Source organism: Nonomuraea cypriaca, assembly GCF_015645445.1.
Classification (GTDB): Bacteria; Actinomycetota; Actinomycetes; order Streptosporangiales; family Streptosporangiaceae; genus Nonomuraea; species Nonomuraea cypriaca.
On sequence record NZ_JADOGI010000001.1, the window covers coordinates 114,345 to 171,784 of the forward strand.

The 57,440-nt window shown below is 68.2% G+C and carries 55 protein-coding genes and 2 pseudogenes (2 of these 57 cut by a window edge); 29 read left to right on the forward strand and 28 right to left on the reverse strand.

Features of this window, described 5'->3' with window-relative positions; genetic code table 11:
* A protein-coding gene (locus tag ITP53_RS00525) for a glycoside hydrolase family 2 protein (RefSeq protein WP_195893244.1) crosses the window boundary here: on the forward strand, positions 1-1,352 show its 3' portion. Its footprint begins 469 nt before the window's first position; only the last 1,352 of its 1,821 coding nucleotides appear in the window; the start codon falls outside the window, past its left edge; the stop codon is at positions 1,350-1,352.
* 176 nt (positions 1,353-1,528) lie between these two features.
* Here the strand turns inward: ITP53_RS00525 and ITP53_RS00530 are convergent, their stop codons facing one another.
* Positions 1,529-3,037 (reverse strand): hypothetical protein, encoded by a 1,509-nt coding sequence (locus tag ITP53_RS00530; RefSeq protein WP_195893245.1) that lies wholly within the window; start codon positions 3,035-3,037, stop codon positions 1,529-1,531.
* 882 nt (positions 3,038-3,919) lie between these two features.
* Here ITP53_RS00530 and ITP53_RS00535 point away from each other — a divergent pair.
* From ITP53_RS00535 to ITP53_RS58890, 3 genes are all read left to right on the forward strand, one after another.
* Positions 3,920-4,552, forward strand: a complete 633-nt coding sequence (locus tag ITP53_RS00535; protein WP_195893246.1) for a hypothetical protein — start codon at positions 3,920-3,922, stop codon at positions 4,550-4,552.
* A gap of 12 nt (positions 4,553-4,564) precedes the next feature.
* Positions 4,565-5,500 (forward strand): substrate-binding periplasmic protein, encoded by a 936-nt coding sequence (locus ITP53_RS00540; RefSeq protein ID WP_195893247.1) that lies wholly within the window; start codon positions 4,565-4,567, stop codon positions 5,498-5,500.
* Positions 5,501-5,834: 334 nt separating this feature from the next.
* Positions 5,835-5,969: a hypothetical protein gene (locus ITP53_RS58890; RefSeq protein ID WP_268960861.1), complete on the forward strand. Its 135-nt coding sequence runs from the start codon at positions 5,835-5,837 to the stop codon at positions 5,967-5,969.
* 603 nt (positions 5,970-6,572) lie between these two features.
* Here the strand turns inward: ITP53_RS58890 and ITP53_RS00545 are convergent.
* Entirely contained in the window at positions 6,573-7,160 is a 588-nt protein-coding gene (locus tag ITP53_RS00545) for a hypothetical protein (RefSeq protein WP_195893248.1), read from the reverse strand.
* Between ITP53_RS00545 and ITP53_RS00550 the strand changes: the two genes are divergently transcribed.
* Positions 7,132-7,851: a hypothetical protein gene (locus ITP53_RS00550; RefSeq protein WP_195893249.1), complete on the forward strand. Its 720-nt coding sequence runs from the start codon at positions 7,132-7,134 to the stop codon at positions 7,849-7,851. The genes ITP53_RS00545 and ITP53_RS00550 overlap by 29 nt on opposite strands.
* 122 nt (positions 7,852-7,973) lie before the next feature.
* Entirely contained in the window at positions 7,974-8,123 is a 150-nt protein-coding gene (locus ITP53_RS00555) for a hypothetical protein (RefSeq protein WP_195893250.1), read from the forward strand.
* 570 nt (positions 8,124-8,693) lie between these two features.
* Here the strand turns inward: ITP53_RS00555 and ITP53_RS00560 are convergent.
* Positions 8,694-8,990: pseudogene (locus ITP53_RS00560) on the reverse strand (integrase core domain-containing protein); the annotation flags it as partial.
* A gap of 489 nt (positions 8,991-9,479) precedes the next feature.
* Here ITP53_RS00560 and ITP53_RS00565 point away from each other — a divergent pair.
* The gene (locus ITP53_RS00565; RefSeq protein WP_195893252.1) at positions 9,480-10,406 is read left to right on the forward strand and encodes a phosphotransferase; all 927 of its coding nucleotides are present in this window, start codon (positions 9,480-9,482) and stop codon (positions 10,404-10,406) included.
* A complete protein-coding gene (locus ITP53_RS00570; RefSeq protein WP_236050217.1) occupies positions 10,319-10,900 on the forward strand; it encodes an aminotransferase class III-fold pyridoxal phosphate-dependent enzyme in 582 nt (193 codons plus the stop codon). Before ITP53_RS00565 ends, ITP53_RS00570 begins: the two co-directional genes overlap by 88 nt.
* Before the next feature lie 40 nt (positions 10,901-10,940).
* Here the strand turns inward: ITP53_RS00570 and ITP53_RS00575 are convergent, their stop codons facing one another.
* The 10 genes from ITP53_RS00575 to ITP53_RS00620 all read right to left on the reverse strand — a co-directional run bounded on the left by ITP53_RS00575 (position 10,941) and on the right by ITP53_RS00620 (position 22,247).
* Positions 10,941-12,443, reverse strand: coding sequence for a serine hydrolase domain-containing protein (locus tag ITP53_RS00575; RefSeq protein WP_195893253.1), 1,503 nt, complete (start codon positions 12,441-12,443; stop codon positions 10,941-10,943).
* A gap of 271 nt (positions 12,444-12,714) precedes the next feature.
* On the reverse strand, positions 12,715-13,545 hold the full coding sequence (locus tag ITP53_RS00580; protein WP_195893254.1) for an alpha/beta hydrolase: 831 nt from the start codon (positions 13,543-13,545) through the stop codon (positions 12,715-12,717).
* A 110-nt stretch (positions 13,546-13,655) separates the two neighbouring features.
* Positions 13,656-14,399 carry a cupin domain-containing protein gene (locus tag ITP53_RS00585; RefSeq protein ID WP_195893255.1) on the reverse strand — a complete coding sequence of 248 codons (744 nt, stop codon included), beginning with the start codon at positions 14,397-14,399 and terminating at the stop codon, positions 13,656-13,658.
* The gene (locus tag ITP53_RS00590) at positions 14,396-15,772 is read right to left on the reverse strand and encodes an NAD-dependent succinate-semialdehyde dehydrogenase (protein ID WP_195893256.1); all 1,377 of its coding nucleotides are present in this window, start codon (positions 15,770-15,772) and stop codon (positions 14,396-14,398) included. Before ITP53_RS00590 ends, ITP53_RS00585 begins: the two co-directional genes overlap by 4 nt.
* A gap of 40 nt (positions 15,773-15,812) precedes the next feature.
* On the reverse strand, positions 15,813-16,886 hold the full coding sequence (locus ITP53_RS00595) for an isocitrate/isopropylmalate dehydrogenase family protein (RefSeq protein WP_195893257.1): 1,074 nt from the start codon (positions 16,884-16,886) through the stop codon (positions 15,813-15,815).
* Positions 16,887-17,127: 241 nt separating this feature from the next.
* Entirely contained in the window at positions 17,128-17,961 is an 834-nt protein-coding gene (locus ITP53_RS00600; protein WP_195893258.1) for an ABC transporter ATP-binding protein, read from the reverse strand.
* On the reverse strand, positions 17,958-18,785 hold the full coding sequence (locus tag ITP53_RS00605; protein ID WP_207755368.1) for an ABC transporter ATP-binding protein: 828 nt from the start codon (positions 18,783-18,785) through the stop codon (positions 17,958-17,960). The genes ITP53_RS00600 and ITP53_RS00605 overlap by 4 nt, the downstream gene beginning before the upstream one ends.
* The gene (locus ITP53_RS59960) at positions 18,782-19,648 is read right to left on the reverse strand and encodes an ABC transporter permease (protein ID WP_195893259.1); all 867 of its coding nucleotides are present in this window, start codon (positions 19,646-19,648) and stop codon (positions 18,782-18,784) included. Before ITP53_RS59960 ends, ITP53_RS00605 begins: the two co-directional genes overlap by 4 nt.
* Positions 19,645-20,598 (reverse strand): ABC transporter permease, encoded by a 954-nt coding sequence (locus tag ITP53_RS00615; protein WP_195893260.1) that lies wholly within the window; start codon positions 20,596-20,598, stop codon positions 19,645-19,647. Before ITP53_RS00615 ends, ITP53_RS59960 begins: the two co-directional genes overlap by 4 nt.
* 2 nt (positions 20,599-20,600) lie before the next feature.
* A complete protein-coding gene (locus ITP53_RS00620; protein ID WP_195893261.1) occupies positions 20,601-22,247 on the reverse strand; it encodes an ABC transporter substrate-binding protein in 1,647 nt (548 codons plus the stop codon).
* Positions 22,248-22,689: 442 nt separating this feature from the next.
* Here ITP53_RS00620 and ITP53_RS00625 point away from each other — a divergent pair, with 442 nt between their 5' ends.
* On the forward strand, positions 22,690-23,616 hold the full coding sequence (locus ITP53_RS00625) for a MurR/RpiR family transcriptional regulator (protein WP_195893262.1): 927 nt from the start codon (positions 22,690-22,692) through the stop codon (positions 23,614-23,616).
* An 88-nt stretch (positions 23,617-23,704) separates the two neighbouring features.
* Here ITP53_RS00625 and ITP53_RS58895 read toward each other — a convergent pair whose 3' ends face one another.
* Both ITP53_RS58895 and ITP53_RS00630 read right to left on the reverse strand, forming a co-directional pair.
* On the reverse strand, positions 23,705-23,833 hold the full coding sequence (locus tag ITP53_RS58895; protein WP_268960862.1) for a hypothetical protein: 129 nt from the start codon (positions 23,831-23,833) through the stop codon (positions 23,705-23,707).
* A pseudogene (locus tag ITP53_RS00630) lies at positions 23,796-24,062 on the reverse strand (aminotransferase class III-fold pyridoxal phosphate-dependent enzyme); the annotation flags it as partial. The pseudogene ITP53_RS00630 and the gene ITP53_RS58895, both read right to left, overlap by 38 nt.
* 182 nt (positions 24,063-24,244) lie before the next feature.
* Between ITP53_RS00630 and acnA the strand changes: the two are divergent.
* The 4 genes from acnA to ITP53_RS00650 all read left to right on the forward strand — a co-directional run bounded on the left by acnA (position 24,245) and on the right by ITP53_RS00650 (position 28,579).
* A complete protein-coding gene (gene acnA, locus ITP53_RS00635) occupies positions 24,245-26,911 on the forward strand; it encodes an aconitate hydratase AcnA (RefSeq protein WP_407941204.1) in 2,667 nt (888 codons plus the stop codon).
* A 246-nt stretch (positions 26,912-27,157) separates the two neighbouring features.
* Entirely contained in the window at positions 27,158-27,298 is a 141-nt protein-coding gene (locus ITP53_RS00640) for a hypothetical protein (protein ID WP_195893263.1), read from the forward strand.
* A 19-nt stretch (positions 27,299-27,317) separates the two neighbouring features.
* A complete protein-coding gene (locus ITP53_RS00645; protein ID WP_195893264.1) occupies positions 27,318-28,001 on the forward strand; it encodes a GntR family transcriptional regulator in 684 nt (227 codons plus the stop codon).
* Entirely contained in the window at positions 28,001-28,579 is a 579-nt protein-coding gene (locus ITP53_RS00650; RefSeq protein WP_195893265.1) for an SGNH/GDSL hydrolase family protein, read from the forward strand. The genes ITP53_RS00645 and ITP53_RS00650 overlap by 1 nt, the downstream gene beginning before the upstream one ends.
* 110 nt (positions 28,580-28,689) lie before the next feature.
* Here ITP53_RS00650 and ITP53_RS00655 read toward each other — a convergent pair whose 3' ends face one another.
* Positions 28,690-29,355, reverse strand: coding sequence for a GntR family transcriptional regulator (locus tag ITP53_RS00655; protein WP_195893266.1), 666 nt, complete (start codon positions 29,353-29,355; stop codon positions 28,690-28,692).
* A 133-nt stretch (positions 29,356-29,488) separates the two neighbouring features.
* Between ITP53_RS00655 and ITP53_RS00660 the strand changes: the two genes are divergently transcribed.
* Together ITP53_RS00660 and ITP53_RS60890 are read left to right on the forward strand one after the other, a co-directional pair.
* Positions 29,489-30,256, forward strand: a complete 768-nt coding sequence (locus ITP53_RS00660) for an LLM class flavin-dependent oxidoreductase (RefSeq protein WP_328813565.1) — start codon at positions 29,489-29,491, stop codon at positions 30,254-30,256.
* Positions 30,257-30,314: 58 nt separating this feature from the next.
* Complete coding sequence (locus tag ITP53_RS60890; RefSeq protein ID WP_407941205.1) at positions 30,315-30,503, forward strand: hypothetical protein; 189 nt, start codon at positions 30,315-30,317, stop codon at positions 30,501-30,503.
* A gap of 139 nt (positions 30,504-30,642) precedes the next feature.
* Here the strand turns inward: ITP53_RS60890 and ITP53_RS00670 are convergent, their stop codons facing one another.
* Positions 30,643-31,482 (reverse strand): MurR/RpiR family transcriptional regulator, encoded by an 840-nt coding sequence (locus tag ITP53_RS00670; RefSeq protein WP_195893267.1) that lies wholly within the window; start codon positions 31,480-31,482, stop codon positions 30,643-30,645.
* Positions 31,483-31,620: 138 nt separating this feature from the next.
* Here ITP53_RS00670 and ITP53_RS00675 point away from each other — a divergent pair, with 138 nt between their 5' ends.
* The 8 genes from ITP53_RS00675 to ITP53_RS00710 all read left to right on the forward strand — a co-directional run bounded on the left by ITP53_RS00675 (position 31,621) and on the right by ITP53_RS00710 (position 41,045).
* Positions 31,621-32,781 (forward strand): C45 family autoproteolytic acyltransferase/hydolase, encoded by a 1,161-nt coding sequence (locus ITP53_RS00675; RefSeq protein ID WP_195893268.1) that lies wholly within the window; start codon positions 31,621-31,623, stop codon positions 32,779-32,781.
* A 6-nt stretch (positions 32,782-32,787) separates the two neighbouring features.
* Positions 32,788-34,416, forward strand: coding sequence for an ABC transporter substrate-binding protein (locus tag ITP53_RS00680; RefSeq protein ID WP_195893269.1), 1,629 nt, complete (start codon positions 32,788-32,790; stop codon positions 34,414-34,416).
* 11 nt (positions 34,417-34,427) lie between these two features.
* Positions 34,428-35,375, forward strand: a complete 948-nt coding sequence (locus ITP53_RS00685) for an ABC transporter permease (protein ID WP_195893270.1) — start codon at positions 34,428-34,430, stop codon at positions 35,373-35,375.
* On the forward strand, positions 35,372-36,220 hold the full coding sequence (locus ITP53_RS00690) for an ABC transporter permease (protein ID WP_195893271.1): 849 nt from the start codon (positions 35,372-35,374) through the stop codon (positions 36,218-36,220). Before ITP53_RS00685 ends, ITP53_RS00690 begins: the two co-directional genes overlap by 4 nt.
* Positions 36,217-37,215 carry an ABC transporter ATP-binding protein gene (locus tag ITP53_RS00695; protein WP_195893272.1) on the forward strand — a complete coding sequence of 333 codons (999 nt, stop codon included), beginning with the start codon at positions 36,217-36,219 and terminating at the stop codon, positions 37,213-37,215. The genes ITP53_RS00690 and ITP53_RS00695 overlap by 4 nt, the downstream gene beginning before the upstream one ends.
* Positions 37,212-38,057 (forward strand): ABC transporter ATP-binding protein, encoded by an 846-nt coding sequence (locus ITP53_RS00700; protein ID WP_195893273.1) that lies wholly within the window; start codon positions 37,212-37,214, stop codon positions 38,055-38,057. Before ITP53_RS00695 ends, ITP53_RS00700 begins: the two co-directional genes overlap by 4 nt.
* A gap of 78 nt (positions 38,058-38,135) precedes the next feature.
* Positions 38,136-39,221 (forward strand): Ldh family oxidoreductase, encoded by a 1,086-nt coding sequence (locus ITP53_RS00705; RefSeq protein WP_207755369.1) that lies wholly within the window; start codon positions 38,136-38,138, stop codon positions 39,219-39,221.
* 321 nt (positions 39,222-39,542) lie between these two features.
* Positions 39,543-41,045 (forward strand): serine hydrolase domain-containing protein, encoded by a 1,503-nt coding sequence (locus ITP53_RS00710; protein ID WP_195893274.1) that lies wholly within the window; start codon positions 39,543-39,545, stop codon positions 41,043-41,045.
* A 361-nt stretch (positions 41,046-41,406) separates the two neighbouring features.
* Here ITP53_RS00710 and ITP53_RS00715 read toward each other — a convergent pair whose 3' ends face one another.
* Together ITP53_RS00715 and ITP53_RS58905 are read right to left on the reverse strand one after the other, a co-directional pair.
* Positions 41,407-42,252 carry a hypothetical protein gene (locus ITP53_RS00715; protein ID WP_195893275.1) on the reverse strand — a complete coding sequence of 282 codons (846 nt, stop codon included), beginning with the start codon at positions 42,250-42,252 and terminating at the stop codon, positions 41,407-41,409.
* Positions 42,253-42,619: 367 nt separating this feature from the next.
* The gene (locus ITP53_RS58905) at positions 42,620-42,748 is read right to left on the reverse strand and encodes a hypothetical protein (RefSeq protein ID WP_268960863.1); all 129 of its coding nucleotides are present in this window, start codon (positions 42,746-42,748) and stop codon (positions 42,620-42,622) included.
* 47 nt (positions 42,749-42,795) lie between these two features.
* Between ITP53_RS58905 and ITP53_RS59965 the strand changes: the two genes are divergently transcribed.
* The gene (locus ITP53_RS59965) at positions 42,796-43,227 is read left to right on the forward strand and encodes an integrase core domain-containing protein (RefSeq protein WP_195893276.1); all 432 of its coding nucleotides are present in this window, start codon (positions 42,796-42,798) and stop codon (positions 43,225-43,227) included.
* A 166-nt stretch (positions 43,228-43,393) separates the two neighbouring features.
* Here the strand turns inward: ITP53_RS59965 and ITP53_RS00725 are convergent, their stop codons facing one another.
* Positions 43,394-43,606 carry a dienelactone hydrolase family protein gene (locus ITP53_RS00725; RefSeq protein ID WP_207755380.1) on the reverse strand — a complete coding sequence of 71 codons (213 nt, stop codon included), beginning with the start codon at positions 43,604-43,606 and terminating at the stop codon, positions 43,394-43,396.
* Between the two features lie 55 nt (positions 43,607-43,661).
* Between ITP53_RS00725 and ITP53_RS00730 the strand changes: the two genes are divergently transcribed.
* On the forward strand, positions 43,662-45,254 hold the full coding sequence (locus tag ITP53_RS00730; protein ID WP_195893277.1) for an alkaline phosphatase D family protein: 1,593 nt from the start codon (positions 43,662-43,664) through the stop codon (positions 45,252-45,254).
* 52 nt (positions 45,255-45,306) lie between these two features.
* On the opposite strand, the gene ITP53_RS00735 is transcribed toward ITP53_RS00730, so the two are convergent.
* Together ITP53_RS00735 and ITP53_RS00740 are read right to left on the reverse strand one after the other, a co-directional pair.
* Entirely contained in the window at positions 45,307-45,450 is a 144-nt protein-coding gene (locus ITP53_RS00735) for a hypothetical protein (protein ID WP_195893278.1), read from the reverse strand.
* A gap of 36 nt (positions 45,451-45,486) precedes the next feature.
* Positions 45,487-45,867, reverse strand: coding sequence for a RidA family protein (locus tag ITP53_RS00740; RefSeq protein WP_195893279.1), 381 nt, complete (start codon positions 45,865-45,867; stop codon positions 45,487-45,489).
* Positions 45,868-46,500: 633 nt separating this feature from the next.
* Between ITP53_RS00740 and ITP53_RS00745 the strand changes: the two genes are divergently transcribed.
* The gene (locus ITP53_RS00745) at positions 46,501-47,133 is read left to right on the forward strand and encodes a pyridoxamine 5'-phosphate oxidase family protein (protein ID WP_195893280.1); all 633 of its coding nucleotides are present in this window, start codon (positions 46,501-46,503) and stop codon (positions 47,131-47,133) included.
* A 448-nt stretch (positions 47,134-47,581) separates the two neighbouring features.
* On the opposite strand, the gene rhaI is transcribed toward ITP53_RS00745, so the two are convergent.
* From rhaI to ITP53_RS58910, 5 genes are read right to left on the reverse strand one after another with little or no spacing between them, the layout of a single operon-like run.
* Complete coding sequence (gene rhaI, locus ITP53_RS00750) at positions 47,582-48,736, reverse strand: L-rhamnose isomerase (RefSeq protein ID WP_195893281.1); 1,155 nt, start codon at positions 48,734-48,736, stop codon at positions 47,582-47,584.
* Positions 48,733-49,935: a glycoside hydrolase family 99-like domain-containing protein gene (locus ITP53_RS00755; RefSeq protein ID WP_195893282.1), complete on the reverse strand. Its 1,203-nt coding sequence runs from the start codon at positions 49,933-49,935 to the stop codon at positions 48,733-48,735. Before ITP53_RS00755 ends, rhaI begins: the two co-directional genes overlap by 4 nt.
* On the reverse strand, positions 49,932-50,714 hold the full coding sequence (locus ITP53_RS00760) for an ATP-binding cassette domain-containing protein (RefSeq protein ID WP_195893283.1): 783 nt from the start codon (positions 50,712-50,714) through the stop codon (positions 49,932-49,934). The genes ITP53_RS00755 and ITP53_RS00760 overlap by 4 nt, the downstream gene beginning before the upstream one ends.
* Positions 50,711-51,799, reverse strand: a complete 1,089-nt coding sequence (locus ITP53_RS00765) for an ABC transporter permease (RefSeq protein WP_195893284.1) — start codon at positions 51,797-51,799, stop codon at positions 50,711-50,713. The genes ITP53_RS00760 and ITP53_RS00765 overlap by 4 nt, the downstream gene beginning before the upstream one ends.
* Positions 51,796-52,896 (reverse strand): sugar ABC transporter substrate-binding protein, encoded by a 1,101-nt coding sequence (locus ITP53_RS58910; RefSeq protein WP_195893285.1) that lies wholly within the window; start codon positions 52,894-52,896, stop codon positions 51,796-51,798. Before ITP53_RS58910 ends, ITP53_RS00765 begins: the two co-directional genes overlap by 4 nt.
* 154 nt (positions 52,897-53,050) lie before the next feature.
* Between ITP53_RS58910 and ITP53_RS00775 the strand changes: the two genes are divergently transcribed.
* On the forward strand, positions 53,051-54,097 hold the full coding sequence (locus ITP53_RS00775) for a LacI family DNA-binding transcriptional regulator (protein WP_195893304.1): 1,047 nt from the start codon (positions 53,051-53,053) through the stop codon (positions 54,095-54,097).
* Positions 54,098-54,104: 7 nt separating this feature from the next.
* On the opposite strand, the gene ITP53_RS00780 is transcribed toward ITP53_RS00775, so the two are convergent.
* Entirely contained in the window at positions 54,105-54,260 is a 156-nt protein-coding gene (locus ITP53_RS00780) for a hypothetical protein (RefSeq protein WP_195893286.1), read from the reverse strand.
* A 263-nt stretch (positions 54,261-54,523) separates the two neighbouring features.
* Between ITP53_RS00780 and ITP53_RS00785 the strand changes: the two genes are divergently transcribed.
* Both ITP53_RS00785 and ITP53_RS00790 read left to right on the forward strand, forming a co-directional pair.
* Positions 54,524-56,257, forward strand: coding sequence for an apiosidase-like domain-containing protein (locus ITP53_RS00785; RefSeq protein WP_195893287.1), 1,734 nt, complete (start codon positions 54,524-54,526; stop codon positions 56,255-56,257).
* Positions 56,258-56,283: 26 nt separating this feature from the next.
* On the forward strand, positions 56,284-57,440 hold the start of the coding sequence (locus tag ITP53_RS00790) for a glycoside hydrolase family 2 protein (protein ID WP_195893288.1). Its footprint extends 2,278 nt past the window's final position; the window shows 1,157 of its 3,435 coding nt (coding positions 1-1,157); its start codon is at positions 56,284-56,286; its stop codon lies beyond the right edge, outside the window.

Below are 57,440 nucleotides of genomic sequence, written 5' to 3' on the forward strand. Positions count from 1 at the left end.
TCACCTTCCGCGGCACCGGCCCACTCTACGGGCGCACCACTGGCATCTGGCAGACCGTGTGGTGCGAGCCTGTGCCCGACGTACACCTCGGCCGGCCGCGTATCACGCCGAACGTCGCGGCGTCCGCGTTGCGGGTCACCGTGCCGGTGTCGGCCAACCGCGCCGGGCACCGGGTCCGGGTGACGGTGTCGGACCAGTCCGGTGCCGTCACACAGGCACAGGCGCGCGCCGACCTAGACCTGGCCGCCGAGGTGTGGTTGCCGCTGCCGGACGACCGGGTGCGGCTGTGGAGCCCCGAGGATCCGCACTTGTACGATCTGCGCATCGACCTGCTTGACGGCGACGGCGCCGTGACCGACAGCGCCGCGAGCTACGCGGGGCTGCGCTCGGTGGCCATCGACGGACACGCCGTCCTGCTCAACGGCGCGGTGCGCTTCCAGCGGCTCGTGCTCGACCAGGGCTACCATCCCGACGGCCTCATGACCGCGCCCACGGACGAGGCCCTGCGCCGCGACATCGAGCTGGCCATGGCGGCGGGGTTCAACGGCGCCCGGCTGCACCAGAAGGTGTTCGAGGAGCGGTATCTGTACCACGCCGACCGGGCAGGCTTCCTGGTTTGGGGCGAGTTCGGAGACTGGGGAGCCAATGCCGGCGGGCCTGCCGGGAACAACCAGCAGCCGACCGCGTCGTTCCTGACCCAGTGGCTGGAGGCGGTCGAGCGCGACTACTCCCATCCGAGCATCGTCGGCTGGTGCCCGCTCAACGAGACCTGGCAGCGGCTGCACGACGAGATCACCGTGCTCGACGACGTCACCCGGGGCATGTACCTGGCCACGAAAGCGGCCGACCGCACCCGCCCGGTTGTCGACGCGTCCGGCTACGCGCACCGCGTCCCCGGCGCCGACGTCTACGACTCGCACTGCTACGAGCAGGATCCCGAGGTGTTCGGCAAGCTGATGGCGGGCCTGGCCGACGGGACGCCCTTCGTCAACGCCGATCCCGACGGCACGGCGTGGTCGGTGCCGTACCAGGGGCAGCCGTACTTCTGCAGCGAGTTCGGCGGCATCTGGTGGAACCCCGACGCGCGCCCGGGGGAGAGCTCCTGGGGATACGGTGAACGGCCCACGAGCGAGGAAGAGCTCCAGCAGCGGTTCGCCGGGCTGACCGCCGTCCTGCTGGACGACCCCCGGATGTTCGGCTACTGCTACACGCAGCTCACCGACGTCTTCCAGGAGCAGAACGGCATTTACCGCTTCGACCGTACGAGCAAGCTGGACGTCTCGCGGATCCGTGCGGCACAACAACGCCCGGCCGCCATCGAGCAGTCCCCGCCGAGGCCGGAGGCTGGGTGATGCCAGCGTCAAGAACAGACCGGCCCCGATCCCGATCCCGGCCCCGATCCCTGCCCCGATCCCGGCCCCGATCCCGAAGAAGCGCCGGACGTTCGCCATCGCGTTGATCAACGTCTGCGCGCTGCTGTCCGCGACGGCCCCGGCCCTCACGGCCCCCGCTGACGACCACGCCGCGCTCATCGGGGCGATGATCGCAGATGCCGTTGGTCCGGGGATTCCGGCTTCCCGATGAGGGCCGTTACTCCGAGCGCGCCCGCCAGAGGGAAGAGAACGAGAGCCGGGAGCTGGTACCGCCAGGAGAACATGGACGCGGCCGACATCGTCAGCAGGGCGATCCCGGCGATCGAGGGCAGCAGGCAGGCGGCCCGCAGGCCCGGTGGCCCGGCCGTACGGCGCCTCCCCAGCCCCGCCGCTCCCAGCAGCCCGGCGATCATCCCCGCCGCCGACAGCGGCCCTGGCATGTAGCCGAAGTCCTGATAGCCGCGGAGGAAGCGGGCCCACGACGCGTCCGCGGCGGGCGGCTCCCCACCGTACTCACGCGTGATCTGCGCCGGATCGTGCCCGCTGTACGCCGGGTAACGCTCCTGGAACCGCCACCGTTCGAGAGGAACATCGGTCGAGGCGGCCGTCCGGACCGGTGCGAAGCCCTTCGCGAAATCGTGTGCGACAGCGTACGCGACATCGAGCGGCTGGTTGAGTATGACGTGGACGCCAAAGTCGTACAGCGCCTCCTGCCGGGTCATCGAGCGGGGAGCCGCGACGGTGTGCGACGGCGAGCCGGGGTCGTGCGCATAATAGTCGGGGCCTTGGCGCGCGGCGATCGGTTCCCTCGGGCAGAGCCGGATGACGTGATCGGGCGCGCCCGCGGCGCGCAGCCCGTCGCAGTCGGCGATCGGGGCCACCCGCGCGTACAATAACGTGCCCGACACCGCGCTGGAAAACCGGAAGCCCTTCCCGTAGTAGAGCGACCAGGAAGAGTAGAGCAGCAGCGGCGCGGCGAAGCACGCCAGGATGAGCGCGAGCACGCCGATCCTGCGCCGCCGGGGTGATCGCCAGACGAGCACGACCGCGCAGACCGCGACGACCACGAGGGCCATGCCGACAGACCGGACGGTCACCGCGAGGCCGAACAGCAGTCCACTGGCCGATATCGCCGGCAGGGAGGGGGATCCGGGGGACCACAGCAGCGCTGCGAGGCCGCCGAGCAGTAGTGCCTGAAACAGCGTGTCCGACATGATGTTGTGCTCGATCTGCAGCTGATAGGCGTCGAGCAGCACCGGAGCGGACGCCGCCGCCGCCAGCCACCTGCGCACGTTCCAGCGGATCAGCAACGCGTAGATCCCCGCGCCCATGGCGAGGCCGAGCACGTGCTGCACGAGGGCGACCAGGGCGAGGTCGCGGAATGGGAGGATCCAGCTCAGCAGGAGCACCGGATAACCCAGCGGGTTCAACCCACCCGGCTCGAGGGTTCTCGTCAGCTCCAGGTAGCGGATGCTGTCGATGTAGATCAGGGCGGGCTGGTAGGCCGCATGCGTGGCGATCCGCAGCGTGGCGCCCGCGGTGAGCAGCACGAGGAGCGCCCAGTGCCGGCGGCACATCCGCCATGCCTCGCCCGGCCCGGCACCTGTCGACCCACGCCGTTCGAGCAGGCGTTCCCGCGCTGCCGTCACCAATGCCGTCGCCAAGCCGCGCACCTCCAGAGATCTCCGTCCAACCCTAGCCATAGCTACTTGCCCCTGAAAAAGCGGTGGTGGAGCGGCGCTATCGGACGGTCGAGCGTCTCGATTTCTTGGCGGCGGTCGTCGGTCTGGCCTGTCTACCCGGGCCACGCCCCCGGCCTCAGCGACGGATCACGGTCATCCGGTGGAGGTGGTAGGCGAAGATGCCCAGCCCGCCCCAGATCTGGGCGAACCGTCGAGGCCGGCTCGGATCCGCAGGTAGCGTACCCACACTGACATCTAGCCCAGGGACCGCGCAGATCACGTCGGTGGGGCGCGGCCTCGAACCAGTCGACGTCCAGTGGGTATCCGACCGGTGTGAACGCGAGTTCCATGAAGGCTCTCCGCCGTTCGTCATAGGCGTGAGGTGGAAACAGCGGCAGATCCACCAGGTGCTCGTCGAGGTCGCTGGACCTCGCCGTCGGCGTATCTCGTGCCGCCGCTGTGGACAATGGTCAGCGATCGGCTATCGACCGCCCGTCTGATGCCAAGCATCGTGTTCTCGTCGGCGAACAGGTTGAGGACCTTGACCCACCCGGTGATCGCCGCGTGCGCGGGGAGCACGACTGCAACAGATGGAACGTCCAGGCGGGCCGGAGCCTCTTTGTGGCCTTGGCGAGTACCTCGCCGATGACGACGCCGAACGCCGAAACTGGCCTGACCTTGATAAACGCGAGCATCAACTCACTCGACATCACGAATTAAAGATCAGTAGCGCAGCCGACGGCCACGCCACCCGTTCCCACCAGCGCCGTCAGGCAGAGGCGGATAGTGCCGAGTTCGGTCTAGGTCCGACATATCAGTTGTTCTACCCGGCGCTGCAGGCTAACTAGACATAGCATCTCTGTCATGGACGCCCGTAAGTGGCTCAACGGTGTAAGCCGCGAAGACGCTCTCGTCGTTGCAGCAACTAATCTCATCGCGATGCTCCTCGGTGCAGCAACCAGTCTTGGCTGGCTCGATTCGGGATCGGTGGCCCTTTTTGTCGGATTCGCTGCGCTGGTCGCCGCGGTGCTCGTGCTCATCCGCAAGCCGATGCCGGCCCCGCCTTCGCTGACCTTGATCGTCGTGCTCCTCACGGTTGCCACCCCGGCTGCGGTTGGGATGGCGGCCCACGGGCTTGTCCAGGCGATCGCCGTGGAGAACAGCCGTGCCTTGGGTGTGAGTTGGAGTCCGGACCGCCTCTCCCCGGGAGGCGTGGCCCAGGCGGTCGTTGCCGTTGAAGGTGAATATGGACGCCTGCGTGTTCCCGTGTCGTACAGAGATCCCGATCAGGAACAAGGATCGTGTCCAAATAACCGTGTCTCCGTGACGATGGACGACCAACCACCGAGTCAAGGTGTCAAGAGTTTCAACAACGGGGATTTCGCTGAATTCGAGCTGCCAGAGGGCAAGAAAAGCGTCACCCTGTACATGAAGCTGGAGGCGACGCAGAATTGCTCGATCATCATCCAGACGCGAGATGTCGCGTTTTACCAGTAGACAGAGGTTGGAATGAAAGTTGGTGTTCTGGCGACAGCACTTCTAGTCGAGGCGGCGCTTCTATCGGCGCTGGCTGCCTGTGGGGGTAGCCCTCCGAAGCCTCAGCTTCCCTCACCCCTGAACGAAGGTATCGTTGCGGTCGGCGTCAAGCCATACCCGAGCTTTTTCGAGGACGTCAACGGCACCCATATCGGTTTCGAGGTGTCCGCCCGGAAAAAGATACTGAGTCATGCAGGCGCCCAGAAATCAATACCCACCCAGATATGGACGAACAACTGGGCGAGCCTGCTGGAAAAAGAACAAGTCCATCTTGTGATGGGGATGATTTCCGACAGCGACGACAGGGCAACACACTTCCGACTTGCCCGATCCTATCTCAGAACCGATATCGGGCTGCTCACCCTCGCTAACGCCGAGGAACTCAACGACGTCAGCGAGCTTGCCGGAAAGACCGTATGCACAGTAGAGGAAACCTCGGCGCACGCGACGATAGACAACCTGCAACAAAAAGGTTATTCAATCCACTCCGTCACCGCTCCCAGTCCGACCGCGTGCATCCAGAAGGTCAAGAACGGGGAAGCGTATGCATACAGCACTGACCGACTCATCCTGATGGGATTCTCCACCCACAATGACAGCATTGACGAGGGGACTCAAAAATCCTACTATCGAGTGCTCAACCTTAGCTTGGGGAGAGAGCAGCACATATCAATAGTGCTGAACAAGAAGGACAGCCAGGCGTGCCAGCGCCTGGTCGACGCAATCGGCAAATACGTCGAGAGCAACGACTGGCTCGCTGATCTGCGCCACGAAGTCATCGATGAGTATCTGGAGAGGGCACCCGGCGATCCCGATATGACCGATCAGCAGGTGCGGGATAGATTCGGGCCGACCGTGCGCGACGCCGAACGCTGCACTGATCCACCACCTCCGAATGCCGTGAATTGACACGGATGTAGAGGGGTCGGCGCTGTCGACTCCGATGTGCCTGCACTCGCAGTCGGGGCCCTATGTGTGCGTCCAAGGGCCCCGTCCGAGCGCTGGAAGCCAAGCTGACGCCCAGGCATGGCGTGCGCTTCGCCGAAACAACGACCTTCGTGAACGGCACCGAGGAGAGGCAGGCCCAGGAGCGGAAGGGGGCCTTCGAGTTCGACGAGAAGGGCGTCAAAGCCTTCGACGTCACGACGGTCCCACGCGCTTACGGGCGGCAACGGGTCATCGGGATCGGCAGATTGTGCGGTATTCAGTACTGCCAGATGGCGCTGCGACGGTGTCGTGTGGGGTGGACTTCGAGATCATCGATAGCCTCGACGGCGAGACGGCCATCGGTTGTGGCGTTGGCCCTCTGCCGGATGGCTGCGAGCCTGAGACGCAGGCGCTGGCGGGCCTGGCGCTCCTCGATGTCGGCCCACTCTGATACCGACCGGTCTCGAGGATCAGCTCTGGCCCAGGAGTAGACATCGACCTTGTGGCGGAGGGACATCGGGCGTGGCCGGTGACCGGCTCGCTGTGCCTGTCGCAGGCACCTGGCACTGTAATGGAGACCAACTATCGTCACCGATCGCCATGGGGTTCCCCTCAGGCAACCCCCGTCGAGAATCGGACGATCGATGTGATGAGCAGTGCGGGACATGAGGCTCCCTGAGTAGCACCGCCAGTATTTCCTGGCGCACTACTGGAAGCCGGTCGGTCCCGTTGATCGCTGTTGAGTCATGGCCGGACCATAGCATTGCGGGCGGCGAGGTAGGCGCTCCAGTCCCGTTTGGCATGTCGGCCCAGCGAACGGCGGTGTTGATGTGCAGGCCGAGGATGTTCAGCCAGGACCGGCGCGGGGATGTCCTCGACCAGGGCGATGAGGGCAGCGTCGCGGCGGCGATGATCTGCCGTTCACCGACCGCGGCTTCCTTGGTAAGACCGAGGACACCTCAACCGGCCTCGACTACCTGTCGGCCCGCTGATCGAACCGTCCCGGACAGTCAGCCGGGACGCGGTGTCCCGGCTGGTCGCCTCGGCCGCAGGCCTACGGAGTGGAGTGACCAGTGCTTCCCGGCATGGTGTCGTCGTCATCACTGGCCGGGTGTTCGCCGAGCCGCCTACGTCCGTGGTAGTCCGAGTCGGGGTCGTTCTCGGTCGGGACGAAACCACCGAACGGGGAGGCATCTGCGGGGTGGAAGCCGGGATCGCGTGGCTTGGAGTCGAAGAGCGACTCCAGGGGTCCAGGCGGGATGTAGGGCTCGAAGGGCGGAGTCCAGGCGGCGGTCCCATAAGGGTCCGTGCCGGAGCCATGCACGGGTGAACCGGTCCCGGGGTGCGGGTGGCCCGGCCCGTACGGTGCGCCGGGTGGGGCACTGTCCTGTTCGCCGAGGGCGGCGGCGGACTCGATGGCTTCGAGGAGTTGCCGCCTCCACGGGTTGGCCCCGTCAGGCTCGGCGGGGCCGTGGCGGGGGGCCGGAGTTGAGGGCATGGGTTCGACGTATCCGGCGGTGGCCAGGCGAGTCCGGCGGGACCTGGCTACGAGCACCGCGAGCACGGCCAGCAGGGCCACCACGACCACAACGGCCGAGGTGACCATCGTCGGGGTGGAGAAGCCCGTCTGCTGGGTGGACACTGCGGAGTTGAGGTGTGTGGGGACGGCGCTCGAAGCCGTGGTGCTGGACGCCGTCGGTGTGGCAGCGATGTCCTCCTCCCCTACGGCCTGCGCCGTGGGGGTCGGCGTGGGCGAGGACGAAGTGGCCGCCGCCGCTGCAGCGGAGGTGGCGGTCGGTTCGGCTTCGGTGGTGGCCGAAGCAGACGGTGACTCCGATGTCGTGGCGGTGTCCGTGGGGGAGGACGACTCGGACGCCGTGGCGGTGTCCGTGGGGGAGGACGACTCGGACGCCGTGGCGGTGTCCGTAGGCGATGGCGAGTCGGACGCCGTGGCGGTTTCTGTAGCCGATGGCGAGTCGGATGCCGTGGGGGTGGCTGAAGGTGACTCGGATGTGGCCGTGGGGGTGGCCGACGGGGACTCGGACGTGGTGGGTGTGGGGGTGGACGATGCCGGTTCCGACGTCGTGGGGGTCGGGGTGGATGACGGCGTCGCGGTGGTCGGTGTGTCCGAAGTGGGTTGCGGAGTAGCCGTGGTGGCAGGCCCGCCTGACGTTGAGGTGGGCGTGGCTGTTGGTGTGTCGGAGGTCGGTCGGGGGGTGCTCGTGGGTGTGTCGGAGGGCGGCGCGCTCTCGGACGGCGGTGTGTCCAAGGCATGGGTCGGCTCTGGCGCAGGACGGGTCGCCACGGGTGACGGGCCGGCACCCTCATGGTGAGAGCCGTCCTGATGGCTGATGCCGTCTCGGTCGGGCCCCGACGGGCTGGTCGGCTTCTCTGGAGAGCCCTGGCCCAACTCCTGAGAGTCCTGGCCCTTCCCGTGGGGGCTCTGGTGCTTCTCGTGAGTGTCCTGGCGGCCGTCTGTGTCGGTGCGCGGCCCACCATGAGGTCCACCCACCGGCGAGTCCGCATGGTCATCGTGCGCCTGCGGAGCGGTCGGGTCGTCCTGATGGAACGGCCGCTGGTGGTCAGGCCGCTGCTGCTGGCTTGAGTCTGCATCAGACCACCGCTGCTGGCCTGTGTCGGTGTCCCGCCAATGTTGCCGGCCCGAATCGGAGTCGGACCACCGCTGCTGACCATCGTGGTTGCCGGACTGCTCGTGCGGCGACCAGTCGCCGGGTCGGTCGTCGGTGATCTGCGCGTCGCTCTGAGCGTCGGTGGGCCGGTGGCCCGGCTGTTCCTGGGCGACGTGGGTGTCGGATTCTGCCGTGGAGGTTCGGCCGGCGGACTGTGCTTGGGGCCGGTTGGCGCCGGACTCTGCCCCGGTGGTCTGGTACCACGAGGCCAAGACGTAGGCCGCGTCGATGAACTTCTGGATATCTGGCGGCATGGAAGTGTGAGACCTCCCGGACGAGACCGGATTTACCCATGCAGACCCTGACAAAAGTGATGATGAAGGACTGATGAGGCTAAACCGGAAGCCTGTGGGTAGGGCGAGCGTACTCGGATGTTTCCGCAGGTCAAGTGCCCCTAAAGGGGTGACCAACGGCTCTGTCTGGAGTAAAGCCCAGGTCAGAGGCACTGTCGGAAATGTCATTCAACGCGAACTATGTAGAAAGATCTACCAAAAGTCCGTAGCTGTGCTCGTCGGCAGGCCGCCGGCCAGGTCGCCCAGGGCGGCGTGCGGCCGCTCGTGGTCGTAGTAGTTCACGAAGTCAGCGAGTGCGGCGCGGCGTTCGTGCTCGGAGGTGTAGTCGCGCACGTAGGCCCATTCCATGGTGAGTGTGCCGTTATAGCGTTCAACCTTTCCATTCGTCCGCGGTGTGTAGGGCCGGGTCCGCTTGTGCTTCGTGCCGGTCGCGGCGAGCGCGTCACCCCAGGTCCGGGAGCGATAGCAGGCACCGTTGTCTGTCAGGACGCACCTCGCGGCCGCCGTCCGCACGCGCAGTTCCCCGGGGGGGGCCTCGGGCTGCTCGGTCTGCGCGAGAGCCGGTGTCGGCGCTCGATCCGGCGAACCGGCCGCCGATGGGGCCGCACTCGGCAAGCGCGACTCGTCGAGGTCGAACGTGGTGAGCATGACGACCTTCGGCCCGCTGGGCGAGGCCGAGATACGCGCGGCGGGCTGGTGGACGGTGCACCAGCTCGGTGAGGCCGCCCCGCCGGTGCCCGTGGTGCTGAGTGCGGAGGTTATAGGCTATAGATTCGCTGGGGAAGGAGGAACTTCGAGCGAGAGGCGGACAGTAGCGCGCTGGACCGCTCTCTGCCCGTCATCGCCGCGAGGAGCACGGAACCCGGTCATCGTTGGTCAACGATGACCGCGGGGAGCCCCCCGCGCACATTGCGATTCACACGGTGAGCGGCTGCGACAGGCAAGCCTGACAGCCGCCGCGGAAAGGATGCCGCCATCATGACCACTGGAACGGCCGGTCCGGACGACTCCGGCACCGATGTCTTCGCGGAGCCGGCCCCGATGTTCTCGCTGGGCCATCTACGGGAAGTGGTACGCGAGCATTGGGAGCTGGAAACCCCGGATCCGCGTCCTCTCGACAGCGAGCGCGACCTCAACGTCCTCATCGACGGCAGGTTCGTCCTGAAGGTCTCCAACCCCGCCGAGAGCGCGGACGTTGTCGACATGGAGGTCAAGGGGCTCGCGCACGTATATGCCGCGGATCCAGGGTTGCCGATCCCGGCGACGGTCGCCTCGCCTTCCGGCGGGTCGATCGTGCACCTGCGTGACGACGCCGGCCGTGACTGCTTGGCCAGGCTGATCACGTTCCTCCCCGGCACCCCGGTCGAGAACAGGCCGCTCGACATCGGGCTCGCCGAGCAGATCGGTGCTACCGCGGCGCGCATGTCCGTCGCCCTGCAGGGTTTCTTCCACCCGGCGGCGGGCCGGACCCTGATGTGGGATATCAGGCGGATGCCCAGCGTGTTGGCCGATTCAGGCATCGAAGCCGGGCCGTTGCAGAAGCTCGCTGCCCGGGTGACCCCGGCATTGGAGGCGGCCGGCACGCTTCCATCCGGTGTCCAGCACGCCGACGTCACCCTCACCAACGTGCTGGCCGAGTCGGACACGGTCAGCGCCGTCATCGACTTCGGCGACATGCATCACACGGCTGCCGTCTGCGACCTCGCCGCCACCCTGACATCGGTGCTGCGCAAAGTGGGCGGCGACGACTACGGAGAGTACCTGACGAGTTCGCCGCCGGCCTCGTCGAGGGCGCCCATGCAGCCGACACCCTGTACCTGGCGGACGAGGTGCAGTCGGGATACGGCCGGAGCGGTCCGAAGCTTTGGCGCTTCGCGCTCGCCGGTATCACGCCGGACATCGTGACCCTGGGCAAACCGATGGGAGCCGGCTACCCGATCGGCGCGGTCATCACCAGACGGGAGATCGCCGACGCGCTCGCCAGGCGGTACGAGTACTTCTCCACCTTCGCCGCGACGCCCGCCGCTGCGGCGGCGGGCCACGCCGTTCTCGACGTACTCCAGCTGACCGGCTTGCCCGAGCAGGCGGTCGAGGTCGGAGCACGGATGCATCGGCGGCTGCGCGACCTCGCCGCCGATGAGCCGCTGCTCGGCGAGGTTCGGGGCACCGGGCTCCTCACCGGCGTCGACGTGCTGCCCGCCGGCGGGGCCACCTCCAGGGAGGTGGCGCGTTCCCTGCTCGAACAGCTGGTCACGCACGGCGTACTCGCGGGCTTGACCGGCCCGCGTGGTGACGTGCTGAAGATACGTCCGCCCCTGGTGTGGCAGCCGGGCCACGTCGATCTGTTCATCGACGGGCTCCACCGGTCCCTGTCCGAGCTACGAACCGGGCGAGCCTGACACAAGCCGCCTGGCAGCCCGCGAGATCAGGAGGACACCGTCACCGGCTCGTCCGCCGGATCCCGCGGACGGCCGGAAGTGCGGTCGGGCCGGAATTGACGTTGACCTCGTGCTCCACGGTGACGCCGTCCACGTCGAAGCGGAGCACGAGCCGGTCGATGAACGGCGCTTCGAGGAAGTGCCACGTCAGGCACAGGACGTCTCCCACGGCGTCGTGGCCGGGCCGGGCGGCCCATTGGGCGGCGGCCAGGATGGGAGCGCAGGCGTCCTGATAGGAGTGATGGAGCCGCCACACGCTCACGCCGGTGCGCTGCCGCACCCAGTCGCCGATTCCGTGTTCGATCGGATGGCGGCCGCGCTCGTCCTCGAGGACGAGCAGCACGGAATCGGCCTGCACGTCGACCGACAGCGAACGCAGGCCGTGTTCGTTGGGTTCGAAGTCGTAGGCTTCCCGGAAGCCGGAACGGCACGCCGAGGCACGCAGCGGCTCAGGTTCACGGACGCGCAGCACCCATTGGCTGACCTCGTCATCCTCGTCCGCCTCGGACACCTGGTCCCGTGCTGTGCCGTCGAAGGCGTCACGGAACGTCTCCCGGATCATCTTCGGAAGGTCGTGATAGGTGTCGTCCCCCATGGCGCCGGTGACGACGACGACGCCGTCCTGCTCGGGGAAGATCATGCACTCCTGGCCGAAGATGCCGGAGGCGTTGTAGATCCCGTCCTCGGTCGTCCAGAACTGGTAGCCGTATCCGGAGTCCGCGACGGCGTCCGGAGCGGGGGGCACGAGTTCCTGACCGTTCCACGCACCGCTGAGGGCACTGCGGACATGCGGGGTGGACGCTTTCTGCGGCCACCCGTTCGGAAGGATCCGCCGCCCCTGCCACACGCCGTCCTGGAGGTAGAGGACGCCGAAGGAGAGCAGATCGCGGGGCCGCATCGACAGGCCGTTGCCGCCGCTGGCCACGCCTTCGGGATCCCGCTCCCAGTCGAAGTCCGTGATGCCCAGCGGCTCGAACAGGCGCGGGCGCAGATACTCGTCGACGGGCTGACCGGACACGCGCTGCACGATCGCCGAGAGCACATGGCTCGTCGTGCTGCTGTACATGAAACGGCGGCCCGGCAGCTCGGCCACCGGCTCCTCGAGGAACTCCTCGATCCAGCCGGTCCGGCGTAGGCGGGTCGTCGCGCCCGACAGCCCGCGACCGTGCCCGGTCCGCATGGTCAACAGGTCCCGGACTCGCATCCGGCTCAGATTCTCGCTCGGTACGGCGGGCAGCCGCCCGTCGAAGAAGCTCACCACGGGATCGTCGAGCCCGAGCAGCCCTTCGGCCTCGGCGAAGCCGACGGCCGTGCCGGTGAAGCTCTTGGTGGCCGAGTGAAGCTTGTGCTTGAGATCCGGTTCGTGCGGCCACTGCCACAGGTCGAGCATCGTCCGTCCGCGCCAGTGCACGAGGAGGGAGTGCAGCCTCATATCCCTCTTCGCCAGCTCCTGCAGGAAGGCGCGTACCGGGCGCAGGTCAATGGTCGCGCGGTCGCTGGCCATGATCACCGTTCTTTCGTGGGCAGGCCGGAAGCCGGCCGATCTTGTGTGGTCCGAGCGGGCATGGGGATCGCGCCCAGGCCGTGGCGGGTCCGGCCGTACGGGCAGGTCGCGTTGTGGCGCTGGGAAGCGGAAGGCCGGGGTCGGCGCCGGTTCACCCGAGGGCGACGGGTGCGGTGGTCCTTCCTCGTGATGACCCCGCGATCCGGGTGCGGCATCGGCGTGCAGGGCCGGGCTCCCGCGTCAGCCGGGGCGGCTGACGCGGGAGCGGGTTTTACCGCTGGTTCAGTAATTCCGCCATGAACTCCTGGACCACGGGGATCACCGCACTGCCCTTGTGCGCGACGCCGGGGACGACATCGAAGCGCACCTCGATTCCGTGCTCGTCGAAGTTGGCGCGCAGACACTCCAGCCGCTCGATCCGGGTGCGGCCGGTCTTCTCCACGCCGTCCATCCAGTTGGGGCCGCCGACGTTGTTGATCTCCCAGGTCTCGACGTCGTCACCGCCGACGACCATCTGCACCGGCACCTTCCGCATGGCATCGAGGTCGACCTCGATGCCGAAGCGCTCCTTGAAACCCCCCGTACCGAGCCACCAGGGCAGCGAGTCGTCGACCTGGGTGATCCGGCCCGGCGCGCCGATCGACACGCCGGCCAGCCGGTCGGGATGGGCGTAGAAGAAGCGGTGCGCGAACTGCCCGCCACCGGAGAAACCGTGCAGGTAGAACGTCGCGGTCTCCGTGTTGAACTGTTCGCCGGCCTCGTCGACGATGTACAGCAGCTCCTCGTCGAAACGGATCCCTTCGTACTCAAGGAACTTGAAGCTGTGCAGCTCCCGCGGCTCCACCAGCCCCGCGGGGAACAGCGGGGTGAGAATGACGCAGCGGTGCTTGATCGCGAAGTCCTTCCACCGGTCGCGGTAGAGCTCCGCCGACCGGCCGGTGCCGTGCTGGATGACGACGAGCGGCAACGGGGCCGCCTCCGCCGTGTGGTCCTTCGGCACGTACAAGGCGTACAGGATGCGCTGGTCGTGCTGCGAGGCGAAGAACGGGGTCCCGCCGACGAAATGGGCCCCCTGCGCATCGGGTTCAGTGGTGCTGGGCATGGGACGTGTACTCCTCGATCGTCGATGTGCTGGTGTGGACCGCCCGGTCCGGTGGTGAGCTCCTGGCCATGTCGCACCGTTCGCCACCATCGCGGTCAGAGTGGCGGCCGTCAGAAGGCGGTCAGTACGCGGCGGAAGTGCGCGACCTCCGGCAGGCCCGCGATCGTGTCGCCGATGAGTTCGCGCCATTGCCGGAAGCCGTCGGAGTTACGGAAGCCTGAGAGGTGGTCGTCGATCGAGTCCCAGCCGACGACGAGGCGATACTCCAGCGGATTCTCGTGGGAACGCTCCAGCTGGAACGTCCGTGCCCCCTTCGCCCGCTGGAACAGCGGCGCCGCGGCGGCGACCGCCGCCTCGAACTGCTCCTCCCGGCCCGGAAGCACGATGATCCGCGCGACCTCGTGCACCATGCCCGCAGATCCAGCCGATTCGACCGGCCCGCCCGGGTGCTCGGCGTCGACGCGGGAGTGTTCGCCCGAGGCGACGAGTGTCCTGGTCGCGTCGACGGATGCGTACGTCCAGAAGATTTTCATGGGTGCCGAGTCGGAGGCGTTCTCGAAGTGGTGGGGGATGTTGGCCGGCACGAAGGTGGTGTCGAAGGTTCGCAGCGGCGTCCGCACTCCGTCGATGTCGACGATGGCGTCGCCCTGGATGACGATCACGGATTCGGCGACGTTGTGGGTGTGGTGTGCGATCGCCGCGCCGGGTTCGAAACCGGTGATGCCGTTGAGGAAGGCCGTCGCGCCGCGCGCGCTGGTCACGAGCGGCACCGTGCGGGCTCCGGCTCCGCGGTCCTTGGCCGGAAGCTCGTCGGGGCGGAAAATCGAGGGCCGCTGGTGGATGCCGGCGCTCATGCCGTCACCTCCGGGCCGATCCAGACGGTTTTCACGTTGACGAACTCCCTGATGCCGTAGCCGCCGAGTTCGCGGCCGTAACCTGACTTCTTGATGCCGCCGAACGGCAGGCGGGGGTCGGACGCCACCATCGCGTTGACGAAGACGGCGCCTGCGTCGATGAGGGGTACGAGGCGCCGCGCCTCGTCGGGGTCCGAGGTCCACAGTGCCGCGCCGAGCCCGTACTCGGTCCGGTTGGCCAGCTCGACGGCCTCCGCGGCGTCGTTGACCCGGGTCACGCTCGCCACCGGGCCGAAGGTCTCCTCCGTGAACGCCGCCATCTCCGGGGTGACGTGGTCGAGGAGGGTGGGCGGGTAGAAGAAGCCGGGGCCGTCGACGAGACGGCCGCCCAGCAGAAGGGTGGCTCCCGCCGCCACGGTGCGCCGGACCTGGTCGTGCAGGACGTCGCGGAGATCCCCTCGCGCCAGCGGCCCGATCTGCGTGGCCTCGTCCGAGGGGTCGCCGAGGACGAGCGCGCCGGCCTTGCCGGCGACGAGTTCGACGAACGCGTCCGCGACCCGCTGGTCGACGATGAGGCGTTTGGCGTTGACGCAGCTCTGGCCGACGGTGTTGAACCGCGAACGCACCGCCGCCTGTGCGGCCTCCTCCAGGTCGGCGTCGGCGAGCACGATGAACGGGTCCGAGCCGCCCAGTTCCAGGACGTGCTTCTTCAGGTGGGCGCCGGCCTGCGCGGCCACGAGCGCACCCACCTCGGTGGAGCCGGTGACGGTGACGGCCGCGACCCGGTCGTCGGCGATGAGACCGGCCACCGCGGCCGGTTCGACCAGCAACGTCGAACAGAGTCCCTCCGGCGCGCCGGCCCGCCGCACGACCTCTTCGAGCGCCACCGCGCAGGCCGGCACGTTGCTCGCGTGCTTGAGGATGGCCCCGTTCCCCGCCGCCAACGCGGGTGCGAGGAAGCGGAAGAACTGCCAGAACGGATAGTTCCACGGCATGATCGCGAGCAGGACGCCCAGCGGTTCGAAGACGACCGTGCTCTCCGTCGCGCTGGACCGGATCGGCTCGGCCGCGAGGTACCGCTCGCTGTTCTCCGCGTAGTGGTCGAGCGTCCACGCCGACTTCTCGACCTCCGCACGTGCTTCCGCGATCGGTTTGCCCATCTCAAGAGTGATCAGCTGCGCGAAGCGCTCCACATCGGCTCGCAGTTCGCGGGCGATCGTACTCAGCAGCGGTAGCCGCTGCCCGATGGGTGTCGCGCGCCAGTTCCGCTGCGCCGCTACGGCGGCCGACAGGGCGGCCTCGATCTGCTGGGGAGAGTGCACGTCATATCGGGCGACTCGTTCCCCGGTCGCAGGGTTCAGAGACAGGGGCAATGCCTGATCCTTTCAAGGGTGCTGATCGAAGAAGACGACATCAGTTCCGGCTCTCGCCTCGCAGCCGCGCCACCACGTGACCGGCGAATTCGGCCGTGCCCAGGTGCCCGCCGAGGTCGCGGGTGCGGGATCCCGGTTCGTCGAGCACGCTCTCCACGGTCGACTCGATACCGGCTGCCGCCGCGACCAGGGCGTCGTTCCCGTCGCGGCGGCCCCGCCAGTCGAGCAGCATCGCCGCGGAGAGGATGAGTGATGTCGGGTTGGCGAGGCCCTTGCCCGCGATGTCCGGTGCGGACCCGTGTTGCGCCTGGGCGACCGCGATGTCGTGCCCGGCGTTGAGGGAGCCGCCGAGCCCGAGGCTGCCCGAGAGTTCGGCCGCCTCGTCGGACAGGATGTCGCCGAACATGTTGGTGGTCACTATCACGTCGAACTCGTCCGGCCGCCGGATCAGGGCGGCCGCGGCGGCGTCGACGATCAGCTCGTCGAGCCGGACGTCGGGAAACTCCGCTGCGACCTCGCGTACCACACGGAGGAACAGCCCGTCGGAGAGTTTCAGCACGTTGGCCTTGTGAACCGCCGTCACCTTGCCACGGCGCCGGCGGGCGAGCTCGAACGCCGAGTGGGCCACGCGTTCACAGCCCCGTGCGCTGATCTTCCTGATGCTGAAGGCGTTGTCGGCGTCCGGCATGAACTCACCGGTTCCCGCGTACATGTTGCGGTCGGAGTAGAAGCCCTCCGTGTTCTCCCGGACGATGACCAGGTTCATCGGCGCCCGCAGTACGCTCAGCTCTGCCCTGGACCGGCACGGGCGGATGTTGGCGAACAACTCGTACCGCACGCGAAGCTCGGCGGAGGGGTTGATCCCTCCCTCCTGCCGCGGCGGGTATTCGTAATGCGACACCGGGCCGAGGATCACGCCGCCGACCTGGGGTATCCGGTCCAGCACGGCCTGCGGAAGCGTCGTGCCCTCCCGGGCGAGACTGGCGAAGCCGATGTCCGCGGTCTCGAGTTCGAGGCCGAGGTCGTACGCATCGTCGGCCGCGTGGAGCACCTCCAGGGTCGGGGCGACGATCTCCGGGCCGATGCCGTCGCCGGGTAGTACGAGCACTTTCATGTGGTGACCAAGCCTCTTTCCGAATCTTCGTCCCGAGGGACGACGGCGCCCGGCGGTAACGCGCGGAGCAGCCAGTACAGTTCGCTCTGTGTGAAGTTCTTCGAGCGTCGGCACGCGCTCGTCGCAGTGTGCGATCACCCGCTGCCGCGAGCACATCGATCCCGCCGGTCACTCTCCGCTCGACCGGACCTGTGCACGGTCAGGACGGGGAGAGGTGACGACGCCGGTCGATCGTGCGTCGTCACCGCGTGCCCGCGAAGGCGGCCCGCAGTTCGGAGACACGCTCGGGGTGCCAGTCCGGCCCTGGCGCGGACGACAGCAGCATGTCGGTGTAGGGATGTCGCGGCCGGCGTAGCACCTCGGCCGTGGCACCGTGCTCGACGGCCTCTCCCTTGTACATCACCAGGATCTCGCCGGTCACCTCACCGACCACGGCGAGGTCGTGCGTGACGAAGACCAGGCTCACGCCGGTCTCGGCGCGGATCCTGTTGAGCAAGGTCAGGATCTGCGCCTGGACGGAGACGTCCAGAGCGGACACCGCCTCGTCGAGCACGAGCACCGCGGGATCCACCGCAAGCGCTTTTGCGATGGCGACCCGCTGCCGCTGCCCGCCGCTGAGCTGGTGGGGCCGGGAGCCGAGGTGCTTCTCGGAGAGCCCGACGTAGTCCATCAGCTCAGCGATCCGGGCCCGCACGGTCCCCTTTGCCGGATCGGGCATGTGCCAGCGCAGCACGTCACGGAGCGCCGTCTCGACACTCAGCCTGCGGTCCAGTGAACCGTAAGGATCTTGGAAGACCATCTGGACTTCCTTGGCCCGGCGCAGGCGTGCGGACCTGCCGTGGTCCTTCCGTTCCCGGGTACGGCCGTTGATCACGATCGTCCCCGAGTCGGGGTGGGCGAGACCCACCAGCATGCGGGCGACGGTGGTCTTGCCGGAACCCGACTCGCCGACCAGCCCGAGGGACTCGCCTTCGGCGAGGCTGAAGCTCACGTCCTTGGCCGCGACGACGTGGGCCGATCCGCGTCGTGCCGGATACGTCTTGGTCAGCCCGCTGACGCGCACCGCCTCGATCATGCGGACGCCTCCATGTCGTTCCGGGCCGCCTGACGCTCGGGGAGCCGCGGGACGGCCTCTGCCAGTGCCTTGGTGTACGGAGTCGTGGGGTTCACGAAGATCGTGGCGGCCTTCTGGTGCTCCACCACGGAACCGTCCTTCATCACGTAGACACGGTCGCAGTAGGCGGCCGCGAGCTGCAGGTCGTGGGTGATGAACAGGACACCCATCTCCCGCTCTCGCTGGAGCCGCCGGAGCAGGGCGAGCACCTCCGCTTGCGTGGTCACGTCCAGTGCGCTCGTCGCCTCGTCCGCGAGCAGCAGGCGCGGGCCGATGCTCAGCGCCGCGGCGATCACCACACGCTGGAGCATGCCGCCGGAGAGCTGATGCGGATAGGCGCGCAGCAGCCGGTCCGGGTTGTCCAGCCCGACCTCGCCGAACAACGACGTGATCTGCTCACGTGCCCGGGCCTTGGCGACACGGTGGACGTGCACGAGCCGCTCGGTGGCCGAGTCACCGATACGACGTACCGGGTTGAGCACGGCTCGAGGCTCTTGGAAGATCATGGCGGCAAGCTCCGAACGGACCTTTCGCACCACCGCCCGGTCGGCCGCGACCATGTCGTGTCCGAGGACCGAAATGCTCCCCTTCATGGACGCGTGATCTGGCACCAGCCGTAGTGCCGCTCTCGCTGTCGTCGACTTGCCGGAGCCGGACTCCCCGACCAGCCCCACCGTCTCGCCCTCGGAGACGTGGAGGGACACGCCATGCAGGATCTGCCGGGAGCCTTCGGGGGCAGGCACCGACAGGTTGAGGTCTTCGATCGTCAGCAGCACGCGTGTCACGTCCTCACGGCCAGCTTGTCGGAAAGGCGGACGCCGACGACGTTGGTCGCGACAACCACGACCGCGATCGTCAGGCCCGGGATGATGGCGGGTCCGAAGAAACCCTGGATCACGCCGGCGCGGCCCTCCTGGACCATCAGACCCCATTCGGAGCTGGGCGGCTGCGCCCCGAACCCGAGGAAGTTGAGCGAGGCCAGACTCATCAGCCCCTCCCCGAACAGCACCACGAGATAACCGACCAGCGTCGGCAGCAGGTTCGGCAGCACGTACCTGCCGATCAGCTGAAAGCCGCCGATCCCTTGCAGCCGATAGGCGTCGATGTACGGCCGAGCCAGCTCCTCGAGCGCGATCGCTCTGGTGAACTTCGCGATCACCGGTGCGAACGCCAGTCCCATGCCGATGATCGCCGGCGCGGACCCGCGATCGAACACCGCGATGATGAGCACCACGAACAGCAGCCCCGGGAAGGCGAACATGACGTCGGTGACCCGGGCGAGCACCGTGTCCACCCAGCCGCGCCACCAGGCGGCGACCACCCCGATGGCCACGCCCAGCACCGTCGCGAAGGCGAGCAGCGCGATGGCTCCGAGCAGGCTGGGCCGCGCACCGTGGATCACCCGGGACAGGACGTCCCTGCCGAGCTGGTCGGTGCCGAGCCAGTGCGCGGGGCCGGGAGGCGCCCAGATGATGGAGAAGTCCGTGGCGTCGGGAGCGTAGGGCGCGACGAGCGGCGCGAACACCGCCGCGGCGACGGCCACGCCCAGGATGGCGACGCAGACCCGGAAGGGCCATCGGGCGGCGCGCCGCCGGCCGCCGACCGGCGCAGACGTGGTGTGTGGCCTGCTGAGGCCGTCGATCGTCACGATCGGTCACTCCTTATCAGGGTGCGCGCGTCGAGCAGCGGGTAGACGACATCGACGAGGATCGTGACCACCATGTAGGCGAGCACCATGTAGAGCATGATCGCCTGCACCACGGCGAAGTCGTGCGTGTTGATGGATTCGACGAGCAGGCTGCCGACCCCGCTGAGCCCGAACACGCTCTCGATCACCGTGGTGCCGGCCAGCATCCCGGCGACGGTCAGCCCGCACATGGTGACGACCGGGCCGAGTGAGTTCCGCAGGACATGCCGGGACACGATCCTCCGGGTGTCCAGCCCGTAGCTGCGTGCCGCTTCGACGTGGTCGAGCGTCTGCTGCTCGACCATGGTCTGCCTGGTCACCCGACTGATGAGCGCGAGCGACCCGAGTGCCAGCGCGACGGCGGGCAGGGTCAGGTGGTACAGCCGCTCGGCGAAGCCGGCACCCTCGCCGGCCACGGGGAACCAGCGCAGCTGCACCGCGAACACCGACACCAGGCCGAGCGCCACCACGAAGTTGGGGACGGAGTTCACGAACGTGGTGCCCCCCGTGATGAACGAGTCGAGCTTCCCGCCCCTGCCCAGCGCCGAGAGGACGCCGAGCGAGACTCCGATGACGACGAACAGCACCGTGGCCATGCCCACCAGCGTCAATGTCACCGGCAGCCGCGTGGACAACAGCTCCGATACCGGCTGCTGGTAGTAGAACGATGTGCCGAGGTCGCCGTGGAGTACGCCCTGCGCCCACAGGGCATACTGCACGAACAGTGGCTGATCGAGGTGGTACTCGGCGCGCACCGCTGCGATCCGCTCCGGCGTGATGTTCTCGGGGTTGCCGATCAGGAACGTCACCGGATCACCCGGCGCCGCATAGATGGCCACGAAGATGACGAACGAACTGATGGCCAGGGTGAGAACCATGGCGCCGAGCCGCCGCAGTAGGAGCGCCGTCATGCTTACTTGCCCTTCGCCCCGAGGTCGGCCGCCCACGGGTAGTTCCGGAAGGAGCCGGACGCGGGGACCCCGGTCACGTCGCTCGCGAGCACGACGGTGGTGGGGCTCTGCACGACCGAGAGCCACGGCATGGCCGCCGCCCACCGCTGCGCCAGCTCGATGGCGAGGTCGGCCCGCTTCGCGTCGTCCAGTTCGGCCTTGGCCCGCTTCACGAGCGCGTCGTACTCGGGGTCCTTGAGTACCCATTGGACGGACGAGTCGGAGGCGCCGTTCTTGTAGAAGCCGACCGGGTCGTTCTTGGAGATGAAGTAGTCGTCGGTGAACAGGTCGGCCTGCTTCCGGAACTGCGGGTCGCTGTAGTAGTCGCCGTACTGCTGGGGCGGGATCTGGATGATCCGGGCGTCGAGGCCGATCTTCTTCGCGGCGTCCACGATCGCGTTGGCGATCACGTCGCGCGCCGTGGTGCCGTCGCTGGCGACCACGATCTGCTGGGCCGTGCCCACTTCGGTGACGAGTTTCTTCGCCGCGTCGAGGTTCTGCTGGCCGGGCTTGGCCGGCGCGCCGGCCGCCAGCTTCTCGGACGCCGCGCGGAACTTGCCGGCCTCGTATCCCCACGCGCCGGGGCCCACCGGCTCGGCGGCGGGCACCCCGAGACCGGCGAGCGCGGCCCGGGACACGCCGTCCCGGTCGAGCGCGAGCGAGAGCGCCTTGCGCAGCCGCACGTCGGCGAGTCCGCCCCGCTCGGTCACCATCGAGTTCCAGACGCGGGTGTCCGGGCCCTGGCTGACGCTCGTGTTCGGGCCACCGGCCAGCCGGGTCGCCGACGCGATGTTCTCCAGGTAGGCGCCATCGGCCTCGCCGGTGAGCAGCGAATTGACGACGGCGTCGTCATCCGCCCACCGGATCGTGAGCTCACCGGTCTTCGAGGGGCGCTGCTCGTTCCAGTAGCCGGCGGCCTTGGTCAGGACGATCTGCCGTCCGGACTCCCAGGTCTTCAGCTCCAGCGGTCCGGTGCAGGCGTCGTCGCCACCGGGGGTGCCGAAGGCGTCGCCCTGAGCCTCGACGGCCTTGCGCTCGAAGACGACGCCGCCCGTGCCGGCCAGCGCCTTCAGGAACACGGCGTCGGCCTGCTTCATCGTGATCGTCACCTCGTCGGCTCCGGTCTTGCGGACTTCGCTCACGTTCTCGTACTCGTCGGACTCGTTGGCGCCGTCGGCGGCGTGCCGGTTCATGCTCCACACCACGTCGTCGGCCGTCATTACGTTCCCACTGTGGAAACGGACGCTCTGGCGGATGGTGAAGACCAGCGTGTTCGGAGTCGTCCACTCGTACTTCTCGGCCAGCCAAGGCTTGATCGTCAGGTCCGGTTGCGCCTGGACGAGGCGTTCGCACACGTTGCCCATGACGGTGTCGGTGGTGGCGCCGGCGGCGTCATTGTCGAGGTCGAGGGTGGCCGGCTCCTTGGGCATGAACCAGGTGGCTTTGTCGAGCGGGCCCGCGGCAGCGGGCGTGCTGTCGACCAACTGCACTTTCTCCTTGGCAGCCTGGGACGGTGAGGCGGCCGAGCCGCCGCAACCGGCGACCAGCGCGAGCACGGCGCATGTGGTCGCGCCGGCTGTGAGCGGGCGAGTATGACGCTGTCTTGTCATGACGGTTCCCAGTGGTCTAAGGGGGGAAGGTACGGTCACCGCCTGGCCCGTCGTACGGGCGCCGTGGCAGGAATTCGTAGTCGTTCTCGCAGGGTTTCGCCTGCGGTCGGCCGCTACTCGCAGGTGATGGCACCCGTTGTGACGAGGTCGGAGAGGACGATACGGACGTGCCCTGACGTCGGGCCGGTTCATACCGGTTGACCACGAAGGCGTGCCGGTAGTGATCGACCGAGCCGTGAATCTCGGTGCGTGCCTTGCCGTACGCGGCGTTGCGCAGCGACCGTCACCGGGAGCCTCGATCAGTGGTTCTGAACTCTGTACCGTGCAAGGAGTTATCCGCTCACCTCCAGAGAAGGCACCATGGCCGTAGCGTAGACTACGGATTCGTAGTGGAAACTACGGTGCGAGGCTAGTCGTAACAAGCAGAAAGTCAACCCCTCCCGTGAACTTCACTCAGTTCGATGACCACCCGTTGCGTGACCTGATCGCGAGCAAGCTGGGCGAACTCCCACCAGCGGAAAGACGGGTCGCCGAATACCTGCGCGACCACGCGCATGAGATCATCTTCGCTACCTCCGGCGAGATCGGCGCGGCGACCAGCACCAGTGACGCGACCGTGATCCGCACTGCCAAGGCGCTGGGCTTCTCGGGCCTGCCCGACCTCAAGCGAGAAGCGGGCCGGGAGGCGCTCGGCGAGACCCGGCCGTCGGCACGGCTGAGGAGCCGGATCGACAAGGGGGGTCAGGAGACCACATCCCTGCTCGATCACGTCTTCACCGAGGCCGCCGAGCGACTGCTCGAAACCCGCAGGTTGATCACGGAAGACACCTTCGTCGCGGCCGTTGACCTGCTCGTGGGCGCCCGCGAGATCGTCACCTTCGGCCTCGGAGCCTCGGAGATGAGCGCCCACTACCTCACCCTCCGGCTGCGCCGGCTGGGCCGCCAGGCCCGGCTGATCAACGCGACCGGGTTCCGGTTGGCCGACGACCTGCTGGGCCTGCACGAATCCGACGTCATGGTTCTCTACGTGCCCGGCCGCCTGTTCAACGACGTGTTCGTCCTGCTCGACCACGCACAGGCGGTGGGCACCCCCGTCATGCTGTTCTCCGATTCCCTCCTGCCGATTCTGGCCGATCGAGTGACCCACACCCTGACCGCCGTGCACTCGGGATCCGGCTACACCGGTGAAGGACTCAGTTCGATGCTGCTCACGGACTGCCTGGCACTCGGCGTCGCCGCCCGGGATCGCGATCGAGCCACCGGCACGTCCGAACTGCTCAACTCGCTGCGCACCGCCTTGACCCAACCCGAAGCGCGCGGGCGAACAGCCCGGCGTTCCCGTGGCGCGGAGAAGGGCGCCACACCGTGACGAGGAGCACCGCGGCGGGCGGAGGTCCTCGATCCGGGCACAATGTGCTGCTGAGAGGAGAGCCGGCACAGCCATGGCAGGAAACCGGTCACCGCAGGCGAACCACCGCCCCGAGCACCTCCAGCCCGCGGTCCAGTTCGGACTGGCTGATCACTAGTGGCGGGGCGATCCGCAGCGTGCGACCGTGCGTCTCCTTGCACAGCACCCCGCGAGCCATGAGCGCCTCGGACGACGAAGCCGGGCGTGAAAGGTCCGAAGTCGGCGCGGGCCGTCTCGTCGGTGGAGAACGACAGGATCGTGGTGGTCCGGCCGTGGAAGTTCGACGCGGCGACCACGATCTCGCCGCTGCCGTCCGGGACACCCTTGACACGGTAGGCCCACTTGCGCGCGACCTTGATCGCCGACTCGACGGCCTCGGCGCCGGAGTTCATCGGCAGCACCATCTCGGGCTTGTGGTGTCGGCGAGCATCATGCCGACAGGTTATAACCTTGACTGGTTAGAGTGAGGTTATAACGATCAGCGGCCACCCGATCTGGTAGGAGGCCGCGAGCCCGCGCCGCGTACCGATGCCCAGCACGACACGTCGTGCCGACGCACGTCAGCCATGCATCATCCGAGGAGATATTCGTGCCTGAACCGTCCCCACCGAGGTCGCCCGCCCTGCTCGACAGTTTCGGTGCTCTAGGCGAGTTCCTCGTGGGTTCGACCCGACATCGAATCGCCCGGATCGACGGGCTCGTCACGCCGCGCATGCCCTACACGATCCGCATCCTGCTGGAGAACCTGCTGCGCAACGAGGACGGCGACCGCGTGACGCGGGAGCAGATCCAGGCGGTGCTGGGGTGGGGGTCGAGACGGTCGTTCGCCGCCACTGTCGACGTGCATCCCTCGCGGGTGTTCCTGCACGACACCAACGGCGTGCCGGCCTTCACCGACATCGCGGCCATGCGTGACGCGATGCATGTCATCGGCGGGGATCCGGCGGCGGTGAACCCGCAGATCCCCTCGGAGCTCGTGGTGGACCACTCGGTGATCGCGGATGTCTTCGGCTCGTCCGACGCGTTCGGGCGGAACGTCGAACTGGAGTACGAGCGCAACGCCGAGCGCTACCGGTTCCTGCGCTGGGGGCAGTCCTCGTTCTGTAACTTCCACATCGTCCCGCCGGGCAAGGGCATCATGCACCAGGTCAACCTGGAACGCCTCGCGCGCGTGGTCGTGCACGCCGAGGCGGGCTGGGCGTATCCCGACCTGTGCGTCGGAACCGACTCCCACACCACGATGGTGAACGGAGTCGGTGTCCTGGGCTGGGGGATCGGCGGCATCGAGGCCGAGGCGGCCATGCTCGGCGAGTCCCTCAACATGCTGCTGCCGCCGGTGGTCGGCGTCCGGCTCATGGGCACCCTTCCCGACGGGTCCACCGCGACGGACCTGGTGCTCACGATCACCGAGTTGTTGCGGGGCCATGGGGTGGTCGGCAAGTTCGTGGAGTTCCACGGCGAAGGGGTGCGGGCGTTGTCCGTCCCCGACCGAGCGACGATCGCGAACATGAGCCCGGAGTTCGGTTCCACCTGCGCGTACTTTCCGGTGGACGAGGAGACCATCCGGTACCTGCGCTTCACCGGGCGCATGGCCGAGCAGGTGGCGCTCGTCGAGGCGTACGCGAAGGCCCAGTGCCTGTGGCACCGGCCGGAGTCGGTGGCCGACTACACGGAGACGATCGAGCTCGACCTGGGCACCGTGGAGCCGTCGCTCGCCGGCCCGCACCGCCCTCAGGACAGGGTGCCCCTGGCCGAGACCCGTCGGAGGTTTCGCGCCGTGCTCGCCGAGACGTCGCCCGACGCGGATCCGGATGTCGCCCTCCCGCCACGGCCGGGCGGAGCCGGGTATGAGCTGCGCCACGGCGCCGTGGGCATCGCGGCGATCACCTCTTGTACGAACACATCCAACCCCTCGGTCATGGTCGCCGCCGCGCTCGTGGCCCGCAACGCCGCACGGCTCGGGCTGCGGAGCAAGCCATGGGTCAAGACGACCCTGTCGCCGGGATCGCGTGTGGTGACCGACTACCTCGACGCCGCCGGGCTCACACCGTTCCTGGAGGAACTGGGCTTCCATCTGACCGGCTACGGGTGCATGACCTGCATCGGCGCGTCCGGGCCGCTGGTGGCGGAGGTGCAGGACGCGGCGAGGAACGAGGAGCTCACGGTGGCCTCGGTGCTTTCGGGCAACAGGAACTTCGCGGGACGGATCAATCCCGACGTCCGGCAGAACTACCTGGCCTCTCCGCCGCTGGTGGTCGCCTACGCGATCGCCGGCACCATGGACACCGACCTGCTGTCCGATCCGCTTGGTCACGCGCCTGATGGGAGTCCCGTCTTCCTCGGCGATGTGTGGCCGTCTCCGGAGGAGGTCGCGCGGGTCATGGAGACGGCGATCACGCCGCAGATGTTCACCGCGGCGTATCGGGACGTCTTCGAGGGCGACGCCCGATGGGAGGGCCTGGAGCAGGAGAAGGGCAACCGGTTCGGATGGGACCCGGAGAGCGACTACCTGCGACGCCCGCCCTTCTTCGACGGGATGTCCTCCGAGCCGGAACCCGTCGAAGACATCAAGGGGGCGCGGGTCCTGGTCATGCTGGGGGATTCGACGACCACGGACCACATCTCACCCGCGGGAGCGATTCCCGCGAACTCCCCGGCGGGCCTGTACCTGCGGCAACGGGGGGTCGCACGATCTGCCTGCAACACTTACGCCTCGCGGCGGGGCAACCACGAGGTGATGGTCAGGGGCGCCTTCGCCAACGTGCGGCTGCGCAACCAGCTCGTGCCGGGGGTGGAGGGCGGGTACACGGCGAGTTTCGCCGAGGACGGCGGGCTGCGCACGGTGTACGACGCCGCTGTGGCCTACCGCGCGGCGGGGATCCCCCTCGTGGTGCTCGGGGGCGCGCTGTACGGCACCGGCTCGTCGCGCGACTGGGCCGCGAAGGGGCCGGCGTTGCTGGGCGTACGTGCCGTCCTGGCCGAGTCCTTCGAGCGGATCCATCGCTCGAACCTGATCGGGATGGGCGTGCTGCCCCTTCAGTACCGGCCGGGCCAGAACGCGCGGAGCCTGGGCCTCACCGGTCAGGAGGTGTTCGACATCCGGGGCCTGGCCGACCTGGTCGACTCGGCGACCGTGACGGTGAGGGCGGACGGCAGGGAGTTCGACGTGATCGTCAGGCTCGACACGGACCGGGAGCGCGAGATCTACCGCCACGGGGGAATCATGAGGCTGGTTCTTCGGCGGTTTCAGCGATAGTCACCGGCACTACTCGTACGCATAACGGAATCTTGACAGCTATAGGTTATAGTCTGTAGTCGCTCCAATCGAAACCCCCCAGAGTCACAGAAGGCGTGAACAGTGACTGAACGAACTCGATGGTTGCGATGGGTGGGGGCAGTAGCGGCGGCCGCGATGCTGGTCACGTCCGCCGCCTGCGGGAGCGAGGCACCCGCGGCCCGAGCGGCTGCGCACGCTCCGGAGGAACCTGGCGGAGCACGGATCGTGACCCGGTTCGACCTGGTCGAGGATGTCGGCCATGAGGGCGTGGACGTGATCGACCAGGTCACCGACTTCTTCCGATCCGTGCTCAAGGAGACGCCGGCGGTCACGGCCGGCGGCCACGCGGCTGACCCGGCGCTGTGACGTCACACGAGGTGCATGGATGAACGGATCATTTGCCAGTTTCTCCACCAAGGGGGACTTCGCCTACGACGCATTGCGCAACCGGATCCTCTCCCATGAATACCGTCCTGGCACGGTGCTCAACCAGGCGATGCTGGCCCGCGACCTCGGGATCAGCACCACCCCGCTGCGGGAGGCGCTGCGGCGGCTCAAGTCGGAAGGGCTCGTCGAACTCGACGCCCACCGTGACGCCCGGGTGACCGAGCTGTCCGCCGAGGAGGCCCGTGACCTGCTGGAGATGCGGCGTGCGCTGGACCCCTTGGCCGCCTCGCTCGCGGCGGAGCGGCGCTCCTCGGCTGACATGGACGCCATGCGTACCGCGTTCGCCGGGCTGAAGCCGCTGTCCAACCAGCCCGAAGTGGTCGACTTGGTGGCGCATCGCAGGTTCCACCGCGCGATCTATGTCGCCTCGCACAACGAGCTGCTGATCAACACCCTCGACGGCCTCTGGGACAAGGCCGACCGCTATCGCCTGGTCGGCCTGGAGGAGAAGCGCGACCAGGCGCGGCGCGACGAGACGAGTGCCGAGCATCAGGCGATGCTGGACGCCGTCGTCGCGGGAGACAGCGCCACGGCCGCGGAGGTGATGCGCGGGCACATCCGGAGCAGCCTCGGTGCCAAGGCTCTCTCCCGCCTGTCGGCCCGACCGGGCCAGGTACGGTGATGGTCGCTCCGGCGGACGCCCTGCGAAACGGGCCGCGCATACGCGACCTGATGCTCTTCGGCGACAGCATGCTGGCGCGGTTCACCAAGGCGCGAATCCGGCACCTGGAGCGCGAACTGCATGGAACGGCGACCGTGTACAACTGCGCCGCCGGTGGATGGGACAGCTCGGACGGCGTACGGTGCGCGCCGATGCTCGCTCGGCCCGGCTGGGACGTGGTGGTGGTGTCATTCGGCGCCAACGACTGTGCACCCTGGAAGCGGGTGCCGATCGACCGGTTCGCCGAGAACATCGACGCCATCGCCGAGGCCTTCGACGGTGCCCACCTGGTCGCCTTCCTCCCGCCGGTGATGCAGGAGATCGTCAGACCCGGCCTCGGCTCGCGGACCAACCGTGAGCTCGATGCCTACCGCGAGGTGTTACGAGCTGCCGTCGGCGCTGACGCGTGTCTCGACACGGACCAGATCCTCAATGGCGGCCTCGAAGAGGACGGGCTGCACCTCACCGGCGACGCGTACACCCTCCTGATGCCGACGCTCGCCCGGGTCATCGCCCGAGTGACGGCCCGTACCGCGTGACGAATCGCTAGGTCATGCCAACCTGATCAGGGTCGGTCTCAACGGCCGTTTCGACGCAGCCGCAGACCCCCGTTCGGACGGCTCGGCCGTGGTGGCGGAGCGGTGACGGGCTACCCTCGGGCCAGGCGGGACGTGGCCCTCGCCCCGAGGCTCCCCCTGATGTGGCGCACCATGACCTCGGCTGCCGCGTCGCCGTCGCCGGCGATCACGAAGTCGAGCAGTTGCCGGTGCTCGTCCACGGTGTCATCGCGTTCGGGCCGGTCAGGCCGGTCCTGGAGACCCACGAGCCGGTAGCGATCGGCCTTGTCCCACAGCGCGTCGAGGGTCGAGATGAGGATCTCGTTGTGCGACGCGTGGTAGATGGCGCGGTGGAACCGCCGATGCGCGGCGAGATCGGCGACCGACGGGCGATCGGGCAACGCGCCGAGCTCGGCCGCGGCGCGCATTTCGATGATGTCCTCCTTCGACCGCCGCTCCGCCGCCAACGAGGCGGCGAGCGGGTCGAGGCCCAGACGGATTTCCACCAGGTCACGTGCCTCTTCCGCGGACAACATGGTGACCCTGGCGTCGCGGTGGGCGTCGAGCTCGACCAGCCCCTCCGACTTGAGCCTGCGCAGGGCCTCCCTCAGAGGGGTCGTGCTGATGCCGAGGTCGCGCGCGATCACCGCCTGGTTGAGCGTCTCACCTGGAGCGAACTCGTGAGACACGATCTTGTCACGCAGGCATATGTAGGCGAACTCACTCTTCGTCGAGTAGCGCTCCTGCGACCCGGTCACGCACGCCTCCTCGCATAGTCAACTCGCCACGGGCCTCAGAGAATCTGTCGCAGCATGCCCCGGCGAGCTGCTGCGTCGCGCGGATCTTTGCCGTCCTGTCGATCATGTGGCTGCTCAGTCTACTCACCACGCAGTGCTCCGGTGCGTCCCGCAGGGCGTCGGAGCCGTAGCCGCAGCGGTCACGGAGCGGGTGAAGATCGGGTTCAGCGTCCTGGTGGCGCCGATCCGCCCGGTCCCGTGGCTGGCGGCCCAGGTCGCGACGCTTCAGCACCTGTCCGGCGACCGGCTCCTGCTCGGCGTGGGCTCGGGAGGCTTCCCCGGCGCGCCGTTCTGGCAGGCCCTCGGCGTCGAGCCCGGGGGGCGGGGCCGGGCCACGGACGCCGCGCTCGCGCTGCTGCCCAGGCTGCTCGCCGGCGAGCCGGTTCAAGTGGCCGAGGGGCGGCCGCCGCTTGTCCAGGCCCCGGCCGCCGCCATGCCGCCCGTCCTCGTCGGTGGTTCCGAGACCGCGTTTCGCAGGGTTCTGGACCACGGCGACGGCTGGTTCCCTTCCCTCATCGGCCCCGCCGACCTGGCGCCCGCTGTCGCACGCCTGCGCGACCTCGCGGCCGAGCGCGGCGTGCCCCGCCCGAGCGTCACCGTGGGCGGCCATATCGTGATGGGCGAGGGGGAGTCCGCCCGCCTGGCCTACGATGCCCTGGTCCGCAATCTGATCGACGTCCACGGGATGCTACCCGACGTGGCAGCGCGGGTTCCGATGGTGGCACGTGTACCCGGCGAGCTCGCCGAGATCTTCGCCGCCTACCAGGCCGCGGGCGCCGACCGGGTCGTCGCCGGGTCCGACAACGCCGGCTGGCGAGAGCAACTGGAGTTCATGGCGGAGGCCTGCCGCCTGCTGGAATGATCACGCGATTGCGAACTCGCGGTCCGCAGGGTTCTCAAACGCCCCCACGACGACGTTCGTGGTCTCCGAGATCCTCGACGTGCCGTACCAGGCTCGGAACTCCCGCAGCCACGGCGAGCCGCCACTCAACCTTGGTGGGCTGCGCGTTGCCGGTGCTCTGCTGATGATCACGAAGCTGACCGAGCAGTGGAAGGCGGAGCAGCGCGCCTTCCCCGGCCGTGACCTGTCGACGGACGCAAAGAGCTGATCACCCTGGCCGACGGCTACCGCGAGTCCACCGAGTCATGGGCTGATCTGCTGCGCGACTGCGCACGGTCAACGCTCCGCATCTCGTCGCTCTGGTCCGCGCCGGAGGTCAACGGCGGCTGCGACTGCCTGACCCCGGCTCACGCCTTGCGCTGGATCAACTGCTGGCGTACGTGGGTCAGCTGCTCGCGCGTCTGCATGGCACGTTCCTCGTCCAGCGCACTCAGGCTGTATCCGATCACGTCGGCGACCAGGATCGGTGCCAGCGCCTCCGCGGAGACCTTGGCCGAGCCTCTGATGGCCAACAGGCCGATGTCGTACGCGCCGGCCAGCTGTTCGTGCAGGATCTCACCACTGACCAGGATGCTGGTCGCTCCGACTGCCGCGGTGTGCTCGAGGAGTACGTCGATGTCACGCAACCGCCGGCCGGTCTGGAAGATCACTACGGCGTCACCACGCGAGATCGAGATGACCGAGTCCGCGAGCATCAGCCCGGTGTCGCCGATGGTCCGGGCGTTGTACCCCATCCGGTTCGCCATCCGCGCCAGATGGCGGGCGCCGAGCTCCGAGCCGCCGTAACCGTAGACGTGGATCGAACCCGCGTGCGCGATCGCCCCGACCGCCCGTTGCAGCTCGGCGTCGTCGAGCGCGTTCTCGGACAGCTCCAGCGACTCGGCGGCGTCCGCGAAGATCTGCCTGCGCATGGACCCGATGTCGGAACCGAGCGCCGCAAGCTTCTTGGATAACTGGTCCTTGGGATCGGCATTCGTTCCGAGCGTGTTCCCGGCTTCGCGCTTGAGCTGTGGCAGGCCCGTGTAGCCGAGCTTGCGTGCGGTGCGTATGACAGTGGCGTCGCTGCTCTTGGTCAGCCGGCCGAGTTCCTCGGCGTTGGCGAAGATCAGGTCCTCGGCCGGCATCGCCTTCAGGTACTGCGCTACTCGGGCCTCGGCCGGCGAGAGGCTCGCCAGTGCCCGGCTCACCCGCTCAGAAAGGGATGGTCGTGAAGGGTCGATTACATCCATTGACAGATCTGAAGCACTCACTACACTTCCCTCCTGAAGTACCTACTACCAAACTGCACGATCTGTTGGTAGATACTACAGCAGCTAGGAGTTCGGATGGTCAGCCTCCCGTGCGTCGAGATCAGCGGCGATGACCGCACCCGCGGTCGGCAGTATGGGGAGTTCGCGGCCGGCCAGATCGCGCTCGCGCGGGACTTCTACGAGGCATCGTTCGGGGATTCTCTCGGTCTGACCTGGAATCAGGCTCGCGAGCTCGCCGGCGAATGGCTGGCGCCGAGCATCGATTTCGCTCCGGACCTGGTCGAGGAGATGCGCGGCATCGCCGAGGGTTCGGGTCTCGAACTGCTGGACGTTCTCGCGCTGAACGCCCGCGGCGAGGTCTCCCGGATGCGGCGTAGCGAGCTGCCTCCGTCGCCGGAGGATGAGCACGACCTCGACTCCGACGGCTGCTCGTCGTTCGCGCTGCTGCCGGAGGCGACCGGCGACGGACATGTGTACTGCGGGCAGAACTGGGACTGGCGGCACGCGGTACGCGACACGGTCATGCTGCTGCGGATCGTACGTCCCGGCAAGCCGACGATCGTGCAGCACGTGGAGGCCGGTCAGATCGGTCGCCAGGGCGCCAATTCCGCGGGCATCGCGCTGAACGCGAACGGTCTCGGCGGGCGCTTCCCGGGCACGCCGCCGGGGGTGCCGCAGCCGCTGATCCGCCGGCGGGTGCTCGAATCCTTCGGGTATCACGAGGCCATCCGGACGCTCCTGGACGTCCGACAGGACATCCCCAGCAACGCGCTGATCACGCACCGTGACGGGTTCGCGATGGACCTGGAGACCACTCCCTTCGCACACGACTGGATCTACCCGACCGGCGGCGTGCTCGTGCACGGCAACCACTACCAGGCACGCATCCCCGCTCAGCTCGCCCACACCTACCGCCCGTACTCCGCGAGCTCGCTGTATCGCGTGCCGATCATCGAGAAGGGTCTGGCAGACTGCGCCGCCGCACCCGACAGCGAGGCCGTCCGCAAGGTCGTGCGGGACACGATGTCCAACCATTTCAGCGCACCCGAGTCGGTGTGCTCCCACCCCGATTCGTCCCATACCGAACACCAGCAGTGGTCGACCCTGCTCTCCAGCTGCGCCGACCTGACCGATGGCACGTACCACCTGACGGCCGGCATGCCCTGTGAACATCCGTACGAGCTCACCCCCTGGAACATCTACGACGGCCCGGACTCCCCCACCCCGCAGAGGTAGCACCCGATGCATCGACACATCCTGATCCCCACCATCGTCATCACGGCCTCTGCGCTCGCCCTGTCCGGATGCGCGGGGGGTTCCCCCAAGAGCCAAGGCAAACCGCCGTCGGAGCAAGAACTCGTCGCCACCACCGGTCCGGCGTCCGGTCCCGTCGACAAGGTCGCCTGGATGCTGCAGGCCGAACCGGCCACGCTCGACGCCGACGTGGACGCGGGCGACGTCGAGGACTCCGTGATCAGCAACATGTGCGAGCGGCTGTTCCAACTGCAGCCCGACTTCAGCATCCGGCCGTTCCTGACCAAGAAGGTCACCCGGCCGGACAAGACGACGATCGTCTACACACTCCGCGACGACGTCACGTTCCACAGCGGTCGTCCGATGACGGCCGATGACGTCGTGTGGAGCATGCAGCGGCACGCCGAGCCCGGCGCGGACGAGTCGGACGAGTACGAGGGGGTGAAGGCGATCCGCAAGACCGGCGAGCACGAGGTGACCGTTACCCTCGCCCGCCCGGACGCGCAGTTCGACATGCGGATGGCCGGCGACGGCGGCATCATCTGGGACCGCTCCGTGATCGACAAGGAGGGCGACTCGTTCGGCACCCCGAGCAGCCCGGACGCGTGCAGCGGCCCGTACCGGCTGGCGGAGTGGAAGGCGGGTTCCTCGCTGGCCCTGGAGGCGGCGCCGGACTACTGGGACGATTCGCGCACTGTGCGCACCAAGCACATCACGTTCACCTGGGGCGCCGCGTCGGCGGTCGTCAACGCAGTGAACTCCGGCGAAGCCGACGGGACGTATTTAAGCGACTCCTCGCTGGTCGGCCCGCTGGCCTCGAACGCCGAACTCACGATCTCCTACGGTGCCACCACGACCTCCTGGCAGGTCTTCCCCGCCCGTAAGGACGGTGGGCTCGGCGACCCGAACATCCGCACCGCGCTCTCGCTGGCGATGAACCGCGAGGACATCGTGACCGCCGCGTTCGACGGCCGCGCCCAACCGTGGAAACTGCCGGTCGGCTCGGGCACCTGGGGATACGCACCGACGGTGTTCCAGCAGGCGTACGACCGGGTGGACGTCGCGCCGGCGGTGCCGACCGACGACGATCTGAGCAAGGCGAAGAAGCTCGTCGACCAGGCGGGCGACCCCGGCCCGATCACGATCGCCACCAACGGCAGCGAGATCGCCAACGTGATGGCCAACGGAGTCCGCGTCGCCGCCAACCACCTCGGTCTCAAGGTCGAGATCAAGACGCTGTCGGACGCGCAGTACTCCGACCTGTACGCCAGCGAGAAGGCACGCGCCAAGGTGGACGGCTTCATCGGTGACTGGTACCTCTCGAAGCCCGACCCGCTCGGTATGTACGACAACGCCTTGCCCGGCGGCGTGAACAACTACGTCGGCTTCGACGATCCCGCGTACGCCAAGGCCTTCGAGCGGGCGGCAGGTGAATATCAGGAGGCCGAACGCGCCGACCTGACGTTGCAGGTTCAGGACATCTACCTGCGGAACATGGTGTCGATCCCCCTGGTGATGACGCCGAACACGCTGGTCACCAGCAAGAACCTGACCGGAGCACCGGTGTCGATGGCCTACCTGAACTATCCGTGGGCCGCGGACCTCGGCGCGGCCTGAGGGGAGCCCACGTGCTACGGACCATTGCCCGCAACATCGCGGAGGTCGTGGTGACACTGATCCTGGCGTCGTTCCTGATCTTCATCGCGATGTACCTCGCGCCGGGGGACAAGGCGGCGCTGCTCGCCGGCGGGCCGGAGAACCTCAGCCCGCAGACGCTCGCGGCGATCAACGCGCAGTACCACTTCGACGAACCGGTCTGGGTGCAGTACGGTTACTGGCTCGGGAACGCCCTGGGCGGCGACTTCGGCCGCTCGTACGTGTACGGGCAGAACGTCTCGAGCCTGCTCGGCTCGCGGATGGACGTCACGCTGGTTCTGGTGCTCTACACGGCGACGATCGTGATCTGCGCCGGAGTGGTGCTCGGGGTCGTCTCCGCCCTGCGACGCCGCCGGCCGGCCGACTCGGTGATCGTGGCCGTGACGACGTTCCTGGGGGGTGTGCCCCCGTTCGTCGCCGCCGTGGCACTGATCGGCGTGTTCTCGACGCTACTCGGCTGGTTCCCCACCACGGGCGCGGGTGACGGACTGCTCGGCAGAATCCATCACCTGACGCTGCCGGCGCTCGCACTCGCGGTCGGCTCGATCGCCGGCATCACCCGGGTCACGCGGCAGTCGATGGTCGGCCAGCAGGACGCGCCGCACGTCGACGTCGCCCGCACGCGCGGGCTGCCGTACGGTCATATCGTCCGCCAGCACCTGCTGCGGAACTCGCTGGCGCCGATCATCACCATGGCGGGTCTGGTCACGGCCAGTACGATCGCGGGCACGGTGATCGTCGAGCAGGCGTTCGGGTTGAGCGGCGTCGGCAAGCTGTTGATTGACGCGATCGACCAGCGCGATCTGCCGGTCACGCAGGCGGTGCTGCTGTTCCTGGTGCTCGCGTACATCGTCACCACCCGGATCGCCGACGTGCTGCAACGGCTGGCCGATCCGCGGCTTCGGGAGAGTGCGTCGTGACCGCCGCTGCCATCGATGTGGCGCCACCCGTACCGCGCAGTCGTTCCGGTACGGCGTTCTGGCTGTCCGTCGCGTTCCTGGTGGTCGTGATCGGGTGCGGTCTGCTCGCGCCGTGGATAGCGCCACACGATCCAACCGATGCCGACCTCGGCGCCTCGCTGCAGGGCATCAGCGGCGCACACTGGCTCGGCACCGACCAGTCCGGCCAGGACATCGCCTCCCGTCTGATGTACGGCGTGCGGACCGGACTGCTGAGTCCGCTGCTGATCCTGGCGTTCGCGCTCGTGTTCGGGCCGCCGATCGGAATCCTCGCCGCCTGGAAGGGCGGCTGGGTGGACACCGCGATCTCACGAGCGACCGATGCGGGGATCGCGTTTCCCGGCCTGCTGTTCGCCGTGCTGATGATCGCCGTGTTCGGCGAGGGCATCGCCTCGGCGGTGATCGCCCTGGGCCTCGCCTACACCCCGGCGGTGTCGAAGTTGGCGCGCAGCGCGGCCCTGGCAGAGTGCCGCAAGGAGTACGTCGAGGCGTACCGTGTGCTCGGCGTCGGCGGCATGTCGATCTGTCTGCGGCGTCTGACACCCCGCGTGATCCCCTTGATTCTCGGGTACTGCGTGGTCCTGTTCGGCGAGGCGCTGATGAGCATGGCCGCGCTGAGCTACCTCGGCCTCGGCGCGCAACCGCCTGCGTCGGACTGGGGCTTGATGGTCTCCGAGGGCCAGCTGCCGCTGATTCAAGGTGCCCTGCTGCCGTCGCTCGCGCCGGGCGCGGCGATCGCGCTGACCGTGGTCGCGTTCAACGTCGTCGGAGTACGGCTCGCCGACAAATTGGGAGTGGACCGATGAGTCTGCGCTATGCGTCGTTGACGGTCCGCATGGTCGGCACAGCGCGGCCGGTGCTGGACGGCGTGTCGTTCACGGTCGAACCGGGTGAGATCGTCGGGCTGGTCGGGGAGTCCGGTTCGGGCAAATCGACCACCGCCCGTGCCGCCCTGGGACTGCTGCCCGACGGCGCTCGCGTCGACGGCACCGTAAGCATGGCCGGCGACGACGTACTCGCGCTCGACGACAGCGGACTACGCCGGCTGCGCTCCCGGCGTCTGGCGATGATCTATCAGGACCCGAAGTCGGCGCTGAACCCGGTCCGCACCGTCGGCGCGTACGCGAGCGAGCAGTTGCGCACCGCGCACGGTATGGCCCGCGACGAGGCACGCGACCGGGTACTCGAGCTGTTCGACGCGGTCGGGCTTCCTGATCCGGCCCGGCACTACGACCAGCACCCGCACGAACTCTCGGGCGGGATGCTGCAGCGGGTCGTGATCGCTGCGGCACTCGCGGGCGAACCAGACATCCTGCTCGCCGACGAGGCCACCAGCGCACTGGACGTCTCGACCCAAGCATCCATCGTCGCCTTGCTGCTCCGGCTACGGCGAGAGCACGGCCTCGGGTTGTTGTTCATCACCCATGACCTGGCATTGGCGTCCGCGATCTGCGACAGGGTGTGCGTGATGTACGCCGGACGGATCATCGAGGTTCAACCGGGCGACCGGCTGTTCACGTCGCCGCTACATCCATACTCCGCCGGCCTGCGCGACAGCACACCTCAACTGCTGTCCGGCCGGCCGATCCGCCCGATCCCCGGTGCTCCGCCGTCGCTCGGCGAGTCCACGACCGGTTGCGGGTTCGAGCCGCGCTGCCCGTACGCCGCGCAGATGTGCCGAGACCGCGTACCGGACCTCGAGCGCAGTAGTGATGACGGCGCTGTCGCCTGTCACCGGCACACCGAACTGGACCTGCGAGCGCAGGCCGGTGGCCTGGCACGTACGGAAGGGACACCATGAGCGAGACGGCCCTGCGGGTCGACGGTCTGCGCAAGACGTTTCGGAGCCGGTCGGACACGCGCCGGGACGTGGTCGCTGTGGACGACGTCTCGTTCCAACTCGCGCGCGGACAGTGCCTGGCCATCGTGGGCGAGTCCGGCTGCGGCAAGACGACGATCGCCCGGATCATCGCCGGGCTCGAACGACCGGACACGGGAACCGTCGCGGTCGGGGGCCACGATGTCGCCACCCGGCCGCATGGCCGCCGAGCCCGCTTGCGCCGCGCACGCGCCGTGCAGCTGGTGTTCCAGAATCCGTACAGCTCCTTCGACCCGAGCCAAGACATCGAGGCGAGCCTGGACTACGCCTTGGCACTGCACGGACACCGCGATCGCGCAGAGCGTCGGCGCCGCACGCATCAGCTGCTGGACCGGGTCGGGCTGGGCACCCGAGAACGGGAGTCAAGACCGCGGTGGCTCAGCGGTGGGCAGCTGCAACGCGCGGCGATCGCGCGCGGGCTGTGCATCGAACCGGACGTACTGGTGTTGGACGAGGCGGTCGCCGCGCTGGACGTCTCGATCCAGGCACAGATCCTGTTGCTGCTCGACGAGCTGCGGCGCGAGCTCGAGGTGTCGTACGTGTTCATCAGCCATGATCTGGCCGTCGTTGAAGCGATCAGTGAGCAGATCCTGGTGTTGCGGAAAGGGGCGTTGGTGGAGTCGGGAGCCACTCGCGACGTGCTGCGCGATCCGCGGCACGAATACACCGCGATGCTCCTGGACAGCGTGCCACGACCGGGTTGGGTGCCCGCCGGCCCGCGGCGGGAGTCAGCCGGTGAGAACCATGAGCACGTCGACGGGTGACCACGAGCGGTCGGCGCTTGGCTCGACCGGTCTGCGCCACCATGCCCCGATCGGTGAACTGGTCCAGGGAAGCACCGCGTGAGCGCCGACGAGCCGGCCACGCGTACGGTTGCCGCCGACGAACTGTTGAGCTTCGGCGGGAAGGTGCTCGTCCAGACCGACGTGCCGGAGAAGGACGCACATCTGCTTGCCCACAGCCTCGTCCAGGCCGATCTGTGGGGACATCCCTCCCACGGCACGCTCCGTCTGCCTTGGTATGTCGAGCGGCTCCGGACCGGTGCCATGTCCGCCACCACGGATCCCACCGTCGTGATCGACACGGGCTCCCTGCTCGTACTCGACGGGCGTGACGGCATCGGCCAAGTGCTCACCGACCGTGCCGTGACCTTGGGCACCGAGCGCGCCAAAGCACACGGGATCAGCGGCGTCGCGGTCCGCAACAGCAATCACTTCGGGATGGCCGCCTACTTCACCCGCAAGTCCGCCGATGCCGGCTGCATCGGCCTGCTCGTCTCCAATGCCAGCCCCGCCATGGCGCCTTGGGGCGGTCGCCGCAAGTCGATCGGCACGAACCCCTGGTCGATCGCGGCCCCTGCCGGCAGGTACGGCGTCGCGGTCATCGACCTCGCCAACACCGCGGTCGCGCGCGGCAAGCTCTACCTCGCCGCCGAACGCGGCCAGGCGATCCCGTACGGGTGGGCCGTAGACGCCGCAGGAGCGGACACCAACGACCCACAAGCCGGTATCGAGGGGCTGATCCTGCCGATGGCCGGAGCGAAGGGTTATGTGATCGCGTTCATGATGGACGTTCTCGCCGGAGTCCTCACCGGCAGCGGCTTCGGCGACTCCGTCGTCGGCCCCTACGATCCCGACAGGCCCAGTGGCTGCGGACACCTCCTGATGACCATAGACGTTGCCGCGCTCACCACCCTGACCGAGTTCGAGGCCCGTATGGAGACGCTGATCGACGCGACCAAGGCAGTCGACAAGGCCGCGGGAACGGAAGAGATCTTCTTTCCGGGAGAGCTCGAGGCCCGCGCCGCCCAGCGACGCACTGCCGAAGGCATCCCCATCACGGACAGCACCTGGGCGAGGCTGACCGCGCTCGCCGAGCAGACCGGAACCGCGCTACCGCACGCCGTCGCCGCCGAAGGGACACAATGATCAGCCTCACCGCCGACCTGCGGGCTCGCCTGTGAGACCTGGAACCGTTCCTGGCCGCGATCGCCGAGAACGCCGAACGCCCGTTCACCGACGAGCCCGGCTGCGTGTACTTCGACGTGCTCCACCGGGTCAATGACGCCGCGGGGGCCGTCGAGCCGGCCAACCGGACCGAGTACGGGCTCGGCGCGGCACTGTGGACCTCGGACTTCGGACCTCGGACCTCGGACTTCGACGAGGCGCGGCGCCTCGTACCCCTCATCGACGCAGGCGCCGTCTTCGTCAACGCGATGGTGGCGTCCGATCCCACAAAGAAAGGTGACCATGACGAACGACCACGCGACCATCGGCATGCGCCCGGTTCACGCGCTGTTGCAGGAACTCGAGAAGAAGGGCATGCGGCTGCACTCCCTGCTCGTGCACTGGCGCGGACGGACGGTGCTCGACCTGTGGCAGTGGCCGCACGAACCGGATCTCAAGCACAAGCTTCACTCGGCCACCAAGAGCTTCACCGGCACGGCCGTCGGGTTCGCCGAGGCCGAAGGGCTGCTCGGGCTCGACGATCCCGTGGTGAGCTTCTTCGACGGGCGGCTGCCCGCCGTACCGAGCGGGAATCTGAGCCGGATGCGAGTCCGGGACCTGTTGACCATGCGGACCGGGCACGGTCGCGGGCTGTCGGGCGCGACGACCCGCCTGCGCCGGACCGGCTGGATCGAGGAGTTCCTCGAGGAGCCGGTGGTCGAGCTGCCGGGCCGCCGTTTCATGTACAGCAGCACGACGAGCCATGTGCTCTCGGCGATCGTGCAGCGCGTGTCCGGTCAGCCCGTCGACGAGTATCTGCGCCCGCGCCTGTTCGAGCCGCTGGGCATCACGGACTTCGACTGGGAGCGGGATCCCGAAGGCGTGGCCAGCGGCGGCAACGGCCTGTCGATGCGGCCCCGCGATCTGCTCTCCTTCGGCGTCCTCTACCTCCAGGACGGCGTGTGGCAGGGGCGGCGGATCCTTCCGAACGGGTGGCCGCAGAAAGCGTCCGCCCCGCATGTCCGCAGTGCCCTCAGCGGTGCGTGGAACGGTCAGGAACTCGTGCCCCCCGCTCCGGACGCCGTCGCGGACTCCGGATACGGCTACCAGTTCTGGACGACCGAGGACGGGATCTACAACGCCGCCGGTATCTTCGGCCAGGAGTGCATGATCTTCCCCGAGCAGGACGGCGTCGTCGTCGTCACCGGCGCCATGGGGGACGACACCTATCGCGAGCTTCCGAAGATGATCCGGGAGACTTTCCGGGCCGCCTTCGCCGGCGCGGACGGAGACGACCCGTTCCAGGCGGCCGATGCTGAAGCGGTCGACCGGTGGGTGCTGCGCGCCCGCGAACCTGAGCGGCTGCGCCCCTCGGGGCACCGGCTCGGCTTCCGGGAGATCTACGACTTCGAACCCAACGAGCACGGCCTGCGTTCGGTCTCGATCGACGTACGGGCCGATTCGGTGCTGCTGGTCCTTGAGGACGAGTGTGGCCGGAATGAGATCGAACATGGCATCGGCCATTGGGTGCGGCAGCGCACCGGCGTGAGCGTGTGGCGGCTGCACCACTCGTACCAGGACGCCTGCGCTCCCATCCTGGCCGCCGCCCAATGGGCCGCCCGGCCCGGCCACGACGCCGTGGGAGACGTCCTGTGCCTGACGTGGCACTTCCTCGAAGCGCCGTTCATCGACAAGCTCACCCTCCGTTTCGACGGGGATGCCGTCACCGTCGAGCACGAGGTCAACGTCAACTCCGGCCCGACCGCCCTTCCCACGATCCGCGGGATCCGGCGGGTGAGCCGGTGACGGGGGCCAGACTGACCCGCCGGGCCAGGACGATCTTCGGCTGCGAGTTTCTGCGGGGATCTGTCGGCGTCGGACTGCTCGCCGGTGACACTGCGGTCGTATGCGCTACCGCGGCATGCAGATCAGCCGCTTCGCAAGCTGGTGGAGCGGTGGGGCAGCAGCGACCAGCTCGGCATGCTCGGCCAGCTCGATCTCCGCTGATCGCGCACACCTTCACACCATGACCGCACCGCCGCCGAGGTGATGCCCTCGATCGACCGGTCCAGCTCGTGAACCCGTAGTTCCGTCCGATGAGTGACGCTGAAGCGAAACAGCGCGGGACGAGGTGCGCGATCGCACCCGTCCCGCGAGTGTCCAGCAATCAGCGCTCGAGCCTCGTACGTACGCCGGAGAACTCGAAGTCGTAGACCGTGTTGTTGACCCGGAGCCCGTCGACGGCGCCGACGAACGGATTGTCCCTGCCCTTGGAGATCCCCAGGCTGAGGCTGATCACCGCGTTGGGCAGCCGGGTCTTGAGATCGGTGAACGAGCACGGCGTGGCCTGGGTACAACCGATGGTGGTCCCCGTGGCGCCTGTCGCGTACCACCTGCTTCCGGTCGCGGCGGCGTCGTAGCGCTGCCAGGCGTTGGAGACGCGTGTCGCGGGAGCCGACGGGCTGGTGGAGGTGTCGGGCAGGTAGACCAGGCTCGTGTAGTCGGCGGTGCCGACGTTCGGATCGGCCTCGATGGTGATGTTCGGCACGCTGACCCCGGTCAGGGAGTCGACCCCCGCGAAGATCCAGTACCTCAGCGTGCGGATGGCGGAGAGCCGGTCGCCCGCGAAGATCGTCTCGTTGCCGAATGCGATCTTGTCGGCGCCGCTGCCGACGATGATGCCCAGGCTGCCTTGCCCATAGGGAGGTGCCTGGGTGGCCGCGAACGTAGCGGTCGTGCGCCCGTAGGGGCCGTCGCGCAAGACCGCGTTCGGCCCGCCCAGCGTGTTGCGGCCGATGATGCCCCACGTCTGGCCGGGGAAGAGGGCCGGCAGGGCCCGTTCGCCGTCTGTGCGTCCGGCGTCGACCGCGACCGCCTGCGCGTCGCATGCACCAGAGTCGCACGGGGCGCCGGTGTCGTAGCCGTACGCCGACTGGGGTGCGGCCATCAGAACTGCCGCGCCCGTGAGAGTGAGGCCGGACAGCCGGCCTACCAGCAATTTCGATTTCTTCACGATTCGCCCCATCAAAGGAAATGGCGACCAACGATACATATCGGACAAACGAGCTTTCGGTTCGATGCGGGTCGCGCGGCCCTTGTCATATCCGGGGAAAAGTCGGCTAAGCGGGGCGAGCGCCGATTTTGTGATGGCCTTACCTTGGATGATATTCACCTACCACATATCCCAGGGGCCCCGGCAAAGTCGGGTGAACGGGGAGAGCTACGTCGGTGGGGCGCCGCGCTCCCGGCCACACGCTCAAGAAGAGGCACGGGGCATTTCGGGCCAATTCCGGAGCCAGGATGGAATGCACGGCCGAATCCCGCCAGCCCGTCTTGAGATGCAGGTGCCCGCGGATGGTGCCTTCCTCCACCATTCCGGTCTAGGGCATCACCCGCGCTGACGCCTCGTTGAGAGGATCGCGGGCTCCCCACACCCGGTACAGGCCGAACTCATCGAACCCGAGCCGCAGCAGCAGCCGCACGACCTCGCCCCGAGGCCCCGCCCCCACCGGTCCGAGCGCAGGGCGAACCCGATCTACCCGCTGCTCTGCAACGGGTGGCCGACGTCGATCGCCAGCCCAGCCGAGCGAACGCCTACATTCCCGACCCCGGCCAAGTCGAACGCCCCGACCCGGATGGTTGCGCTGCCGGGGTGACGGTCAGTTTCCGGGGCGGCGCCGACGAAGTCCGCGAGTACACCGCGAGCCTGTTTCGGCAGGCGTGCGCCCGGATGGGCGTGCGGCAGTCGATGGGCCGAATGGGGTCGGCGCTGGGCAACGCCGCGGCCGAGTCGCTGTTTTCGTCCATGGAATTCGAGCTGCTGCGCGCCGCAGGGCCGTTCGCCGCCCACGCGCAGACCCGCCGGGCGGCCGCCGCCTGGGTCGACGACTTCAATCGCGAGCGCTTGCGTACCGCGCTGGGGATGCGGACGCCGATCGACTACGAGCAGGCAGCAGCACAGGGACGGACACCAAAGGAGGCGGCATGAGCCGCCACGAGCGGCACAGGGGTCCGGCGCGAAGGTATTCGAGCGTGTGAAGAGGTGATTGATCAGAGGCCGTCTTCAATCCTCTCCAGTGATCATATGAGGATCACAGCCGGCCTCTAAGGACCGCGGAGCCGTGTACTTCGTGTTTGTTTTCCGAGCCGGAGCCTCAGCTGTTGGCCAGGGTGCGGTCGAGGAGGGGGAGCAGGCGGTCCCAGTGGCGCTGCAGTGCTGAGGGGTTGAAGGCGTCGGTGTCGGACATGGTGAAGCCGTGGACGGTGCCGGGGTAGATCTCGGAGGTGTAGTCGACACCTGCGGCGTCCAGGGCCGGCCGGGCCGGCGAGTCGCGTGGCGGCGTACTCGGTGATCGCTGCAGTTTCAGTACCCGGTTCCCGGAATTTCACCCGGTGTTGTCCGCATCGCACCAAGCTCAGCGCATGACCGCGCTCAACCGCCGCACGCTGCTCCGGGGCACGTCCGCCATCGGAGTCGGGCTCGCCCTCGCCCCTGCTTTCGGCTCCTCTGCCCTCGCCCGCTCGGCCCGCCGCGGCCCCGGGCAGGTACTAGCCAACCGACCCGTCCTCACACACGGGATCCAGGCCGGCGACGCCGTCGACGGCTCAGTCTCCCTCTGGACCCGCGTCGACCGTCCTGCCCGGCTGCGGGTGGAGATCGCCAGAGACCCCTCCTTCCGCCGGATCCTGCGAAGCGTCGCTGGCCCGACCGCCACCCCCGCCTCGGACCTGACCGGCCAGATCAACGTGCGCGGCCTGCCCACCGCCACCGACCTCTACTACCGGATCACCGCCGCCGACCAGCACGACCACCGCCGCAGCAGCGAGCCGCTCGTCGGCCGCTTCCGCGCGGGCCTGGGCCGGCACGACGGCCACCGCCCGATCCGCTTCATCTGGTCCGGTGACATCGCCGGCCAGGGCTGGGGCGTCAACCCCGACCTGGGCGGGTTCCGGATCGCCGACGCGATGCGCGCGGCGAACGCCGACTTCTTCCTCTCCTCCGGCGACAACGTGTACGCCGATGGGCCGGTTACCGAGACCGTGACCCTGCCCGACGGCCGGATCTGGCGCAACCTGGTGATCGAGGAGAAGACTGCGGTCGCGCAGACGCTCGACCAGTACCGCGGCCAGTACAAGTACAACCTGCTCGCCGACAACTGGCGCGCTTTCCTCGCCGAGACCGCGATCGTCGCCCAGTGGGACGACCATGAGGTGATCAACAACTGGTACCCCGGCCAGGTCCTGGTCGGCCGCGCCGGATTCCCCGACGGCACGCGCGTGGACCAGCTGGCGGCTCGCGCCCGCCAGGCGTTCCACGAGTACATCCCGGTCTCGCCGGTCTCGCCGGACAAGGTGGGCCGCGTCTACCGCAAGCTGTCCTACGGGCCGCTGATGGATCTGTTCATCCTTGACATGCGCACCTCTAAGGACCCGAACACCACCGGCCTCGAGACCGTCGCCGACGGCGGCCTGCTCGGCAAGGAGCAGACCGCGTGGCTGCTGCGTGAGCTCAAGGCGTCGAAGGCGACCTGGAAGGTGATCGCCAACGACCTGCCGATCGGCCTCGTCGTTCCCGACGGCAGCAATCAGGAGTCGTCGTCCAACGGCGACCCGGGTGCGCCGCTGGGCCGCGAGCTCGACATCGCCTACCTCCTCACACAGATCAAGCGTCTCGGCATCCGCAACCACGTCTGGCTCACCGCCGACGTGCACTACACCGCCGCGCATCACTACCAACCCGACCGGGCGGCGTACCAGGACTTCGACCCGTTCTGGGAGTTCGTCTCCGGCCCGCTCAACGCGGGCGCCTTCGGCCCGAACACGCTCGACGCGACCTTCGGCCCGGAGGCCGTCTTCCAGGCCGTGCCGCCGCGGGCGTCCGCCTCGCCGCTGGAGGGCTACCAGTTCTTCGGCCAGGTCGACATCGACCCGCGCACGAAGCAACTGACCGTCACCCTCAAGGACGTCGAGGGCAGGGCACTCTTCACGCAGAGGCTCGACCCGGAGCCCCGTTGACGCTGGGTCGCTGAGATCCTGCTGGACCGTGTTCTATGGGCACGGAGTGACGTCAGTCCTTAACCTCGACCCAGAAATCATCGAATTCGTGCAGAATCCGGTCACTGAAGTAGTACCAGCGCAGCAGCGCTCCGGCTGACATGTTTTGTCCCGCTGGAACGGCGCGCACCGAGAAGTGCCACTCAAAGGCCGGCATGCGCCTCGACACCTGGGACGACAACGCGGCCGTCAGCTACGACCGGCAGCTCACGCAGTCGATCTCCACCAGCATGTCCTCCAGCAGCTCGGACCCCACGGTCGTGCGCACGGGGTAGGGCCTGCTGAAGTACGACTCGTACACCTCGTTGTACGCGGCGAAGTCGCGCTTGAGGTGCTGCAGGTGGACCGTGGACTTGACCACGTCGTCGAAGCCGAGGCCGTGCGCGGCCAGGATGGCGCCGAGGTTGCGCATGACCCGGTGCGTCTGGGCGGCCGCGTCGTCGCCGACGACCTCGCCTGAGTGCGGGTCGAGTGGGCACACACCGGAGGTGTAGACGAAGTCACCGACGACGAGACCCTGTGAGTATGCGCCGAGCGGGGGAGCGCCTTCGGTGGTCTTCAGCTCGTTTTTCACTGTGTCTCCCCTAGAAATTGTTGTTTATCGTGCCAAACGACACGGTAGCCCGGGTTCACCAGGGGCAGCACACGCCACTTGTCGAACGCGGGTGCACGATCACGTCGAACCACTGGCTGCCCCCCGCTCAGGCGGCTCCATTACCTGGCAGGGGCACTGGCCACCGGCGGGGCTTCGTCACGCACCAACGGAGCTATTCTCCGCATACGGTGACACCTGCCGGTGTGGCCAGGCGGCACCAGAAAGTCTGGTCTCGTGCTGGCCGTCGGTCATGTCCGCGTCACCTCCCCGGCCGAGAAGTGTCGCCTGGGGCGGGCAGGCGCATCAGGCCACCGTCGAAGGCCAGATGGAAGATGGCGCCCAGGCGCACGGCTGCGAAGCCCGGGGTCGGTTGCGGCGAGCGTGGTGGGCACGTCGGGACGCATCGCCGCCTCCAGCAGGCAGACGGCGGGGCAGCCGCACCGAGACGGTGATCCGGGCCAACGCGGTGGCATGACCATGGCTCCCGCATCGCCGGCGAGACGGACCCGCCGCGAGGACGGGCAGCGTACCGGTCTCCCTGATCATGGGAGGTGGGGGTACGACATGCCCCGACCCTAGTACGTTTGGTTAGCCTCACCTAATATCAGCGTGATGGACACCTCTGAGATCCGTACGGTGGCGACCGAGGCCGAGCTCCGGGCGATCGTGCAGGAGCCGCCGCAGGCGAACTGGGACAAGGACATCGGCCGCATCGACGAGCACGCGCGCACGATCATCGCGCACCCGCCGTTCGTGCTGCTGGCCACCGCCAACTCCGACGGCACCTGCGACGTCTCGCCCCGGGGGGACCCGGCCGGGTCGGTGCTGGTCCTCGACGACCACCGGCTGGTGATCGCCGACCGCCCCGGCAACCACCGCGTCGACAGCCTCCGCAACGTGCTCCAGAACCCCCACGTCGGGCTGCTGTTCATCGTGCCGGGGATGAACGAGACCCTGCGCGTGAACGGGTGCGCGACGCTCGTCTCGGACGCGCCCTTCTTCGACGACCTGACGGTCCGGGGCAAGCGGCCGCGGCTGGCGGTGCTGGTGGACGTCGAGGAGCTGTTCATGCACTGCGCGAAGGCGTTCCTGCGGTCGTCGCTGTGGAAGCCTGAGACGTGGCCGGACCGCAAGAGCCTGCCCTCGCTCGGGCGCATCGCCAAGGACCAGATGGGCATCAAGGGCGTCCCCGCGAAGGCGATCGACGCGAGCCTCGCCCTGGAGGCCCGGGTGAACCAGTACTGAAGCCCGTTCTCAGTGATCATTGAGCGCGTAGCCGTACCAGTGGTCCTTGAGATGGTTGTAGCGGACGCCGTCCTCGTCGGTGGTCAGCTCGCCCGTGGGTATCCAGATGAACCCCATGCCCCCGTCGAGGAACCAGTCCCGGACCTCGAACGTCGCGCCGCCGGGGTATTCGTCGTCGAAAGGATGAGCCGTCGCACGCGTAATAGAGTTCTGCCCATCGGCAGGGCTCCTTACGGCCGGGGCTGTCGTTCACGGCTGCGACGTAGGCCGCGAGGCCGGGTTCGGAGATCGTGAAGCGGATCCAGAGCGGCGCGTCGGTGATGAGGGACGCCGCCCGAGATGAAGAACGGCAGGATCCAGCGGTACGCCGGCACCGCGCCGTAGTCCTTCGTGTGCAGGCGGATGAACTCGTCCGCCTCGTCGGGCACCCGTGGTAGGGAAACGACGTTCACGCGCCCCATCCGGCCTGCGTGCCGCCGATCCGCTCGGCGACGATCCGCTCCGCGTGGCCGGACGCGGCGTAGGCGGCCATCGGGTCGGGGGCCAGCCCCTGTTCGGCACGCAGGTCGGCGAGCAGGGGCCGGACGTCGGTGTTGTAGGCGTCCATCACGACCGCGTTCGCGCCGAGGACGTCTCCCGCGAGCTGGGCCGCGGTCAGCGTCTCGACGTCGACGAGCAGTGCCTTGGCCGTCGCCTCCTGTACGTTCATGACCGAGCGGATCTGGCCTGGGATCTTCGGCTCGATGTTGTGGCACTGGTCGAGCATGAACGCGATGCCGGCGTCGGGCTCGAACCCGCCGCCGAGCCGCACCTCGAGCAGGATGCGGAACAACTGGAATGGGTCGGCGGCGCCCACCATCAGGTCGTCGTCGGCGTAGAAGCGCGAGTTGAAGTCGAACGCGCCCAGCTTCCGCTCGCGAAGCAGGAACGAGACGATGAACTCGATGTTGGTGCCGGGCGCGTGGTGGCCGGTGTCCACACACACCTTGGCCCGCTCGCCGAGGCGCAGACAGTGCGCGTAGGCCGTGCCCCAGTCCGGCACGTCCGTCGCGTAGAACGCCGGCTCGAACAGCTTGTACTCCAGGATCAGCCGCTGGTGTCCGCCCAGCCGCTCGTACACCGCGTGCAGCGCCTCGGCCAGCCGGTCCTGCCGGGCCCGGATCGAGTCCTGGCCGGGGTAGTTCGTGCCGTCGGCGAACCACAGCTTGAGGTCGCGCGAGCCAGTGGCATCCATCACGTCGACGCACTCGAGCAAGTGGTCCAGCGCCTTGCGCCGCACCCGGGGATCGGGGTTACAGACGCTGCCCAGCCGGTAGTCGTCGTCCTGGAAGACGTTGGCGTTGATCGTGCCCAGCTCGATGCCGTCGTCCTTCGCCGCGGCGGCGAGATCGGTGTAGTCGGCCACCTTGTCCCACGGGATGTGCAGCGCGACGCTCGGTGCGACGCCGGTGCACCTGTGCACCTGCGCGGCGTCGGCAATCTTCTCGTACGGATCGCGCGGCACGCCCGCCTGGGCGAACACCTTGAACCGCGTCCCGGAGTTGCCGAAGGCCCAGGACGGAAGCTCGATGCGCTGCGTGCGCAGGACTTCGGACACGGTCATGACGCGGCCCCCTCGATCGCCGATCGAATGGCTTCCAGATAGGCAAGCCCGTGCTGGTCGTCCGGTTCGAGATAGCTGCCCTCGGTCCACTCGTTCCACGCGTTGACGAGGACCGCCGGGTGCTGCGCGTGGGTGCGGGCGTGCCGGACCGCGTCCCGGACGGCGGTGCCGAAGGCCTCCGGGGTGTTGCCGGTCAGGATGCTGGTGAACGGGTAACCGCACTCCTTGTCCATGGGCCAGTCGACGGTGCGCGGGCTGGGGTCCCAGCCCATCGTCACGTTCGGCAGGTAGCGGCCGTTCAGCGACGTGCTGAACTCGTCCCACACGGCACGGGCCCGGTCGAGCACGCGCCGGTAGTCGGCGGTCGGGAAGGTGTCGAACCCGGCATCGGGGTGGTGCCACCAGGTGTAGTGGGTGACCGTGTCGAAGCCTAGCCGGGCTGCCATGGCCGGCGTGTCGTCGATGTTGAACGTCGTCACACCGTTCAGGTGCAGGCGGGGGATGCCTGCCGCACCGGCCATCGCGCGGAACTCGGCGAGCATGTCGGCCGCGGCGTCGACCCCGCCCATCCCGCGCACGAACGAGGGCACGTCGTAGAGAGAGAAGTACGGTGCGCCGTCGAGGCGCCAGTAGGACGGGTGGTGCAGGTACCGGTCGATGACGTGGCGGAACGCGTTGCGTGCGTGGTAGCGGGTGTTCGGTGCGGGTAGCAGCGCCGGCGAGGTGGGGTCGCGTGCGGGGTAGATGTCGAGCCACTCATGGTTGGCCCACATCAGCGCGAACCGCAGTTCGTCGACGCGTTCCGCGTGCAACAGCCCGTCGTCGAGGGCCCGGTTGAGGAACGGGTGGTTGTCGTACCAGTACCAGTCGACGACGAAGCCGGTCAGGCCGTGGGTCAGCGCGGTGTCGACGATTCGGGTGGCGGCACCCGGGTCCGCCTCGTCGGCGTAGCCCCACGCGGGAACCTTCGGCTGGTAGTGCCCCGGGTACCGGGGCGTGGCCTTACGCAGGAGGCCCCACTCCGTCCACCCGGGTTCGAACATCAGGTCGTTGGTGGGATCGGTGTGCCACTGCGGGTAGTAGTAGGCCAGCACCTGCACGGTTCGATCCCCGGGCAGCGCGGGCCGTGGCGCGGACGCCGGGATCACCGCGCCCGCAAAGGAATGGGGGTCAGCGGCATCCTGGTTGGGCACGGTCATGCGTAGGCTCCTGAGTCGGGAAGGCCGCTCGTGGTGGCGTCGTCCTCGTTGCCGTAGACGATGAGCTTGACGATCTCGTCCACGGTGCTGTGTTGGCGTTCCCGGATCCCGGCGACCGTCCCGAGGTGCATGACGAGGATACGGTCGGCGGTACGCCAGACCTGCTGCAAGTTGTGGCTGATCAGGATGATCGCCTTGCCCGCGTCCCGCAGGTCCCGGACGAGTCGCAGGACCCGTTCGGACTCCTGCACACCCAGTGCCGCGGTGGGCTCGTCCATGATCACAATGTCGGGGCCGCCGACCAGGACCCGGCCGATGGCGACCGCCTGCCGCTGGCCACCAGAGAGCAGATAGACCGGGACACGCACCGACGGCAGCTTGATGGTCAGCGTGGCGAGCAGCTTCTCCGCCTCGCGGTAGATGCGGCGACGGTCGACGAAAGGTCCTTTGTGGAACTCGCGGCCGAGGAACAGGTTGGCGGCCACGTCCCGGGTGTCGACCAGGGCGAGGTCCTGGTACACGGTCGCGATGCCCGCGGCGGTGGCGTCGGCCGGTTTGCCGAAGGCGACCGGTCGCCCCCGCACCAGCACCTGCCCCTCGGTCGGGTCGTAGGCGCCCGAGAGGATCTTGATCAGTGTGCTCTTCCCGGCGCCGTTGTCACCCACCACCGCGAGGATCTCGCCGGGGCGGAGGTCGAAGCTGACGTCACGCAGGGCACGCACGTGGCCGAACAACTTGCCGATGCCAGCGGCGGCAAGGATCGGTTCGTCGTCGGTCATCGTGTCCTCCGTCGCTCCGAGATCGCACCCATGACGACGGCCAACACGAACACCGCGCCACGAGCCAGTTGCTGGTAGTAGGACTCGACCGACAGCAGGGTGAGTCCGTTGTTGAGCACGCCGATGACGAGGACACCCGCCAGCGTGCGTTCCAGACGTCCCGCGCCACCGCCGAGCCCGATCCCGCCGAGCAGGACGGCGGTGAGCACGTCGAACTCGGCCCCGACGGCGTAGTTCGGGCCGCCGCTGCTGGAGGTGCCGGCGGTCATGACGCCACCGAGCGCCGCCAGCGCCCCCGTCACGAGGAAGACCGTGGTGTAGAGCCGTTTGGTGCGGATGCCGGCCCGCAGGGCCGCGCTCGGGTTGCCGCCCACGCCGTAGACGTGCCACCCGGCACGGGTGAACGTCATGACGATCGTGCCGATCACGAAGACCGCCAGCAGCAGCCACACCGTGGTGGGGATGCCGAGCGGGCGGTCGTTGACGAAGTCGGTCAACGCCAGGTGTGTCAACGGTTTGTTCTGCCCGTCGGTGAAGATCAGGGCGAGACCGCGGATCACGATGCCCATCGCGAGCGTCGCGATGATCGAGTTGATGCCGACGCTGACGACCAGCGTGCTGTTGGCCAGACCGATCAGGAGACCGACGACGATGCCGGCCGCGACGGCGAGCCAGGTGGACCAGCCGTCCTCGATGAGGATGGCGACGACGACGCTCGTCAGCGCCACGTTGGCGCCCACGGTGAGATCGAGCTGGCCCGCGATGAGCGCGATGGTCATGCCGGCCGCGAGCACCCCGGTGACCGCGACCGCCGAGCCGATGTTGAGCAGGTTCCGCTCGGAGAGGAAGTACGGCGACGCCTGCGAGAAGTAGATGATCAGGCCGATCAGCGCGACGTAGATGCCGAGGTCGAGCACCCGGTCGACCACCGTGCGCCGGCCGGCCCGCTCGTCCGGGCCATGGGCCGACACGATGGCACTGCGGCGCAGCCAACCACGTGGGTCGAGCACACCGAGGCTGTGCGACGGAGCTTTCTGGGCCTGCTTCGTGTCCTGCACGGGGGCCCGCTCGGTGTCGGAGCTCACTTGCCGGTCTTGTCGTTCGGGTAGAACTGATCGACGTTGGCGGCGGTGAGGACCCGGTCGACCCGGTAGGTGTCGAACGGTTGGCCCATCGCCGTGGCGATCGCCGCCTCGATCCAGTTCCATCCTTCCGCGTACGGCTGGTAGTCGATGGACGCGACCAGGACCCCGGCGTTACTGGGGTCACGGAGCGCGATGCGCGCCGCCGAGTCACCGCCGTTGGACACCGCGAGGATGTCGTCCTTGCGCCCGGCGGCCTTGGCGGCGTTGATCGCGCCGATGACCGGCTCGTCGCCGTAGGACACGACCAGGACCACGTCCCTGGGGTGGGCGGTGAGGAAGTCGGTGAACGTGCTCGCCGCCGACGACGTCGGGTCTTGCCCCGGCGGGGTGAGCATCGTGGTGTTCTTCGCGGGGATGCCGAGCTTCGCCTGCGCCTCGGCGAAGGACGCCTTGACCCGGGTGTCGCAGGGCGTGCAGTTCGCCGAGGTGATTCCGGCGACCACGACGTTGCGGCCCTGCCACGCGCCGGCCATCTTCGCCTTCGCCTGGTCGGCCATCGTGTCGATGGCCAGCTTGCCGACCTGGTTGTCGTCGACCCCGAAATGGGGCACATCCTTGAAGGTGCCGTCGATCAAGACGATCTTGGTGCCGTCGCGCTGGGCCGCATGGTACGTCGCGTCGTTCATCTGGCCCGAGCCGATCACCTTGGGCTGCTTGACGGCGACCTGCTGGTAGGCGGTTAACTCCGTGTCGTACTTGAAGTTCATGTCCGCTTCGTCGAGATCCACGCCGTAGAACTTGGCCGCGTCCTTCATCCCCTGCGACCACGTCGCGAAGTACGGGTAGCTCAGGCTGGGGTTGATGAAGGCGAACCGGTAGCGCTCCGGAAGGGTCTTCGGCACGGCGAACAGCGGTCGTACCTTGTACACACCGGTCGCGGCGGCGACCTCGGCGGCGGAGTAGGTCCCGCCGCCCGAGCCGCCCCCGGCCGGGGAACCGCCGTCACTGTTCTCGCTGCTCGACGAGCATGCCGAGCTGGACGCGATGAGTGCCACGCCACACAGCACCACGATGGACTTGCGCCAGAGCGATCTCACGTTTCTGCCCCCTTCCAGGGCGATCCCGCTGGGCTCAAGGCGGGCGATATTGAAATGTTTCAGTACGGCGGTACGGTAGCCTTGGGTGACAAAGTGCGTCAAGGCTGGAGGTTCGGTGGCGGTGCGGAAAGGGAATAGCCCGGCCGATGGTGTGGTGCCAGGCCGTTCCGCCACGATCAAGGAAGTCGCGGAGGCGGCGGAAGTCAGCGTTGGCACGGTGAGCAATGTGTTGAACCGTCCCAATGTTGTCTCCGACGAGACGCGCCTGCGGGTGCTGGATGCGATCGACCGGCTGGGGTTCGTCCGGAACGCGGGCGCTTCCCTGCTGCGCGGTGGACGGGCGCGCACGATCGGGCTCATCACGCTGGACATCCGCAACCCGTTCTTCACCGAGCTCGCACGGGGGGTGGAGGACGCTGTGCGCGAGCTCGGCTACCTGCTCATCCTCTGCAATGCCGACGAGGACCGCGCGCAGGAGAAGCGGTATCTGGAGGTCCTGGAGGAGCAGCGCGTGAACGGCGTGTTGATCAGCCCGGTCAACGAACGGGACAACTCCCTGCAGTGGCTCCGAGATCGCGGTACGGCCGTGGTGCTGCTGGGGCGCGAGCGCCGCAACTTCTGCTCCGTTCGCGTCGACGACGTGAGCGGCGGCGAGCTGGCGGCCGACCACCTTCTCGACCTGGGTCATCGCCGGCTCGCGTTCGTCACGGCTCCGCTGGCGATCCCGCAGTACCACGAGCGCCTCACCGGCGTGCGCCGCGCACTCGCCAGGCGCGGGCTGTCCGACGACGCGTGTGACGTCGTCGAGGTCGGGTCGCTGGGTACCGCGGTCGAAGGACGCGCGGCGTCCGACATCCTGGTCGACAACCATCCTGAGGTGACCGGCGTCGTCTGCGGCAACGACCTGCTCGCGCTCGGCCTCATCGCCGGCCTGGTGCGGCGCGGCACCCGCGTGCCCGACGACATTTCCGTCGTCGGGTACGACGACATCGAGCTCGCCCAGCAGAGCCCGCTGCCGCTCACGACGATCCGGCAACCCAAGCAGGAGCTCGGCCGCATCGCCACCAACCTGCTCATCGACGAAGGGCAACGCGGCGCCGCCCACGCGCACCAACAGATCGTCTTCCAGCCGGACCTCGTCGTCCGCGACACGACGAGCCGGTTGCGCCCCGTCGCCCGGCGGCGCGCCGGGCGACGCTAGCGGCGGATCAGCCCTTGCGGATCAGCAGTGTCCAGTCGGAAGCGGGATCGGGTTGGGCGGGCGTGGCTGTCGGCTCAGCGTGCGCTGAGGCAACCGTGCTTGACGTGACGAACACCGCCAGTGTGACGACGATGCCCAGCACCCGGGGAGTGGTTCTGCTCATGGGCGCTCCGCGGATCGAGTTGGAATGTTTCAACGCCGCCAGCGGACCGTAACCCTGGGCCAACACTCACGTCAAGGGTGCCGGCCACGAACCCCCATGCAAGTCACCCCAGGTCTGCCTCTTGACGGCTCCGTTAACAGCCACATAACCTACGGCTCGTTTGAAACGTTCTAAGCATCATCGGCCTTCCCCTCCCCACGCGATCAACCACGTGGCCACGTGCCGCTGGAGGTCGCGGTAGAAACGGTTCAAGAGGTGAAGTTGTGTCGTTACGTCGGCGCCGCCTGGTAATCCCCGCGGCAATCACCCTCCTGGCCCTGCTGGCGGCAGGCCCCAACGCCCAAGCGAGCGGCGCGGATTCGGTGCACTCGGCCGGTCAAGGCCCGACGCTGCACGCCCAGACCTGGCGGGCCGTCGAGTTCACGCTGCACAGCACGGTCGACTACGCGGATCCGTACCGGGACGTCGATCTCGTCGCCACCTTCACCGGGCCGAACGGCCAGCGGCTGACCATGCCCGGCTTCTGGGACGGCGGCACCACCTGGCGCGTCCGGTTCGCCGCCCCCACGCCGGGCCGTTGGCAGTACACGACATCGAGCACCGACGCCGCGAACACCGGCCTCAATGGACACCACGGCACGATCCTGGCCGCCCGGTACACGGGAAACCTGGCCATCTACCGGCATGGCTTCCTGAAGACCAGTGCGAACAACCGTTACTTCACCTACGCGGACGGCACACCGTTCTTCTGGCTCGGGGACAACCAGCAGAGCAACCTGACCGGCCAGACCCGGCTCTACGAATCGAACGACCCGCGGTTCCCGTCCATGTTCAAAGGCATCGTCGACACCCGGGTCAAGCAGGGCTTCAACGTGATCTGGAACGAGACGTTCGCCAACAACGGGGGCAACGCGAACGAGGGCGGTCCGGACTGGATCGGCGGCACGTTCCATACCCTCAACCCAGAGTTCTGGGACAACATCGACGAGCGGATCGGCTACATCGCCGGCAAGGGTGTGGTCGACGCGATCGCGATGGGCGTGGGCAGCAGCCTGACCGACGCGAGCAAGGACCTTTTGCCGGAGTACCAACGCCTTGCGCGTTACATGGTGGCGCGCTACGCCGCCTACCCGATGGTCTGGTTGACCGCGCAGGAGTTCGACGCACCGGGCAACTGCGCCCAGTGCTGGGAGCAGGTCGCGCAGGTGTTCGCCGACACCGATCCCTACCGCCAGCCCACGACGCTGCACAACTACCCCATCTACGCGGGCGGTGGGGTGCAGCCCCGCGATGAGTCCTGGTACGGACTTGTGGCGCTGCAAGAAGGCCACAACCGGGTCGACGGCGTGTCGGACTACTGGCTGAAGCAGTACCAGCAAACGCCGGTCCGCCCGGTCGTGGAGGCCGAGGCCAACTACGAAGGCATCGACGTGTTCTGGGACAACCACGCGATCGTGCAGACGTGGCAGACACGGGAGAGCGCGTGGAAGGCCCGGGTCGGCGGCGTCGCCGGCAACGACTACGGCGCGGCCGGCGTCTGGTGGGCGTGCTACACCCCGGACGACCCGGACTGGAACTGCCAGAACTTCGGCAGCACGCCCTGGAACGAGGGGCTGTTCCTGCCGGGCGCGGCGCAGATGGGTTACCTGAAGGCGTTCTTCACCGCGCTGCCGTGGTCGAGGCTCGCCCCGGCGCCGACCGCCATCGCCTGGGCGGCCACCGCTCCCACCGACACGCAACTCGCGTTCGCGTCCGCCACTCCGGACCGTTCCCACACGGTCGTGTACTACCCGCACCGACTCGACGGGGGCGCGCCCTACCGCGGTTCCCTCACCGGACTGCCGCGTGGCCACTACGTCATGAAGTGGTTCAACCCCCGCAGCGGTCAGTACACCTCGGCCGGCTCGTTCACGGTCACGACCGCGCACGGCTCGGCGCAACTCCCGCCCGAACTCACCGCCGCGGACGACTGGACGTTGCTCGTCACCAGGCACTAGCACCCGCCACTCGCGAAGGAGTCGAAATGTCATTCGATGTCACCCGGCGCGATGTGCTGAAGGGAATGGGGGCGGCGGGGGTGGTGCTCGCCGTACCCGCTGGCGCCACGGCGTACGCGTCCGCCGAGACGTCAGCCACGCGGCAGACGCTGGACCTGGCGGGTATGTGGGAGTTCGGCACCGACGGCGCGACCTATCCGCATTCGGTCGCCGTGCCGAACTTCCTCGTGCCGGTCGGCTGGTGGATCTACACGCCGGACGACTTCCCCGAGGAGGTCAACCGGATCGCGAGCTACGGCTACGACGCCTCGACGCTGACCGAGGGCTGGTACCGCCGCGTGGTCACCATCCCGGCGGCGTGGGCGGGCCGGCGGGTCGAGCTGCGGTTCGACGGCATCGCGATGTACTCCGAGATCAGGGTCAACGGCACGCTGATGGAGTCGTCGTGGGGCATGTGGCGCACCCACCGGCTCCACGTCACCGGGCACGTGCAGGCGGGCCAGCCGCTCACGATCGACGTCTACGTGAAGATGGATCAGCGGGCCGACACCTACTCACACGGCGAGTTCGGCGGCCTGAGCCGCGCGGCGACGTCGAAGGCGATGGGCATCTGGGAGTCGGTCCGGCTCGTCGCGAGCGACCCGATCCTGGTCGACGACGTGTTCTTCAAGCCGCGCACCGACGGCGCGGACATCGACGTGACGGTCGCCAACCACTCGTCGACCGGCGCGACGCTGACCGTCCGGAACGTGGCGACCGCGGTCGACGGCGGCGCGACGCTGTTCGAGCGTGTCGACCAGGTCACGGTTGGCGCGGGTGCCACCGGGATGATCACCGCGTCGGCGTCCGGCGTGCAACCGCGGCTGTGGTCGCCGGACGACCCCAGGCTGTACCTGCTCACCACCACGGTGGAGCGCGACGGCACGGTCCTCGACGAGGTGACGACCCGGGTCGGGTTCCGGACGTTCGAAGTGCGGGGCAACACCTTCTACCTCAACGGAAACCCGTACTGGATGCGCGGTGCCGGCCACCTGCCGACGGTCATGGTCGGCCGGGAGAAGATCCCGCAGATGCGCCAGTGGCTCGAGTTGTTGCGCGATGACAACGTGCGGGTGACCCGCATGCACATGGGTCCAGCTCCCTCACCCTGGTTCGACCTGACCGACGAAATCGGGTTCGGCGT

Bases quoted from the DNA above. Each gene is read 5' to 3' on its own strand.
- ITP53_RS00535 (WP_195893246.1), top strand. From the start codon at position 3,920: ATGGACGCCCGTAAGTGGCTCAACGGTGTAAGCCGCGAAGACGCTCTC.
- ITP53_RS00540 (WP_195893247.1), top strand. From the start codon at position 4,565: ATGAAAGTTGGTGTTCTGGCGACAGCACTTCTAGTCGAGGCGGCGCTT.
- ITP53_RS00565 (WP_195893252.1), top strand. From the start codon at position 9,480: ATGACCACTGGAACGGCCGGTCCGGACGACTCCGGCACCGATGTCTTC.
- ITP53_RS00575 (WP_195893253.1), bottom strand. From the start codon at position 12,443: ATGGCCAGCGACCGCGCGACCATTGACCTGCGCCCGGTACGCGCCTTC.
- ITP53_RS00580 (WP_195893254.1), bottom strand. From the start codon at position 13,545: ATGCCCAGCACCACTGAACCCGATGCGCAGGGGGCCCATTTCGTCGGC.
- ITP53_RS00585 (WP_195893255.1), bottom strand. From the start codon at position 14,399: ATGAGCGCCGGCATCCACCAGCGGCCCTCGATTTTCCGCCCCGACGAG.
- ITP53_RS00595 (WP_195893257.1), bottom strand. From the start codon at position 16,886: ATGAAAGTGCTCGTACTACCCGGCGACGGCATCGGCCCGGAGATCGTC.
- ITP53_RS00600 (WP_195893258.1), bottom strand. From the start codon at position 17,961: ATGATCGAGGCGGTGCGCGTCAGCGGGCTGACCAAGACGTATCCGGCA.
- ITP53_RS00615 (WP_195893260.1), bottom strand. From the start codon at position 20,598: ATGACGGCGCTCCTACTGCGGCGGCTCGGCGCCATGGTTCTCACCCTG.
- ITP53_RS00620 (WP_195893261.1), bottom strand. From the start codon at position 22,247: ATGACAAGACAGCGTCATACTCGCCCGCTCACAGCCGGCGCGACCACA.
- ITP53_RS58895 (WP_268960862.1), bottom strand. From the start codon at position 23,833: ATGGCTCGCGGGGTGCTGTGCAAGGAGACGCACGGTCGCACGCTGCGG.
- ITP53_RS00645 (WP_195893264.1), top strand. From the start codon at position 27,318: ATGAACGGATCATTTGCCAGTTTCTCCACCAAGGGGGACTTCGCCTAC.
- ITP53_RS00650 (WP_195893265.1), top strand. From the start codon at position 28,001: ATGGTCGCTCCGGCGGACGCCCTGCGAAACGGGCCGCGCATACGCGAC.
- ITP53_RS00675 (WP_195893268.1), top strand. From the start codon at position 31,621: ATGGTCAGCCTCCCGTGCGTCGAGATCAGCGGCGATGACCGCACCCGC.
- ITP53_RS00680 (WP_195893269.1), top strand. From the start codon at position 32,788: ATGCATCGACACATCCTGATCCCCACCATCGTCATCACGGCCTCTGCG.
- ITP53_RS00695 (WP_195893272.1), top strand. From the start codon at position 36,217: ATGAGTCTGCGCTATGCGTCGTTGACGGTCCGCATGGTCGGCACAGCG.
- ITP53_RS00700 (WP_195893273.1), top strand. From the start codon at position 37,212: ATGAGCGAGACGGCCCTGCGGGTCGACGGTCTGCGCAAGACGTTTCGG.
- ITP53_RS00710 (WP_195893274.1), top strand. From the start codon at position 39,543: ATGACGAACGACCACGCGACCATCGGCATGCGCCCGGTTCACGCGCTG.
- ITP53_RS00730 (WP_195893277.1), top strand. From the start codon at position 43,662: ATGACCGCGCTCAACCGCCGCACGCTGCTCCGGGGCACGTCCGCCATC.
- ITP53_RS00735 (WP_195893278.1), bottom strand. From the start codon at position 45,450: ATGCCGGCCTTTGAGTGGCACTTCTCGGTGCGCGCCGTTCCAGCGGGA.
- ITP53_RS00745 (WP_195893280.1), top strand. From the start codon at position 46,501: ATGGACACCTCTGAGATCCGTACGGTGGCGACCGAGGCCGAGCTCCGG.
- rhaI (WP_195893281.1), bottom strand. From the start codon at position 48,736: ATGACCGTGTCCGAAGTCCTGCGCACGCAGCGCATCGAGCTTCCGTCC.
- ITP53_RS00755 (WP_195893282.1), bottom strand. From the start codon at position 49,935: ATGACCGTGCCCAACCAGGATGCCGCTGACCCCCATTCCTTTGCGGGC.
- ITP53_RS00760 (WP_195893283.1), bottom strand. From the start codon at position 50,714: ATGACCGACGACGAACCGATCCTTGCCGCCGCTGGCATCGGCAAGTTG.
- ITP53_RS00780 (WP_195893286.1), bottom strand. From the start codon at position 54,260: ATGAGCAGAACCACTCCCCGGGTGCTGGGCATCGTCGTCACACTGGCG.